The sequence below is a fragment of the Segatella copri genome (assembly GCF_026015295.1).
GTDB classification, from domain to species: domain Bacteria; phylum Bacteroidota; class Bacteroidia; order Bacteroidales; family Bacteroidaceae; genus Prevotella; species Prevotella copri_C.
Genome location: NZ_JAPDUW010000001.1, coordinates 3,797,672 through 3,855,342 on the forward strand (window position 1 = coordinate 3,797,672; position 57,671 = coordinate 3,855,342).

Here is a 57,671-nt window from a genome sequence, read left to right on the forward strand (position 1 = left end):
CTCAAAAAGGTGATGGATGGTGAGGAGATTGGTACGCTCGTACACAACTAATCATCTCTCTCAACAGGAAGAAAAAAGCAAATGCGACTGGATTCACATCTAGCCGCATTTTTCAGTTAATAATCTACATAAATACCTAAATATCCCAATAAAGGGGATTTCTTCTATTTCGTCTTCTTCAGATAAATAATCGCCGAGATGATGACGTATGCCACGATGACAAGCCACCAGCCGGTGAGGAAACCGGTCAGACCATCGAGTGCTACCGAAGTAGCGAGGATGATGATGGTGAGCGCGGCAAAGCCATATTTCACCTCATTGCCCTTGAAACCCCACTGCTTGAACTTCAAGGCGAAAAGAGGCATCTCGCAAACCAGCAGATAGCTGGTGATGAGTATCAGAGCCAGAATGATGAATACCGACCATGAATATCCTTCGAGCCAGCTTGGATTGAACACAATCAGCGAACCCCAGAACAGGGCGTTGGCTGGTGTAGGAACACCGATGAAAGAGGTAGTCTGGCGCTCATCAAGATTAAACTTAGCCAGTCGCAATGCCGAGAAGGCCGCGATGATGAAGGCTACGTAAGGCAGCCATGGGCGCAAAGGCTCCAGAAAACCCGGATATTCCATCACAAAGAGTTGTGAGAATACGATGGTGGCAGGAGCCACACCGAAGGTTACGTCATCTGCCAGTGAATCCAGCTCCTTGCCTATTGGCGATGAAACGTGCAGCAGGCGGGCGCTCATGCCGTCAAAGAAGTCGAATACGGCTCCGATGATAATCCATAACAATGCCATCTTTGGGTTCCCGCCGAAGGCAAACGATGTTGCGATGCAGCCCGAAACCAGGTTGCAGCAGGTTATCGTGTTTGGAATATGTTTCTTGATACTCATTTCTTTACAGTATATTATGATAGAGTGAAAGCCGGAAGTATGTTCCGGCTTGCTTTCTATCTGTCAATATGTTATTTCAATTTAGCGATGATGGTCTGGTCGCCAGTAGTTGACTGTCCCATCTTTACGCATACTTCTGTACCTACAGGCAGGTAGACATCCACGCGTGAACCCAGCTTGATGAATCCCAGGTGCTCGTCGATGAAGCATTCTTCCCCTTCCTTGGCATAGGTTACGATGCGGCGTGCTACTGCACCGGCAATCTGTCGGCAGAGTACATCCACTCCCTCAGGTGTGGTAATCATCACGTCGGCATGCTCGTTTTCCTCGCTAGCCTTAGGCAGCCATGCCTTGTGGTAGTTGCCGTCCACATGCTTCACGAATTTTACCTTACCATCCACCGGGAACCAGTTGGCATGAACATTCCAGAGGCTCATGAAGATGGAAATCATCAGGCGGCGGTCACCGAAGTAGGGAGCATTCTCCACCTCTTCTATCACCACAATCTTTCCGTCGGCTGGTGCTACTACCAGTTTCGAAGTATCCTCTACGTTGAGGTATCTGACAGGACAACGGTAGAAGTTGAGCACGATACCATATACCGTACCGAACACAACAACAAAAGCCCAGAACGGAATCTTGTTGTCTAAGGTTGTCCACAATATAGCCGCAATGGCTACTAACGCTATCGCTCCGGTAACCAGCTGATCGGTACCTTCGCGGTGCAATCTTATCTTCTTTAATTTCTTTATTTTCTGTCCCATACAGTAGGATTAAGTTTTTATTGGTGCAAAGGTACGTCATTTTTATCACTTTTGCAAATTTTTTGTGGGTTTCTTTTACCTTTTTCAATATTTTCGCATATTTCTTTTGGCTTTTTCAATATTTCGCCGTAACTTTGTTGTCAAAATTCGAATTTTAAACAGATAATGGAAGATTTTGTTCATTTGCATGTACACACCCAATACTCCATCCTCGACGGCCAGTCGAAGATACCGCATCTGGTAGATAAGGCCATCAAGGACGGCATGAAGGGTATGGCGGTAACCGACCACGGTGTGATGTTCGGCATCAAGGAACTCACCGACTATTGCGGCAAGATTAATAAAGACCGCAAGAAGGAGGGACTCGAACCTTTCAAGCCTATCATAGGCTGCGAGATGTATGTGGCACGCCGAACCAAAGCCGACCGAGAGAAGGATAAGGGCGATATGAGCGGTTATCACCTCATTGTACTTGCCAAGAATTATAATGGATACAAGAACCTCATCAAGCTGGTGAGCAATTCGTGGGTGGATGGTTACTACATGCGCCCACGAACCGACCGTGCCGATCTGGAGAAGTATCACGAAGACCTCATCGTCTGTTCGGCATGTATTGCAGGCGAGGTGCCATCCAAGATTCTGCATGGTGACCTGGAAGGAGCCCGCGAGGCTTGCCAGTGGTACCACAACCTCTTTGGCGATGATTACTATCTCGAGCTCCAGCGCCATAAAGTGCCCGATGACCCAAGTCTGCTTGCCAACCGCGAGGCTTACGAGTTGCAGCAGCGTGCCAACAAGGAACTTATCAAGATGGCAAGGGAGTTTAACATCAAACTGGTGTGCACCAACGACTGCCACTTTGAGGATAAGGAGACTGCCGAGGCTCACGACCATCTGCTCTGTATCGCTACCGGCAAGGATCTCGACGACCCTAACCGTATGCGCTATTCCAAGCAGGAATGGTTCAAGACCCGCCAGGAGATGAACGATGTGTTCTCGGATATTCCCGAAGCACTTTCCAATACCCTCGAAGTATTGGATAAGGTAGAAATCTACAGCATCGACCATGGTCCTATCATGCCTTTCTTCCCGATTCCGGAGAGTTTCGGTACCGAGGAGCAGTTGCGACAGAAGGTATCAGAAGAAGACCTCTACAAGGAGTTTACCTCTGATGAGAACGGCAAGAACCCGCTGCCACCAGAGGAAGGTCAGAAGGTAATCGACCGATTGGGCGGTTACGATAAGATATACCGTATCAAGTTTGAGGCAGAATATCTGCGCCACCTTGCCTACGAGGGAGCCAAAAAGCTTTATGGCGACCCGCTGCCCGAGAATGTAGACGAGCATGTAAACTTCGAGCTCCACGTGATGAAGACCATGGGTTTCCCGGGCTACTTCCTCATCGTGTCAGACTTCATCAGGGCGGCGCGCGAGGAACTCGGCGTGATGGTGGGCCCGGGCCGTGGATCTGCGGCAGGTTCGGTGGTGGCTTACTGCTTGGGCATTACCAAGATTGACCCATTGAAGTACGACCTCCTGTTTGAGCGTTTCCTGAACCCAGACCGTGTGAACCTTCCGGATATTGATACCGACTTTGATGATGACGGCCGAGGCAAGGTATTGCGCTGGGTAATGGATAAGTACGGTCATGAGAACTGTGCCCATATCATTACCTATGGTTCCATGGCGACGAAGAACTCCATCAAGGACGTGGCGCGTGTAGAGAAGTTGCCGTTGGATAAGGCGAATGCACTCTGCAAGGCTATCCCAGACCGATTGCCTGACGGTGCCAAGATGAACCTGACCAATGCCATCAAATATACCCCAGAGCTGCGCGAGGCAGAGTTCTCCAACGATCCCCGCGAGAGCAATACCATCAAGTATGCCAAGATGCTCGAGGGAACCATCCGAGGCACGGGTATCCATGCCTGCGGATTCATCATCTGCCGCGACCCTATCAGCAACTGGGTGCCTGTATCTACTGCCGATGACCCTGATTTCCCGGGACTGAAGACGGCGGTAACGCAGTACGACGGCCATGTCATCGAGACCACCGGTCTGATTAAGATGGACTTCCTGGGCTTGAAGACCCTCTCCGAGATGAAGGAGGCATGCAAGGTTATCAAGCAGACTACGGGCGATGTCGTTGACCTCGATACCATCCCTATCGATGACGAGCTGACCTATCAGCTCTATCAGCGCGGTCAGACCATCGGAACCTTCCAGTTCGAGTCGCCGGGTATGCAGAAGTATCTCCGTGAGCTGAAACCTACGGTATTCGAGGACCTCATCGCCATGAACGCCCTCTACCGTCCGGGACCTATGGATTATATCCCTGACTTCATTGCCCGCAAGAACGGCAAGCAGGCGATTACCTACGATATCCCGTGTATGGAGAAGTATCTGAAGGATACCTACGGCATCACGGTCTATCAGGAGCAGGTGATGCTTCTCTCCCGTCAGTTGGCGAGCTTCACCCGAGGCGAGTCAGATGCGCTGCGTAAGGCGATGGGTAAGAAGAAAAAGGCTATCGTAGATGCGATGAAGCCTAAGTTTATCAAGCAGGGACAGGAGAACGGCCACGACCCGAAGGTGCTGGAGAAGATATGGGGCGACTGGGAGAAGTTTGCTTCCTACGCCTTCAACAAGTCTCATGCCACCTGTTATTCGTGGGTAGCCTACCAGACTGCCTATCTCAAGGCGCACTATCCTGCCGAATATATGGCGGCGCTGATGACCCGACGCTTTGCACAGATTACCGAAATCACCAAGCTGATGGAGGAGTGCCAGTCGATGGGCATCAAGACCTTGGGTCCGGATGTGAACGAGAGTTACCGTGTGTTCGGTGTGAACGAGCATGGAGAGATACGTTTCGGTCTTTCAGCCATCAAGGGTATGGGTGCTCCGGCAGCCGATGCCATCGTGGCAGAGCGACTGAAGAACGGACCTTATAAGAGCATCTTCGATTTTGCCGAGCGTGTAGATTACTCCAGCGTGAACCGCAAGGCTTTCGAAACCTTGGCGCTGAGTGGCGGTTTCGACAGCTTCGGCATCCGTCGCGAGCAGTTCTTCGGCAAGAACAACAAGGGCGAAACCTTCCTCGATACGCTGGTGCGCTACGGTCAGCTCTTCCAGCAGGAACAGCACGAGGCTGCCAACTCACTCTTTGGCGGTACCGAGGCGATAGAGATAGCTACGCCGCCTATTCCTGATGCAGAGAGCTGGAGCACCATCGAACGTCTGAACCGTGAGCGCGAGCTTGTGGGCATCTATCTTTCTGCCCATCCGCTCGATGAGTACAGCATCATCCTCAACTCCCTCTGCAATACCCATTGCTCTGAACTGGGTGACAAGCAGGAGCTGGCAAAGAAGGAGGATGTGGTGCTGGGCGGCATCATCACGGGTGTGAAGTCGAAGTTTACCAAGACGGGCAAGCCGTGCGGTTTCGTTACGCTCGAAGACTTTGAGGGCTCAGGCGAGCTGGCTCTCTTTGGCGAAGACTGGGGCAAGTGGCGCGGCATCATGGTTGAAGGCAGCACCATCTACATCACCGCCAAGTGCGTTTCCCGTTACGGCAATGCCAACTATCTCGATTTCCAGATAGGCAATGTGGAGTATCTGCAGACGGTCAAGGAGAACCGCATCGACCGCTTTACCATCAATGTGGAGAGCGATGCGATAGATGAAACGATGGTCAGCGACCTGCAGACTATTCTGGAGAATGACGAGGGCAAGGCGCAGCTCTTTTTCCAGATACATGATGTTGACAGCAATACCTATCTGCTGATGCGTGCCCGTGAGCATACGGTGGGTGTGGGACATGCCCTCATCCAGTATATCGAGCAGCATCCTAAGATGAGCTATCAGATCAATTAGAGATAATTTTAGTTTTAATATAAAAAGGTATAGAAAAATGGAAGTAACAATTACAACCGAGAATTTCGAGAGCTACAAGAATGGCGAACTGCCATTGGTAGTAGATTTGTGGGCAACATGGTGCGGTCCTTGCCGCCAGATTGCTCCTATCGTATCAGAACTTGCTGAGGAGTTTGACGGCAAGGTGGTAGTAGGTAAGTGTGATGTAGAGGAGAACGACGACATCGCTATGGAGTTTGGTGTTCGTAATATCCCTACCATCCTCTTCTTCAAGGGTGGCCAGCTGGTAGATAAGTATGTTGGCGCAGCCTCTAAGGCAACCCTTACCGAGAAGTTCCAGGCTCTCCTGTAATCAGCCCGGATAGGAAATGATAAAAGCATCTGGCTTGAGAAAATATGTTCTCAGCCAGATGCTTTTTTTTGTTCGGGGCTGTCGGTGACTTACCATTCTACGCTTCTTGTTCCGTCTTCTTCTACGGTGATAGTCACTTTGGTGCAGTCTTCCGGCAGCAGTTCTTCTATCAGTTCCGGCCACTCCAGGAAACAGAGGTTGCCGCTGTAGAAATAATCTTCGTAGCCCATGTCGTATACCTCCTCGAGTTTCTTGATGCGGTAGAAGTCGAAGTGGTAGACAGGTGAGCCGTCGCCCGCTGTATATTCGTTTACGAGGGCGAAGGTAGGAGATGTGATGACATCTTCTACGCCCAGTTCTTCGCAAATAGCTTTTACAAATGTTGTCTTTCCGGCTCCCATCTTGCCATAGAAGGCAAAGACCTTGCCGTCGCCCATGTTCTGCAGAAATTCCTTGGCTGCTTCATGGATCGTGTCTAATGAGTCAATTTTTATCTTCATATATGTTTACTTTGAACTTTGATCTTTATGATTACTATTAACTATCCCTTCTTACCTTTTTCTCGGTGTCAGCGTGATGAGCGGTATGAGCATTTCCTCCATCGAGATGCCGCCGTGCTGGAAGGTATCCTTGTAGTATTGCACATAATAGTTATAATTATTCGGATAGGCGAAGAAACTGTCGCCCGTGGCAAATACATACGAGGTACTCAGGTTAGGTGCCGGCAACTGGGCACGCTGAGGCTCCTTGATGGTGAAAACTTCCTTGCTCTGGTAAGCCAGATTCTTGCCCAGCTTGTAGCGCAGGTTGGTGTTCGTGTTGCGGTCGCCTACAATCTTGATTGGTTTCGATGCCCTGATGCTGCCGTGGTCGGTGGTGAGCACTACCTGGTAATCGCTCTGCGAAAGGAGCTTGAAGAGTTCGGAGAGAACCGAATGGCGGAGCCAGCTCTGCGTGATGCTGCGGTAGGCACTCTCGTTGTTGGCAAGCTCGCGCACCATCTTAGATTCGGTACGCGCGTGAGAGAGCATGTCGATGAAGTTAATCACCAGCACGTTCAGGTCGTTGTTCCGGCATTCGTTGTAATGCTCCAGGAAACGGTCGGCACCCTGCGAATCGTTCACCTTGTGATAACTGAAGGTATAGTGCTTTCTGAATCGCTCTATCTGGGTCTGTATCAGCGGCGCCTCGTTGAGGTTCTTGCCTTCCTCCTCGTCCTCATCTACCCAGAGGTCAGGGAACATTTCGGCTATCTTGTTCGGCATCAGACCGCTGAAGATGGCGTTGCGCGCATATTGCGTGGCGGTAGGAAGGATGCTCATGTAGAGCTGCTCGTCGATGTCGAACAGGTCGCCGATGTCTTCAGCCAGCATGCGCCACTGGTCATAGCGGAAGTTATCTATCACAATCAGGAACACCTTCTTGCCCTCATCAAGCAGCGGGAATATCTTGCGCTTGAAGATGTCGGGACTCATCAGATGGCGGTCTCTGTTGTCGGGACTCACCCAGTCGAGATAGTTCTTGGCTATGTATTTGGCGAACCCCTGGTTAGCCTCTTCCTTCTGCATGCCCAGCATCTCTGCCATCGGACTTGCCGTATCGCTCAGCTTCAGTTCCCAGCTTACCAGTCGCCTGTAAATCTCCATCCAGTCTTCCGCACTTCTGCATTCCATCATCTGCATGGCTATCTGCTGGTAGTCCTGCTGGTATCCGCTCTGCGTCACCTCCGCCACGATGTCTTTGCGGTGGATGTTCTTCTTGAGCGAGAGCAGAATCTGGTTCGGGTTTACGGGTTTTATCAGATAGTCGGCTATCTTTGAACCGATTGCCTGGTCCATGATGTTTTCTTCTTCGCTCTTGGTGCACATCACTACCGGTGTGGCAGGCTGGATGTCCTTGATGCGTAGCAGGGTTTCCAGTCCGCTGAGTCCCGGCATCATCTCATCGAGCAGGATGAGGTCGAAGGTCTGCTGGCGGCAAAGTTCAATGGCATCAGGGCCGTTGCTTACCGTCTGCACTTCGTATCCTTTCTTTTCCAGAAAGATGATGTGTGCCTTGAGAAGTTCTATCTCGTCGTCTATCCAAAGTAATAATCCGTTGCTCATATTTTATATCCTTTTTCTTTTCGGGGTGCTAAAGTACAAAGAAAAATGGAATGGGGAACACGACTTTACGTTAAAGAGAGTTAATGATAAAGATTCTTTGGTACTTTTTATGAAAACGTTTGTATTACCTTGTGACAAAACCTAAAAACATAGGTTAATTAAAACTTATTTGTATAACTAAACGTAAGCATTATGATCAGACGCAATTACTTGAAAAGTTTGTCTATTTAGCAATAATACGACCGGGAATCCGTTTCTTATGGTAAGGTAATTCATAAAAACGAACAATAAAAAGAAGAAAAACAAGAAACAATGCTCAAGATAGTAATGATTATGCTATGCGGAATAGGTACCGGCTATCTGCTCCGCAACAAGAAAATGAGTTTTATCGGCCGTATCATCACGGCGCTGATATGGGTACTCCTGTTCCTGCTCGGTATCGAGGTAGGTTCTAACCCTCGTATCATCAGCGGTCTTCAGACCCTGGGACTTGAGGCGATAGCCCTGACCTTGGGAGGCAGTCTGGGTAGTGCACTCTTTGCTTGGGCATTGTGGAAGTATGTTACAGCAAAGCAGGCTAAATCGTCGGCTCACGCTGAAACCGGGAAAGGAGGCAAGGCATGAAAGGCAGTTTGATTATCGTAAGCTTCTTTGTTCTGGGTATCATCGTAGGCTTGTGTGATGTGATTCCGGCAGGTCTTCTGGATAGCGACGTGAGCTATTGTGCACTCTGCTGCCTGATGTTCTGCGTAGGTATCAGCATCGGTTGCGATACCTCTGTGCTGAAGAGTTTCAAGAAGGTGAATCCCCGTCTGATGATGCTCCCTGTGATGACCATTCTGGGTACGCTGGCAGGTTGTGCCGCCGTATCTCTCATCTTGAGCCACCGCCAGCTTACCGATTGTCTGGCAATCGGTTCAGGATTCGGATATTACTCTCTTTCGAGTATCTTCATCACCGAATACAGGGGCGCCGAACTGGGAACCATCGCCCTTCTTGCCAACATTTTCCGCGAGATTCTCACCCTGCTGTGTGCTCCGCTGCTGGCAAAATACTTCGGCAAACTGGCACCTATCAGTGTAGGTGGAGCCACGACCATGGATACAACGTTACCTATCATCACCCGATATTCGGGCGAGAGTTTCATCATCGTTTCCATCTTTCATGGCTTCTGTGTCGACTTTTCTGTACCCTTCCTGGTTACCTTCTTCTGTTCTTTGTAGAAATAGCTAAAAGCAGTTCTTAAGACCTAAATAAAAAAGCCCCCGATGCGTTATGCACCGAGGGCTTTGCTATGTCGAATCAAAATTTAAAAAACATCTTTTTTTTTACCTTTTTACTTTTTTACCTTTAAAGAGTGCAGCTGGTAACTCCGAGCGTAGTAGCGATGGCTGTAAGGACGGAGATTGCAATCTGCAAAATCGTTTTCCAAGTGTTTACTTTCATAGTTTGAATGTTGAATGTTGAGTGTTGAATGTTGACTTTTTTAATGTTGAATGTTGAGTGTTGAATTTTGACTTGGTGGGGGATGCGCTGGCTTCTAGCCAGGGCGGCCCTCAGGCGAGGGCTTTATTCAAGCCCGTCGCCGCTATCCTGAGAGCCGCCTCCGCCGCCTTCTTGGGTTCCGCCGCCGGTTGTACCCGAGCCGCCCTGGCTGGTGTCAGAGCCGCCGCCCTGAGTTGTGCCACCGCCGCCTGTGGTGCCCTCCTCGTCGGTGCCGATATAGCCGCCGTACTCCTGAATCTTGCACTTCTTGCGCAGCTCGGCATTGCTCCAGCTCTTCGTGTTTCTCACAATCAGGTGCACGCCTTCTACGCTGGCAGCTGTCACCTTCTCCTTGGTATCCTCCGCCTTGGAGCTCATACCGATGGAGAACAGTCCGAGGTCAGAGAGACGCACGCTCTTGCCGTCGAGAATCAGCTCCTGCAGATGGTCGAGTGCATCCATCAGCACACCGTGGATGGTACCTCGTGAGTAAGGCGAGCCGTGGTCGGAGATATGCGATACGAATCCCTCGAAGTCCACTTCGCGGTCGGTTACCGAAGTAGCATACCACTTCTTCTTACCTGCGTTTTCACCAGTCTGAGGTGTGCGCTGTACTTTACGATATTTCAATGTTCCTTTCTGTTCCATAATCTTTAGTTTTAATGTTGAATGTTAAATTAATAGTGTTGAATGTTGAATGTTGAATGTTGACTTGGCGGGGTGCACAAGCCTTTCTTTGAACGACAGTGCAAAGATACGCCAATTTCCCGATACCACCAAATTTCAGCGTGTGATAAGGCGCGATTTCAGCACGCTTTCAATCCGAAACCTGTTAAACAATCTAACTCGCCGTTTTGCGCCCCGCAACTCATACTTTTTCAGAAGAGAAAACATAGAGTTAAAGAGAAGAAAACACAGCACCTTATTCAGTATTCAGTTATTCAGTTTTTTTTTAAGGGGTTACTTTTTACCCCCTTAAAAAGTAAAGTTTATATACTATCTATATATCTATATATATATATATAAATATATATAATATAATATAATAATAAAAAATACATTACAAAATAACCAATCCCTTTCTTTCGGGTTTTCAAACCCTTTATCCATGTAAGGGTTTAAAAAAAAACTGAATAACTGAATACTGAATACGGAACAAGGCAATTGCAGAAAGGATTGTTCTTATATTTTTTGCGCACTTATAAACATTCTCCCCCTTGCCAGCAACTTTTTCTAAACTTTTCCCCGATTTTCTTGCATGTTTCGAAATAAAAGTTTATCTTTGCGGCAGATTTACAGAATCTAAATTGATAATTTATGGGTAGATACATCAACCCCTTTACCGATTGGGGCTTCAAGCGTCTCTTCGGTCAAGAGTTCAGTAAGGACTTGCTGATTAATTTTTTGAACGACTTGTTTGAAGGTGAGTTTCAAATCAAGGACGTAACATTCAAGGATAAGGAACAGCTTGGAGATACTAATGATCTCCGTGGCTGCATCTTTGATATCTATTGTGTTACCGACGATGACAAGCATTTCATCGTTGAGATGCAGAACAGATGGGTACCCTTCTTTGTGAATCGTTCCATCTATTATGCTAGTAAGGCTTTTGTTGCCCAACGCAAGAAGTTTGATGAAGCAGGTGACCGTACTCCTGTTTTATACCAGTTTGTGCCGGTTTATGTGGTTTGCATCATGAATTTTATGCCAAAGGAGCATGAGGTGACAAAGTTTAGGACAGACGTTGCTTTGAGGGAGAAGTCTAGTGACTCGATGTTTTCTGACAAGCTTCGTTTCATCTATCTTTCTCTTCCTTTCTTTGATAAGAGTGAGGAAGAATGCGAGACAGGTTTTGAAAAATGGATTTATGTTTTGAAGTATATGGAAGTATTGGAAAGATTGCCTTTTACGGCACAGAAAAAGATATTCGATCATCTTGCTAAATTGGCGGATGTGCGTTGCTTGAGTAGTGAGGAGCAGGAAAAATACGATGAAAGTATTAAGGCCGCCGATGATTACTACTCCGGCCTTTATGGCTCTTATGTTGAAGGAGAGGAAAAGGGAATGGCTAAAGGTAGAGCAGAAGGAATGGCTAAAGGGATGGCTAAAGGAATGGCTAAAGGGATGGCTAAAGAAAAGTTAGACACAGCTTACCGCCTTTTGTCAATGGGGCTTTCTGAAGCGCAAGTATCAACGGCCACCGAGCTTCCGCTGGAGGAAATTCAGAAAATGAGGAAATAAGAACTGGCATTGAAAAATTGATTTCTGTATTGAAGTATATGGAAATGGATGAAGTATTTAAGAATTTGCCTTTAGCGGAACAAAAGAAGATGCTCGAACATCTTGCAAAATTGCCAGATGTTCGTTTCTTGAGTAGTGAGTAGCGGGAAAAATACGATGAAAGTATCAAGGCTGTTGATGATTACTACTCCGGCCTTTATGGCTCTTATGTTGAAGGAGAGAAAAAGGGAATAGCTAAAGGTAGAGCAGAAGCTCGTGCAGAAGGTGAATTATCTAAAGGTTTGACAATAGCCCGTAACTTGTTGTCAATGGGTATGTCTTGGTCGCAAATCATGCAGGCTACTGGATTGACAGAAGAATTGAAGCCGCTTCAGGCGTAGTGTATATCTCGGCTGCACCCTTTCGGCTTGCCCCATACGCCCTGAAGGGGCAGAAGCTCCTAGCCCAGGGCAACACCCTGGGTATTAATGAAATATAAACCAACGCCCTGTAAGGGCAAAAACTTTAAAAATATTCGAATTTTAATCTATAGGCTTATGGTACATGTAAATAAACAATAGTTATAAAAAGCTCTTCTCCCAAGCTGGCAGAATGGGTGAAGAAACTGAAGACTCATAAAGCTGAGTACTTCAGTATAATATAAAACACGAAGTCCTGCCGTGGTACGCTTTCAAGAAGAGGCGTGGCAGGAACTGTTGCTGCAAAAATACTAATTTCATTCCAAAATGCCAACTTTTTGTTTAAGAATATGCATTCTAAATATGCTATTTAACATTGTATAACGGAATTTCGGTCAACGAACCATCTCATGTCATTTGATACTTTCTTCATAATTCTTTTCTTTTGATTCTATTTCGCGAAGATACAAAAGAATCCGAATAATCGGATACCATTTCATCTTTCTTATATTTTTCGCGCACTTATAAACATTTCCCCCTTGCCAGTAACTTTTTCTAAAACTTTTTCCCGATTTTCTTGCGTGTTTCGAAATATTGTTGTACTTTTGAAGGAGAATATAGAAAAGAAGAATCTTTGCCCGAAGAGACAACATTTGAAGCCATTCCTAAAATAGGGAAAGGATATTTCTAAAATGATATAGTGGTTGAGGCTTTGCCTCTTATATATATAGAAAGTGTAATTTAATATATAAGATTATGAGAAATTTTACTTTAAGAAAAGGGTTCTTGGGAAGTAAATGTGGAACCCGCAGCTCTTTTAAGGGCTTTGTCATGTTGGTAGTTCTGATGCTCATGATGGCAAGTTCTGCGATGGCACAAGAAACCAAATTTGAAGTGATTGGTGGGCTTCGTTATTTGTTGGATACTGGTGCTAAGACAGCAACTCTTATGCCTAAAACTGATAGTAAATATTCCGGTGATATAGTTGTTCCAGAAAAAGTTAATAGTAGTGATGGAATGGGGTATGTTGTTACTTCATTCGAGGAAAAGTGTTTCTATGATTGCAGTGGTATAAAATCTATCACCATCCCTTCCTCTGTTACTTCATTGGGTAATTATTGCTTCTCTGGTTGCAGTGGTTTGACCTCCATCACCATCCCTTCATCTGTTACATCATTGGGTATTTATTGTTTTTCTTATTGCTGGGGCTTAACCTCTATCACCATCCCTTCTTCTGTTACTTCATTGAGTGATGATTGCTTCTATGGCTGCAAAAGTTTGACCTCTATCACTATTCCTTCCTCTGTTACTTCATTGGGTTATGGTTGTTTCTCTGGTTGCAGTGGCTTGACCTCCATCACCATTCCTTTCTCTGTTACTTCATTGGGTGATCATTGCTTCTTTGGTTGCAGTGGTTTGACCTCAATCACCATCCCTTCCTCTGTTACTTCATTGAGGGATGCTTGCTTCTCTGGTTGCAGTGGCTTGACCTCCATCACCATCCCTAACACTGTTACGTCATTGGGAGAAAATTGCTTCAGTTATTGCAGTAGTTTAACCTCTATCACCATCCCTTCCTCTGTTACTTCATTGGGTAATAATTGCTTCTCTGGTTGCTATGGTTTGACCTCAATCACCATCCCTTCCTCTGTTACTTTGTTGGGTGATGGTTGCTTTAGAAGTTGCGTTGCTTTAACTTCTATTACCATCCCTTCTTCAGTCACTTCGCTGGGAGAAAATTGCTTCAGTTATTGCAGTAGTTTAACCTCTATTACCATCCCTTCTTCAGTCACTTCGCTGGGAGGAAATTGCTTCTATGCTTGCAACAAATTGACCTCTATTACCCTCCCTTCTTCTGTTACTTCATTGGGTAGTGGTTGCTTCTATGCTTGCAACAAATTGACCTCTATTACCATTCCTTCTTCTGTTACTTCATTGGGTAGTGGTTGCTTCTGGAATTGCAGTGGTTTGACCTCTATCACCATTCCTTCTTCTGTTACTTCATTGGGTAGTGGTTGCTTCTATGGCTGCAAAAGTTTGACCTCAATCACCCTCCCTTCTTCTGTTACTTCATTGAGTAGTGGTTGCTTCTATGGTTGCAACAAATTGACCTCAATCACCATCCCTTCTTCTGTTACTTCATTGGAGAACTATTGCTTCGAAGGTTGCAGTGGTTTAACCTCAATCACCATCCCTTCTTCTGTTACTTCATTGGGGAATTATTGCTTCGAAGGTTGCAGTAATTTGACCTCCATCACCATCCCCTCTTCTGTTACTTCATTGGATTTTGATTGCTTCAAAGATTGCAGTAGTCTTGAAACTATTTATTTTAAAGGTAAAGTGCCAAAGTATACATCTCTATCATATATATCAATTACAACTATTATCAAAGTCCCAACAGAATATCTTCAGAATTATAAAAATGCTTTTGGATCCAGTTATAAATATATTTATGCCTGGAATCCTGACGAAACAGGAGATGGTAACAAGCCTATTACTCAATGCTCTACACCATCTATCTCTTACGAATCAGGCAAGTTGATGTTCGCTTGCGAAACAACAGGAGCAAAGTATTATTATACAATAACTGATACAGATATAACGTCTGATGCGCTGAATGAAAATGGGGAGGTATCTCTTTCTGCAGCCTATAAGATTTCTGTTTATGCTACAGCTGATGGCTATACTGCATCTGATAAGGCAGAAGCAACTTTGTATTGGATTAATGCTAACCTGGAGAATGGTACCAACATTAATCAGGTAAGAACACGGGGCGTGGTGGCTTCGGCTCATGATGGCATCATCAGCCTCTCTGGTCTTGACAATGGCGAAGTGGTGAAGTTCTATGCTACAGATGGCAAGTATCTCGGCTCTACGGTTGCAGCGAATGGTGCTGCCTCTTATGCCGTTTCCGAGTCTTTGGTTATCGCCAAAGTGGGTAAGGATTCTATCAAGATTGCTATGAAATAAGGATTGTGCAGAGCGATGCACCTACCGTAAAATCATAAAAAGTAAGGGGAAGAAGGCGAGTAACGTAAATTGCTCACTTTTTTCCCCTTTTTCTTGTTATACTATAGTAAAATATAGCTTAAATATTAATGTTTTTGAAAAATATATCCGGCTATTCATGGTAGCTGGGGAGTCGGCTTTGCTGTTCAAATAATTAGTTGTAAATTCGCATAAATTTACACCATTATGTTGGATATTGCAGAACATAGACAAAAGTTGATTCTGAAGAACTTAGCTCAGCTAGACGACAGAATCAATGAGATACAAGAAGAGTGCATCATCTTGTATCTAAAGTCTTTTATAGGTGATGGAGCTGAACTGCTATCTCCATATCAGTTCTCTAATATTACGCATATCAAGTATGATACAGTAATAAATGTGTTGAAAAGAAAAGTGAAGTTCAAGCCTTACCAGCAGCGGCGGTGGTGTTATTGCATCCTTTATCATTGGGATACTATCATTGATACGCTGAATAAGAAACATGTTGCGGAGAGTAAAAATTTTGAAAAAGATAAGTTCGAAAAGAACTTCAATGAGGCTTTTTGGCACTGGGCTACGATAGGGAGAGACTTGAAACAACTTGACAAGTTGAAAGAGAAAGTAGAAGAAATGCAAAGCAATTTTTCACCTCGCAATAAATAATTGAGCAACAATATTTAAAAAAAATATCATGAGATTTAGCCGTGCATAAGTGCTTGCGCAGCTATTATAGAGAAACAATAACAATTAATAACTTAAAAACAGAGTAAAAATGAAAAATTCAACATGAAATCGGGGGAGGCATTCCTCATACTGCTCTGCAGCTCAATGTCTCCGAAGTAAGGATTCACCCTGGAAAACTTTCAGGGGCCACCTCTTCTTCCAAGATTGAGGAAGTAAATTTAGTCTATCTTAAAATGAGAAGATATATGACTAAACTTATCGTAAAACTGAAGATTGCCCTGGCTGTGTTGGGAATCATCAGTATGAGTGTTGATATCGTAGTTAACCTGAAAGGCATTCGCGTGTTTGAGGGTACTACAAGTGTTGATAACCTTATAAGTCTTTTTGAATCATGAAAGTCAGTTGCATACTAAATTTTAATGGAGATATTCATGTGGGAGGTGTGAATCTTGGCAATGTCGTGAACTTCAATCCTTCGCATGATGCCGCAAGAGAGAGGTATAAGAGAGATGATTTTTCTAATTCCGATGTGACGGAAGCTGACTTTGAAGATGATGATGAAGAGGACAAAGGGAATAAAAAGAAAGCATCTGGCATAACTAAGTTATTCTTACCTCATAAACGTAATATTCCTAAAGAATTGAAAGGAGAAAAAGCACAACAGATTCTGAAAAGTTTGTATGAGTATGGGATTTTGGATGAAAACTACCAGCCTGTCAATCTTTCTGGCTACCAGAAAGGTTATCTTGCCTATAAGTTATCCATCAAACTGCATATTACCAAGCTATGGAAAGTATTCTCACAGTTATGGGATATGAACCCTGCTGTGCTCAGAACGCGCTACAATGAAGCTATCTCAATGCCTTCTATGGGTGAATTTGGAGATAAAATCAATAAATATATAGGTTAAATGACCGTTTTTTGCAAGTAGTACTAGTACGACAGTACTGGTACGTACTAGTTTTTTGTCGCAGAATCGCCGTACATTTGCCCCCGGAATTCAGAACCGATATGGTCTGAGTTTCGGGGGCTTTTGTGTATAGGCACATCAACCGTTGTGGGAGCGCCCAACTGTTTTAAAAAGGAATTTATAAGATGAAAGCAATGAAACCTTTTTATTTTACTCATCCGCAGTACGGAAAACTGAGGGTGGTGGTGATTGACGGGAAAATCTATTACTGTCTGATGGACGTGAAGAACATCTTCAAGAAGTCGGTACAGAAACTCTATGAAACGATTGCTGACTCGGAGGGGGAACTGAAAAATCTGAACATCGTGATGAAGAAGGACATGAAAATCAAGTATAACCTCTTCTTCGAGAACCAGGAAATGGGGAAGGAAGAAGCGGAGGCTGAGAACGTGAATGCGGATATCAACTTCTGCGATGAACAGCTGGTGAAGGACCTTGTAGACAAGGATGTTGCCGCCGAGAAGATTGCGGCAAAATGGGTAATAGGGTTCGTCAAGAGCAGACTGAATGATGCCGAGAATGCTTCGCTCTTCGAGGCGAACGGGGTCCAGGAGATTTCGGATAACTCGCTGATTCTGCCTATCAATGTAAGCTATGGCTCAGGGTATATCATGATTAACAGCGAAGTGTTCGATTAATAAAATATGGAGGTAAAATGGAGATAGTACATGTAGTGGCAATTAATCCTTATCGTAAGGGAAATAAGGGGAAAGTGTTTTCCTATGGCATGGATACTTATGATAAGGTGATTGAATCGGATAGCGTGAAGAAGATGATTCAGCAGATTCGGGGTGAATTGCCGATTGACGGAGTGGATTTGAACGATGCGCAGGCGGTGAAGAAGGCGCAGGAGAGGCTCAAGAGCGAGCTGCCTTTCTTCTGTCCGCACTACGGCATGTTCAAAAATAATGTGCGCAGACAGGAGAATGCCTTGCCGGAAAGCTTTCTCTTCCAGACGATTATCGATGTGGATGATAAGGAGTATGTGGAGAAGGCTATCGAGAAGGCGCGCGAGCTGAACTGCTCTTCGGGGATATGGAACGGCTCGTTGCTGCATCTCTGTTATAGCGCTCGCAAGAAGCTGCATATCGGGATTAGAATGCCGGTTGGGATGACCATCGAAGAGACGCAGAAGGCGTATTGTGAGGCGCTCGGCGTGCCTTATGATGAAAGCTGCATCACACCTGAGAGAATGATTTTCCTGACGGATAAGGACTCGGAAATCTACCGGTCTAAAATGTGGTGCGCAGTGCTGCCGGAGAGCGAGATACAGGCTCGCAGAAAGGCTTTTCTGGACCGTGGGCTGACCGTGGACGGAAGGGGGGATGCAAAAGTTAATAGTTTACAGTTTACAGTTAATAGTAATGACAAAGTTCAAAACAATAGACTTTCGGGCAATTATGGCACTGGTGAACTGGGAGCGGCCAGTGAGAAGAATCTGATAGCCTTTGATCTGTTCGTGCAGTCGGCTGGGCTTGAGGGGATGGCGATAGATTCCGTCGGGTCTCGGCACTCTTCGCTCCTCGCTATCATGAGCGCAGGCGCTTCGAGGGTGATGAGCGAGGAGGAACTGATGAAGGTGGTGAGGACGAAAATGCCGAGCTACTATCAGGAGGATGACTGCCATCAGCTGATACATGATTTCTATGCGAAATATGCTGACAGCTGCAAGCCGATGTCGAGGGATGTGATAAGGGTGAATGCGCTGGCGGAAAAACAGGCCAGCCAACAAGTTAATAGTTTACAGTTAACAGTTAATAGCCCTAACGCAAATCATACAGTTCAAAGTTCTATGCTCCAAGTTCAAAGTAGCGAGGAGGATTATCCGGAACCGCCAGCGATGCCGGAGAAACTGCCGAAACTGGTGGAACTGCTGATATCTCGGACACCGGAGGTTTATAAACCGGCAGTGGCGCACGCTATCTTCCCACCGCTCGCTACGCACCTCTGGCAGACGAGCTTCCGATATATTGATAATGTAGTGCATGAGGCTACATTGTCTACGTGCTTGCTGGCTGGTACGGGCGCTGGTAAATCTTCTGTAAACAAGCCGATTAGCTATATTATGGAGGATATCCGGAAACGGGATGCGGAGAATCTGAAACGTGAGAAGGAATGGAAGGAGGAGATGACGCGCAAGGGCGCCAACAAGGACAAGCGTAAGCGACCGGACAACCTCGTTATACAGGAGATTGATGCCGATATGACCAATCCGGCATTCGTGATGCGTACCGCTGAGGCGCAGGGACGATTTCTTTACACTTCGCTCAATGAGCTGGATCAGTTTGACGCCCTGAAGGGTACCGGAAACCAGCATTTCCGTATCATGTGTCTTGCCTCAGATAGCGACAACCAGTACGGCCAAACTCGCGTGGGAACTCAGAGTGTTACGGAACGTGTAACCATCCGGTTCAACTGGAACGCATCTACCACTATCCAGAAAGGACAGCGTTACTTCTCAAAAGTTTTGACAGATGGTCCGATAAGCCGCATCAATTTCTGTACCATTCCAGAGCGTGAAATCGGTGATGAAATGCCTGTCTTTGGTGATTACGATGATGCTTACCGAGAGGGGCTGAAGCCTTATATCGAGAATCTGAACAACGCCAGGGGGCTGATTGACTGTCCTGAGGCATTCCAGCTTGCCCTCAAACTGAAGGATGAGAATGCTGAGTTCTCGCGCTTGTCGCAGGATAGGGTTTACGAGAATCTCTCCTTCCGTGCCAACGTCATCGCCTACCTGAAGGCGTGTGTGCTGTATGTGGCGAACGGCTGTAAATGGGAGCCGGAGATTGACGAGTTCATCCGCTGGAGCGAGCGTTACGACCTCTACTGCAAGATGCGATTCTTTGGTGATGCCATCAAGAGGGCGAACTTTTCGAACGAGAAATCGAGTAAGCGTGGACCGGCAAATCTGTTGCAGCAGTTGCCTGATGTCTTTAATTTCCAGCAGGCAGAATATCTCCGCTCGCAGTTGGGCATGGACAAGAAGGGCACTCCTTCGATGTTGCGTAATTGGGTGAACCGAAACTATATCCGGAAGATTCCGCCTAAGGGTGTAACGGGTGACGTAATCAGTATTCAGTTATTCAGTTTTGAAAAGCTACGTAACCGCAAGGATGGTAAAGAGGTAAAAATATTAGAATCTTAATGGAGTTTGAGTTATGGAAATAGTAGTAAAAAGAATAGCAAAAAAGAAGACTTATACGATAGGTCATCTTTATATCCTGAGCGATAAGGACGTGAAGCGTACCTGGCGTTCGGGGGTAAAAATAGGCGACAAGCGTATCTTTGAGCACAGCTTCGATAAGGCGAAGTTGGACAAGGAGCATTACTTCTGTGATACCCTGGAGCCTACGTGGAGAAATCTCCTGGGTGTCGAACTGAAACCGGAAGAGGAGGATGGACGGTACAGTAGGGTATCGGGTAAGAAAGCCCGCAAGATACCGGGTCATACGGCGATACCGGAAGGCTCGTATCCTGTTGTTATCTCGAAATCGCCAAGGTTTAAGAAGTGGCTTCCGCTGGTGCAGGGTGTTCCTGATTTTGAGGGCATCCGCATTCATGCCGGTAATTATCCCGATGATACGCAGGGCTGCATCCTGGTAGGTGAAAATAAATTACAGGGTGCCGTCTTTAATTCCCGCATCTGGTTGCACAGGCTTATGAATGCCATTACCGCAGCAAGGGAACGGGAGGAGAGCGTTTGGATTACGATTTTGTAATGTTGAATGTTGATTTTTGAATGTTGAGTGTTGAATGTTGAATTTTTAGTGATTAATTTTTAAAAACAAATTATTATGGTAAAGTCAGTAAATACAAATAAAGTAGAAATGGATAAGAAGGCAGCAATTGCTGTCGTGTTTGAAAACCCTGAATTCGGTAAGATTCGTACCTTGACCGGTGAAAATGGAGAACCGCAGTTCTGTGCAAAGGATGTCTGTGATGTGCTGGGGTATAAAAGAGCAAGATGCGCTGTAGCTCAGCTAGTTAACCCACTTGACGCTGTAAAACACAGCGTCAAGGTATCGGGAAGCCTGCGTAAGGATGGTACACCCTCAAAACGCCGCCAGCAGATGATCTTCGTCAACGAGAGTGGTTTCTATGCTTTGGTTCTCGGCTCTAAGCTTTCTACTGCCGTGAAGTTCAAGAACTGGGTTACTTCAGATGTGCTGCCACAGATTCGCAAGACGGGTGGTTATATCCCGGTGCAGCAGGGAGAGAGTGATGAGGAGACAATCCGACATGCGGAAGAAATCCTCCGTGCTACGCTCAAGGAGAAGGAGAATCTGCTGAAGAAGCAACGTCTGCAGATTGAACAGCAGAAGAAGCTTATCGGCGAACAGGATACGGAAATTCGACGTCTGAATGATGTGGTGGATGAGCAGGTGGTTCGCAACGCCAAGAATGGTGAGAACATCATACAGTTGGAGAATCAGGTGGGTAATCTTCTGCCGAAAGCGCTTTATAGCGATAACGTGCTCGATTCTGTTTCCTGCTTCACTACGACGCAGATTGCGAAGGAGCTCGGCATCACAGCCCAGGAGCTGAACCGCTCGCTCTGTGCTCTGCATATCCAGTACTACCAGAGCGGTCAGTATCTTCTTTATGCCGATTATGCTCACATGGGTTTAGCCAAGAGCCGTACCCGCTACAGCGCCTTCCTTGACCCGAAGAGCGATGGCAGACAGGAGAAGATGGGCAGAGCCTACACCCATACCTATCTCGTATGGACCGAACGAGGACGAAAGTTCATCCATGACCTTGCCCAGCGATACTGGGAACTGTGTGAAAAGTAAAAAGGTAAAAAAGTAAAAAGGTAAAAAGAGCCTAGCGGAATGTTAAGCTAGGGTGCTCTTTTTACCTTTTTACCTTTTTACTTTTTTACCTTTAAAAGCCCCTTTTTACTTTTTGGAAAGCGTGTGGGGCAAGACTTGTGAAACTTCAGTTATCTCAAAACATACTGACGAAATCATCATATTCCAGCTGACTGTCCATTAAAATCCATCTAAATCATATTCTTCGCTGTCCAAATCCAGACTGTCGTCGTTGTCGAAAGTTGTATTTGGTGCTTTTTCTTCCTTTATATCCGCATCGGTTCCCTGGGTCCCGGTAGTTCCGTTACTGAAAGTTCCGGTCGTACCATTATCGAATGTTCCGGTAGTTCCGGTTTCTATTTCACCGGTTATTCCGCTTTCGGCAGTTCCGGTTTCTTCTTCATTTTCTTCTGAATCATCAGTCTTTTCCTGCTGGATGATTTCCTCCGGTTCTTCAAGCAGTGGGTCCTTGCTGATTTTCAGCGGTGCCAGATGCTGGGTATAGAAGAGGGTATAGTCATCGTAGCTCAGACTGGTGCCCAGCAGCAGGAGGTTTGGTTCGCTGATGACGATGCCGCGGGCTCCCTTTGAGAGGAGCTGGGTGATGGCCTGATGCTGGTAGATGTCGTTAGCATACTGGCGTGCTTCATCGTAATTGCGGAATCCCTTTACCTGCATGCGGTGCAGACCATTCTGCTCGTCAATGACGAGGTCGAAATTACGCACGAGATAGGAGGTGAAATTATATTTCGCCATCTCGAAGAGCAACTGGTTCTCGTTCACAGAATCGGGAACGTAGGCGAGCATGAAGACGAACGGCTCGTTGCGCTCAATGCTGAATACCTTTGCTTTGGATTTGACATCATCATTGAGTACGGCGTTGCGGCGCGACCATACATTGCTCAGGTCGAATGTGCCGCCCTTGAGCTGTCTGCCGGCTTTCACTCCGTTGAGAATCATTCCCGCCATTTCGCTGAGTCGGCTGTTCGGATATTTCTCTACCACCTGCTGCATATCATCGAGACAAGCCTGGATATTACCCTCGTGGAGCTGGGTGAGTCCGCCGATAAAGAGGAACTTGTCGCGGTTGGCTCCTTCAGGATAGCGCTTGTCAGAGATAGCCCTGTTGTGTACCACCTTATTATATAGGTTAGCCTTGAAGGCATCGTAGGTGGCAGCATAGAGCGAGTCTTCGAGATGAATGCCCATCTTCGCATCTTCCTCATAATAAGGAGAGGTGAGCAGGGCGGTCCATTGACTCTCCGGATAATTCGCTTTCAACAGGTCGAGATAGCGGCTGGCGATGGCTGGCTGCTTCCTGATGTTGTAGAGCAGGTAGAGGTGATAGTAGGCATCATCGAGATGTTCGTATGCTGCGTTCTTCTTTACCAGTCGCTGCAGCATGTGTTCGCTTTCGTCCAGATCATTGAGTTTATCTTTCAGGATGATGCCGGCATGCAGCAGACCGTCGTCCAGAATCTGATTGCTTTCTGCCATCTTCTCTTCGGTGAGCGGAATCTGAGCGAGATAGTAGGCACGCTGATGCGGATCTTCTTCTGCACTCAAGTTCTTCTCTTTCTCCTTCTCAAGGTCTTTCTTCTGTGCCTCGTTGAGGAGTGAATCGCGCTGCTCGTCGGTCATTTCTTCTACACCTTTGGCATCGGCCACTACGGTCTGGTTGCTCCGTCGCCAGTTGTCTATGTTCTTTCTCTTACCCCAGAGGCGTTCAAACTGCTGTTTGCCTTGGGCTACGGCAGATTGGGAGTAGAAATACCAGGTATTGCTGTTGCCGAAACCGCCGTTGCCCATGGCTCCGTTTCCGAAGCCGGATGAGGCATTGCTGTTTCCCTGATTCCTGTTATTTCTGCTGTTATAACCATTGCCGTTGTTTCTGCCGGCACTTTGGTTGTCTTGTTTTTCTGCCAGTTCCTGATCGGCAAGTCTTCTCTTTTCTTCCTTTTCCTGCTTTTTCAGGGCTTCTATCACCTTGTCAATGGCGACATTCCGTTCTGTTTCGCTCATGCGGGCGAGTGATTGCAGGGAGTCCTGCAGATGGATGGCGTCGGTATAAGGCACCAGTTCATCGAGAACCTTCGAATGGTCGGAGAGCTGTTTGTAGTCTTTACGGTCCTGGTCTAGGAGTCCGATGGCTGCATCATAGCAACGCTTGGCATCGCCATATCGGTGGCATTGCCAGTATACATTGCCCAGATGCAGCAGCAATACACCTTTCTCTACTCCGTTTCGGCTTGATTTCGCGGCACCCTTTTCGTATGCAGCAATAGCCTGAAGGGTATCGCCCTGGTTGAGATGTATGTTACCAATGGCATAATAAACCTGGTCGAGATATTCCTGATTCTTGTCGCTCGCTGCCATTCGCTTCAATTTGGACACCATCTTCCGGGAGTTGTTGGTTGCCAGTACCTCGGTCATGGAGATGCGGGCATTAAACTCCAGTTCGTAAGGCGGATTGAGACGGATGACATGCTTGAAGGCACGGTAGGCATTCTGGGCATGTCCCTGTTGTGCTTCTACCTGTCCCATCAGATACCAGAGGCGGGCTTTCTGCTTGCGTCGCATCTCATAGCCGATGGCTTTGCGGAGATACGGAACGGCCTCCTGATAGCGTCCGGTCTTCAGATAGTAGAGGGCATAGGTCTTGTCCCATTCCTTCTGGGCACGCCAGTGGATGGAATCGCGCTCGATATTACGGATTACATCTTCGGCATCGTATATCCATCCCGATTCCAGATAACTCTTGGCGAGCCAGGCACGTGCCTTGCCGTAAATGCCGGGTTGGGTGGCGTAGAGACGGCTCATATAGGCGAAAGTAGCTGCTGCCGACTGGAAATCGCCTTCAAAAAACTGGGAACGGCCCAGCAGCATCCATGCCTTCCAAAGGAACGGATTATATTCACGGCGATGCAGCCATTCCAGGTCTTTGGCAGTCTTGCGGCGTTTCTTGTCCCATACCGGGCGACGCTTGATGCTATGCTGGTGAATGGCTTTCTCGCATTTCTCGATGGCGCGGTCGTAGTTCGACTTGCCCAGTTCGCGGCTGTTCTTGTTGCCTACAGTATAATAAGGAATCATTTCAGAGTAATTGTCCTTATTTCCGTTTTCCTTTTCGAGCGAGCCTTCTATATAGGCTACGGTACCATTATAATAGGTGTTGTATCGGGCGTTGAAGGCATGCCACCATCTGCTCTTCGCCGTATTCTTCTGCGTAGAGCATCCTGCTATGGTCATTGCAAAGGCAAGGACAACCATAGCTGGCAAGAGGTTTCTGAATGGGAAATGCTTCAACATAAGTTTCTTCTTTATTTTAAAATTTTTCTTTCAGGGCGTGTGAAAGCCTTAGTGCTTTCTGGCTGCCAGTATCCGTGCTGCTGCAAACAGGATGATGCTGACGAAGATGATGGTTGCACCTGATGGCACATTGAGCAGATAACTGGCATAGAGGCCTACGATGCAGTCGATGCAGCCTATCACGATGCTGGCTCCTATCATGCGCTTGTAGCTGTAGGTGAAGAGGTTGGCTGTCATCTGTGGTATGGTGAGCAGACTGATGGCAAGTACGATGCCCACCATCTTGATGGTTGCCACGATGGTCATGGCGATGAGTGTCATCATCATATATTCTATCGCTGTAACCGGCAGATGTTGCGATTTGGCAAAGGTGCTGTCGAATGCGATGGTCTGGATAGGACGCAGCAGAAAGGTGAACAGCAATGCAACAAACAGGGTAAGACCTGCCAGTAGCCAGAGGTCTGTGCTGTCGATGGCAAGTATACTTCCGAAGAGGAAAGAGGGCAGGTCGGGCATGAAGCCAGGAGTAAGGAAGCAGCAGATGATGCCCACGCTCATGCCAAGGGTCCAGAACATGGCGATGGCAGAGTCTTTGCGCACATCTTTCTTCCGTGATACCCATTGCACGCCAAAGGCACTCAAAATGGCGAATACCATGGCAGAGAGTATGGGGTTGATGCCTGCAAATACGCCGATACCGATGCCGCCAAAAGAGGCATGCGTAATGCCACCGCTGATGAAAACCAGCCGGCGTGTGACGATGTAGGTGCCTACAAAGCCGCACAGGATGCTTGCCAGTAGGGCGCCAATCAGCGCGTTCTGAAAAAATGTATATTGCAGTATATCCATGTTTTTACTTTGAACTTTGAATTTTGAACTTTGCGTATTGCATGTTACGCATTGCGCATTGCATGTTTAACTTAAAAAACTGATGACTTCGTCCTTTATCTGGTTAGGCAGGTTGATGCCTCTCAGTATCAGACTTCGATTCCATCCCGCCACTTCGTCTGGCTGCATCGTATAGAGCACTTCCGAGAATTCCTCTACCTCCTCATCGGTATAGTCGTCGGCAGCTCTTCCTGCAAACCGGTCGAGTTCCTCGTCATCGTAGTATTCTATTTCCTTGGTGGCGGCTTCCATCATGCATTCCTGTTCGCATTTGGAGTTCTCTCCGTTGCAGGTATTGCACGAAACTCCTTCCTGCAGCGGTTCTTCATCCTCTCCCTTGCGATGAGAGATGATGCCGAAAATGGCGCTTATCAAGCCTAGGACCACCAGGGCCAAAATCAGGTACAACATTTACTTTGAACTTTGAATATTGAACTTTGAACTTTATGATTAGCAAAGGCTGTTGAATTCTTCACTCTTCACTTTTCACTCTTCACTTATTTCAAATCCCACCTTTTTCAGGTCTTCCCAATAATGAGGATAGGATTTGCTCACCACCTCAGGATTGTTGATTTCTATCTGAGGGAACTTGAAGGCAAGAGGGGCGAAGGCAAGTGCCATGCGATGGTCCTCGTAGGTGTCGATAGGCTCGAAACTAGGCTCGCAGGTCTCGCCATCCCAAATCAGCGTGTTATCGTTCTCGTCATAAATCACGTAACCCACCTTCTTCAGCTCCTTCTTCAATGCCTCGATGCGGTCGGTCTCCTTGATCTTGAGACTGGCAAGGCCGGTGAACTTAAACTTTACGCCCAGGGCACAGCAGGCTACAACGATAGTCTGTGCTAGGTCTGGAGAACCGCTGAAATCGTAGTCGAAACGAGGCAAGAGACAGCGCTGGACTTTCAACTTGACAGGAGAAAGAACATCACGGTTCTCAAATTCTGATTTCACGCCCAGCAGACTGAAGATGTATTTCACGACTGAATCGCCCTGCTTGGAATTGTCGAACAAGCCTTCAAGTCTTACCTCAGAATCAGGGTTTCCGTTCAGCGCCATCATTTCATACCAGTAAGAAGAAGCGCTCCAGTCATTCTCGATGGTGTAGTCGGCTACGCAGCTGTAAGGTTGTGGCTTTACGGTGATGGTATCCACATCGGTCCATTCGGCACTGGCTCCGAAGTTCTGCATCGTCCACAGCGTGAGGTCGATGTAAGGACGGGATGCAATCTCGCCCGTCAGTTTCAGTTCCAGACCGTTTTTCAGGATAGGACCAATCATCAGCAGTGCCGAGATATACTGCGAACTGATGTTTCCCACCACTTCGAGATGTCCGCCTTCCAATGGCTTACCTACGATGTGGAGTGGAGGATAGCCCTCTTTCTTTTCATACTGTATATCAGCTCCGAGGTAGCGCAGGGCATCTACCAGGATAGCAATAGGGCGGTTCTGCATGCGCTCGGTACCTGTGATGGTATGCTCGCCCGGTGTAGCTGAAAGATAGGCGGTCATAAAGCGCATGGCGGTACCGGCAGCCTTGATGTTGATGACATCAGGCATATCGCGCAGTGCCGCAATGATGACTTCTGTATCATCGCAATCGCTCAGGTTGTGGGGCTGCAACTTGCATCCCGCCATGGCATTGATTACCAATGCACGGTTGCTGATACTCTTGGAAGCTGGCAAGTTGATACTTGCATTGAGTTGGCGTGGAGCCTTGATTGTATATTTCATTTTCTTCTTGTTTCTGTTTCTTTTAATACTCTTTTTTCTGATTTTGCTATTTCTCAGCCTTCAGTATCCGGATGTCCTTGATGCTGACAGCCTTTTCCTTGGCATATCGGATAGGGAGGTCATCTTCTGTTTCCGGCATCTCATCCCATGCACGGGTTCTCGGACGAATCTTCTTCGGACCCGGTATCAGGGGCGAATAATACAGAACCTGGCGGATGCGGTTTGCCTGTTCTGGGGTGAATCGCATGCTGTAACAGATGCTGTAGTCCATCAGATTGTCAGCCTGCCATTTCTCACCCTTGCTGTTGGTGCGTTTGGCAAGCTCTTTCATGCTGAGCGTGGTATCCTTCTTGATGGCTTGTGCTTTACTGACATATTCTGTCAGCCATTTGCCGTATGCTATTCGGTTGTAGCTCGGTGTATCATCGCAATAGTCTGAGTCGTCATCATCATCGGCTGCCTCTGATTTGTCTTTCACTGTCTTTTCTGAGAAACTGTGGAAGAGCCCCAGATAATGACCCAGTTCGTGAGCCAGCGTAGCATTCGGGTCGGCTGTATTGTAGGTATATCCCTTATGATTCTTATCTGTAGTATACCGGGTTCCTTCATTTTCCCTTCCTACATAGATAGAATTGAGCGAAACGCAATACGGAAATTTGCCCGGTTTGCTCAGCGGATAGTTCTTGCCATTGCTCAAACCATCTATCTGCGGATAGCCGCCTACCTGGTAAGGCAGATGACTGATGCCCAGCGTGGTGCTGTTTTCATCGGTCTTCTTGAAGGCATATACCATCACATTGATGTAGTTGTTCTGGTCCCAGCAGTACTGTACATACTTCTTGTCCTTCATGAAGCTCTCGCAGTCGAACTCCGGTTCTGAAACCTTGATATATTCCACACCCGGTGTACTGAGTCTCTTGCCGCTCTCATCCTTCTCAGCCAGTTCGAACAGAATATGCAGGTTCTCGCTCGGGATGGTATCCATCTGATAGTTGTAGACATCGCCCTGGTAAAGTTCGTTCACATTGGAGAGAATCTCCTTGAGGCGGGTATATTTGATGTATTGCGTGGTGTTACTGTAGAAGACATGGAAGATGACAGGCAGATGATAAACATAATCATCGCCTGTAATGATATCTGTGTCACGGTCTTGTCCGTGGGATATGATAGGGTCGCCGATAGAGCCTTCGGTATCCTTGCATGATGCAAAGCTGAGGACGGTGAGGGCGATCATGAAATAAAGAATTTTTCTCATGCGCGTACCTTATATTATATATTTTCGTGCAAAAATACAAAAATAAAAGAAGATAGGCGAGAAATATCCTGAAAAAGTTTCTCAAAATGCCAAAAAACTTGTGCTTTTATCTTCTTGATGTATATCAATTCAGTTACATTTTGTAAACTTGACACCATGAAAATAGCGTTTTGTAAGGTATGTCTTCGTGCAATATGCTAAATTTTAGGCTATGAAATTGCAAATTGTAAGCTTGTGTGCGTTCAAAATCAAAAAGTATTACTTGCTCAAAAAATAAGATAAAATAGCGTTAAGGAATTATGAATTTTTCGGAAATCGTTGTATCTTTGCACCAGAAAAAGAAACAAAGACAATTACAATAACATCCTAAAAATAAACGATATGAAACGAATGATATTATTCTCATTGATGGCTTTGATGACCATAGCAGCTTTCGGTCGTAAGCACGTAGAGAATGCAACAGTTGTAGCTGACACTATTTTCTATGCAGAAAATATGAGCAATGTAACCAGTGCAGATCAGGCTAGTTATTACAGACTGCTGATGACTACTGGTTCAGGCCTTAACAAGAAGGACGTTTTCCAGGACTTCTACATGAACGGTAATCTCCGTGCTGAAGGTGGTTATAGTTTTATTGACCTCGGCAACGATCGCAATACTATCTTTAATGGTGAGGTTACTACCTATTATAAGAATGGTAAGGAGAAGTGGCATGGCAACTATGTCAATGGTAAGCGCGAAGGCTACTTCACACTCCAGCTCCGTGAAGGCGGTGTAGCTGTCGTTCAGTTCAAGAATGGCAAGTCTGTTCACGATTACTTCATGGTAACTTACAAGGACGGTTCTTCTGAGAAGAGAAATCTCTCTGAGTTGAAGCAGTTCATGTAATCAGAAATAAGCAACTATAGTTTTGTTACTTCATTGAATTAAAAGAAAATCTCTCTTATATAAATTAAAATTTTATGTTGATATGACCAATATGGGGATGGCTTCCGTGAGGAAGGTGCATCCCCTTTTTTTGTAACCTATATTTACCAACAACAAGAAGAGGGTGAATCATAAACTTATGATTCACCCTCTTCTGATTATTCTTATTGCTGTTGGATGAAAGGTAGGATTAGAACGTTAAATCTACTTCTACCGGGCAATGGTCGCTGCCCATGATTTCAGTATGGATTTTAGCTTCTGTAATCTGTTCCTTGATACGGTCGGAGACAAGGAAGTAGTCGATACGCCAACCGGCATTCTTCTCGCGCGCCTTGAAACGGTATGACCACCACGAATAGGTTACCTCATCAGGGTGGAGATAACGGAAGCTGTCGGTGAAGCCATCATTCAGAAGAACGGTCATCTTTTCGCGCTCCTCATCGGTGAAACCGGCATTGCGGCGGTTGGTCTTCGGATTCTTGATATCTATCTCTTCGTGTGCTACATTCAGATCGCCGCAGATGATAACAGGTTTCTTGGCGTCAAGAGATTTCAGGAACTTGCGGAAATCGTCTTCCCAAGTCATGCGATAATCCAGACGCTTGAGCTCTGTCTGAGAATTTGGGGTGTAGCAGGTAACGAGATAGAACTGGTCATATTCCAGCGTGATGATTCTGCCTTCATGATCATGTTCCTCTACGCCCATGCCATAACTTACGTTTAATGGCTTGTGCTTGGTATAAATGGCTGTACCAGAGTATCCTTTTTTCTCAGCGTAGTTCCAATAACTCTCGTAGCCCTCGAACTGAAGGTCGAGCTGTCCCTCCTGCATCTTTGTTTCCTGCAGGCAGAAGAAGTCGGCATCGAGCTCCTTAAACTGGTTCTCGAAGTCCTTGCCTACGCAAGCGCGCAGGCCATTTACATTCCAAGATATAAACTTCATCTTTTGTAATAATGTTGAATGTTGAATGTTGAATGTTGAATTGCCAGTTGCTATGGCGTATGCCTAATTCAACATTCAACATTCAACATTAAAAAATTAGATTCTTTTACTTTCTCCTCTCAGCAGACTCATAAACTCCTGGCGGGTGTTCAGGGAATTGAAGACTCCGCTGTAGTCGCTGGTGGTGGTTATGGAATTCTGTTTCTCTACACCTCGCATCTGCATGCACATGTGCTTGGCTTCTATCACTACCATCACGCCCTGCGGATTCAATGTCTCCTGAATGCAGTCTTTAATCTGCTGGGTAAGACGCTCCTGTACCTGGAGGCGATGGCTGTAGATATCTACCACACGTGCTATCTTGCTCAGACCGGTAATCTTGCCGTTCGGGATATAGGCAACATGCACCTTGCCATAGAAAGGAAGCATGTGGTGCTCGCACATCGAGAAGAAATCAATATCTTTCACGATGACCATCTGGTTGTATTTCTCTTCGAAGAGGGCATCGGTCAATACCTTGTGTGCATCCTGTGTATAGCCGCGAGTCAGTATCTGCATAGCCTTGGCTACTCGCATCGGTGTTTTTACAAGTCCTTCACGTTCAGGGTTTTCTCCCAAGAGCTTTAATACTTCTGTATAGTGTTCTGCGAGTTCGTCCAATCCCTCGCGAAATTCTGTTTCTGGATTCATCTTATTTACTTTGAACTTTGAATTTTGAACTTTGAACTTTATGAATAGTAAAGCGTTGAATTGGCTTTCCCTTCGGCCGCCGAACGTTGTTTCTTCACTATTCACTTTTCACTTTAATTTAATACTGCACGGTAATCTGTCCCTTTACAAGGCATGCCTGTCTGTATCCCAGGGAGCGAACCTTGGCAAGCATCTTCTGGGCTTCAGCTAAACTGCGGAAGTTGCCCATTCGGCAAATCCATCTTGGAGAGTAGAAATGAACATAAACCGGCTGTTCAGGGAAATGAACTTTCAGCTGATTGCCAGTCTGTTCTGCTTTCAGGCGGTCGTTACGTGAATTGCCGCCAGCGAAAGCCTGTACTCTATATCCTGTAACCTTATAGCTCTTGCGCATCACTTTCTTGCGCATATCCACTACAGGTGTTTCTGTTTCTTCTTTTTTGTTCTCTGCCTTTTGGGCATTGTTCACGTGGGCATTCTCTCGGGTTGCCTCATGATGCTGTGGCTCAGTCTTCTTCAGGGAATCAGGACCCTGCTTGTGCTGAGTTTCAGGCTCTTTTTCTTTTTTCTGTGGGGTAGTCTTAGTCTTGTCGTCTTGTGGAATCACTTGTTTGCCGTTTACCAGTTCATCAATCGCCTTACTTTGGTTCACGGTTACAACACCCTTTCCCGGTTCCTTCTTTTTGAGATGGTCCAGGTAGTTCTGCGCATTAGCTGTGAATGTTGAGCAGAGGATCATAATCAATAATGTGACGAATTGTTTCATGACTATTCCTTTTATTTTTGTCGTCTTGTTTTAAAACAGCACCTTATTCTTGGATCTCTATATATAATAAGGTGTAATGAAGAATGAAGGGATGCGCTTCACGAAGAAGGCATCCCTTCGGGAAATGTAATATCCTTATGAGATTACTTCTTCCAAGCGTCGATGATACCCTTGAAATCAGCAGCCTTCAAAGAAGCACCACCGATCAAACCACCGTCGATGTTTGGCTTAGCGAAGAGCTCAGGAGCGTTGCTAGCCTTGCAGCTACCACCGTAGAGGATTGATGTATCCTCAGCAGCCTCGTTGCCATACTTCTCTGCTACGATAGAGCGGATGTATGCCAACATCTCTTCAGCCTGGTCAGAAGTAGCAGTCTTACCTGTACCGATAGCCCAGATTGGCTCGTAAGCAAGGATGATGTTCTTCCAAGCGTCAGCGCTCAAGTGGAATACTGAACCTTCCAACTCAGCCTTTACTACCTCGTTCTGCTTCTCAGCCTCACGCTCCTCGAGAGTCTCACCGCAGCAGAAGATAACCTTCAAACCGTTAGCCAAAGCCAACTCTACCTTCTCCTTCAGAATCTCAGCTGTCTCGCCATAGTACTGACGACGCTCTGAGTGGCCGAGGATAACATACTGAGCACCTGTGCTCTTTACCATCTCAGCTGAAACCTCACCTGTGAAAGCACCCTTAGCCTTGTCTGCGCAGTTCTCTGCACCAAGACCTACTACCTTTGAATCCAAAACCTGAGCTACAGAAGCCAAGTGGATGAATGGAGTACAGATGATTACGTCACAGTTTGGCTTGTCAGCTACCAATGCCTCGTTGATCTCCTTAGCGAGAGCAACACCGTCCTGCAGGTTCATGTTCATTTTCCAGTTACCTGCTACAATTTTCTTTCTCATTTTTCTTTTCTTTTTAAAAGTTGATAATATTCTGTTCGAATTCTCTTTCTTTCTGATCCAGGCGCCCCAAGCCCAGAGCCGGTCGGCAATGGTGAGGAGTACCAGTGGAATGATGAACCAGGAGATGATGCCGGCTATCTTCTTGGCGGCACTTACTTCCGGCATCTTGCCTATTTCGGTCTTCTCAAGTGGCTTGTCGCCGATTTCTGCCATGTCAGGCAAATCGTTGTGGCTCCATTTCTGGATGATGGTTCCGTTCTTCAGCAGAAGAAGACCCGGGTTGCTGCGGATTACCGTCTTCAGCGTAGTCTCGTCTGTGACATAGAAGGGATATTCCGCTCCTGTTATGTCCTGCCAGTGCTTGATGGCTTTCTCCGTACTTGCCGTGAGGCAGAGAAAACGGTAGCCATGGTCGTTGGCATATTCGTAAATCTCATCGATATTGCCGAAGTTGCTGTCGTCGGCAAATTCAAGATGTGGCGAAACCAGGAGGAAGGTGTAGCCTTTATCGTGAATCACTTCCTGAGTGATGTCTTCTCCCGTCTTGGCATCAGCTATGCTGAAGTCGTGTATTGGAGGTACGTAACCTTCTTCGGTCTGAACCGTCTTGCTGTCGATGAAAGTCCATGTGGAGTCTGGATAGTTGTCTAACGTAAACTCCTTCCGCTCTCCGTTCTTCTCCAGAATGAAGGTGGTATCAAACTTGGGTTGCTTGGCTCCCTTCGGTATCTCCATGCCCTTGGCAATGTTGACACCTATATGATAAGGACGGAAGTCGAATTGCGGCAGATACCACAGACTCCAGATACTCATCACGATGGAGAAGAGGAAGGTGTAGTTGATCACCACCCACTGAGTCTGTCTCGAGATGAGTCTCTGCATCTCCAGCGGCTTTCTCCAAAGTAGGACGGCGAATATCAGGAGGATGATGTTCTTGATGAATGTCTCCATATTGGTGAGCACTACGGCATCACCGAAGCATCCGCAATCCTTTACTGGGTCTGCGATAACGATCCACAGGGTAATCAGCGTCATCACGCTCATCACGGCAAGGGTGATCTTGCTCATCAGTCTCCGTCGGATGGCGAAGAGGAGGAAGATACCGATGGCAAACTCTGCAGTGGCTAGTAATACCGACATCACCAGGGTGCTCCAGTCGGGGAACATCCAGTCGATGTGCAGCGCCTCCAGATAGTCGGTTATCTTGTATTGCGTGCCTAATGGGTCAATTCCCTTCACAAATCCTGAGAAAATGAAGGTTATTGCCATCAGCAGTCGCCCGATATTGACCGCTATCTTTGTTAATATGTGAGTTGCCTTATTCTTCATCATTTTATATTTTTACTTCTCGCTCATTTTGATGGCACCGAAGACGGCATAGTTGATGATGTCCATATAGTTGGCATCAATACCTTCAGAAACGAGGGTAGCGCCGGCGATGTCTTCAATTTCCTTTACGCGCTGAATCTTGGTCAGGATGAAGTCTGTATAACTGCTGACTCTCATCGAGCGCCATGCTTCATCATAGTCATGGTTCTTCCTGAGCATCAGTTCCAGTGCCTCCTTTGCATGGAGGTCGTATAGTTTCATAGCCTCTTCGGGTGTCATATCCACCTCATCCACGAAAGGCTTTTCTAGCTGGATGAGTCCTATGATACCATAATTGATAAGGGCAATGAACTCCGGACGGATACCTTCGCCAACCAGAGATTCTTTCTTGATTTCGAGCGAGCGGATGCGCTTCGCCTTGATATAGAGCTGGTCTGTCAGAGAAGAAGGGCGCAAGATTCTCCAAGAGGCTCCATAATCATGAAGCTTCTTCTCAAATAATGTCCTGCATTCACTCATGACATCCTTAAACTGCTGTTCTGTTTTCAATAAATCTGCCATAATAATTTCGAAATTCGGTGCAAAAATACACATTTATTGTGAAATAGCCAAATATTTATTTTGTTTTTCGCTTAAATTACAGTAACTTTAAATAAGTTACGCTGCATCTCAACAATAAAAACAAAAAAAACCTTTTTTTATTTTGTATTGTCTTCGATTTGCAGTAACTTTGCACCCCAAAAGTAAAAAGAGTATGAGAAATTTGACCAATGCCGAACTGGCACAGATACTGGATAAGGATATATTTCATAAGATTTCAGAGGCAGCAGATGGGCTGTCTGTGGAGTGTTATGTAGTAGGTGGATATGTGCGTGACCTCTTCCTGGAGCGACCTTCCAATGATATTGATGTCGTTGTGGTTGGTAGCGGTATTGAGGTAGCTTCTGCCTTGAAGAAGATGCTCGGAAGAAAGGCGCATCTCTCTGTGTTCCGTAATTTCGGAACAGCACAAGTGAAGTATCAGGATACAGAAGTGGAGTTTGTCGGCGCCCGTAAGGAGAGCTATCAGCGCGATTCCAGAAAGCCTATTGTGGAAGATGGAACGCTGGAGGATGACCAGAACCGCCGTGACTTCACCATCAATGCGATGGCTATCTGCCTGAACAAAGACCGCTTTGGAGAACTCGTAGATCCTTTTGATGGTGTCTACGATATGGAAGATGGCATTATTGCCACTCCGCTCGACCCGGATATCACTTTTTCTGATGACCCGCTGCGTATGATGCGTTGCGTGCGTTTCGCTACCCAACTCAATTTCCAGATAGAGGAGGAGACCTATGATGCGCTCTCCCGCAATGCCGAGCGCCTGAAGATTATCAGTGCTGAGCGAATCTGCGACGAGATGAACAAGATTATGCTCTCCAGGCACCCAAGCTGCGGTTTCTATTACTTGAAAGATACAGGTCTGCTCGATCTCATTCTGCCAGAACTGGTTGCGATGGACAAGGTGGAAACGCGAAACGGCAGGGCACATAAGAATAATTACGACCATACGATGGAGGTGCTCGAGAATGTGTGCAAGCATTCAGATAACCTCTGGCTCCGCTGGGCGGCACTCTTCCACGACGTCGGCAAACCGAAGAGCAAGCGCTGGGACAACAATATCGGTTGGACGTTCCACAGTCATAATATAATAGGTGCCAAGATGATTCCAGGCATCTTCCGCCGTATGAAGCTTCCGATGGATGCGAAGATGAAGTATGTGCAGAAACTGGTGGAACTCCACATGCGTCCTATCGTGATAGCCGATGAGGAGGTGACGGATAGCGCGGTTCGCCGACTGCTGAACGATGCGGGTGATGACATCAACGACCTGATGACGCTCTGCGAGGCTGATATTACCAGCAAGAACCAGGTGCGCAAGCAGCGTTTTCTGGATAATTTCAAGATGGTGCGCGAGAAACTGGTTGATCTGCAGGAGCGTGATTATAAGCGACTTCTCCAGCCATGCATCGATGGTAATGAGATTATGGAGATGTTCCATCTTACCCCTTGCCGCGAGGTAGGCACCCTGAAGCAGTATCTCAAGGATGCTGTATTGGATAATAAGGTGGCTAATGAGCGTGAACCGTTGATGGAACTTCTGATGAAGAAGGCTCAGGAGATGGGATTGGTAAATGCAGAAAACTCAAAATAGAGAATAATTTTTGTTAAATAACGGCTCCTAGCGAGCCGTTATTCATTTATTATTAGTACTTTTGCAGCGCTTTTAAAACTTAAAGGCGCATAAAAGTTTTCGTTAGAGGACGGAAAGAACTTTTGAATAAGAGAAGATAAAAGATTAAATAATAAATTTATAATATAAAAATAGGTATGAAAATTAAAAGCGTTTTGTTTGTTGCAGCAGTTTGTGTTCTTGCTGCGTTGACATCATGTGGTGGAAGTAAGAAGGGCGGTCTGCCTGACTTCAGCGACGATGAGTTCGCTGTGGCTACTATCGGTACTTCCAGCGCCGCATTGCAGACTACCTATCCTGCTACCATCAAGGGTATCCAGGATGTAGAGGTACGTCCTAAGGTTTCTGGTTTTATCACTAAGGTTTTTGTACACGAGGGACAGACTGTATCAGCAGGTCAGGCTTTGTTCTCTATTGATAGCGAGACCTATCAGGCTGCTGTCCGTTCTGCAGCTGCCGCTGTAAATACAGCTAAGGCACAGGCAAATACAGCTAAGTTGACTTATCAGAACAACAAGAAGTTGTATGATAGCAAGATTATCGGTGAATTTGAACTTTCTACAGCAGCTAACAGCTATGCAACCGCTAAGGCTCAGGTAGCTCAGGCAGAGGCAGCATTGGCTTCAGCCCGCGAGCAGTTGGCTTGGTGTACCGTTACCAGCCCTTCTGCAGGTGTAGTAGGTAGCCTTCCTTTCAAGGTGGGTGCTTTGGTAAGCGCTTCTGGTCAGGCTCTGACAACCGTTTCCAACATCAGCACCATGGAGGTGTTCTTCTCACTCTCTGAGTCTCAGATCTTGAGCATGTCTAAGACCAATGGTAGCATTCAGGCAGCCATCGCAGCGTTCCCAGCTGTCAAGTTGCAGTTGGCAGACGGTTCTATCTATAATCACCCAGGTAAGGTAGTCAAGATGAGTGGTGTCATCGATGCTACTTCTGGTTCTATCTCTCTCATCGCTCACTTCGCTAACCCAGAGAAGTTGCTGAAGAGTGGTGGTGCAGGTTCTATCGTTGTTCCTAACGATAATAACAGTGCTATCGTCATCCCTCAGGAGGCTTGCTCTCAGGTTCAGGATAAGATCTTCGTTTATATCGTAACCAAGGATAACAAGGTGAAGTATTCTGAGATCAAGGTAAATCCACAGGATGATGGCAAGAACTATATCGTAACTGCAGGTCTTCATGTAGGCGACCGTATTGTTTTGAAGGGTATTACCAAGTTGACCGATGGTCAGCAGATCAAGCCTATCACTCTGGAGCGCTACAATCAGAAGATTGCTGAGGCTGCCAAGTTGGCTGAGTCTCAGGATAACGCTCATGCCTTCGCTACTGCTATGGGCGGAAAGAAGTAATATATAATAAGGTATAAAGAAAAATAGTAAATTATGTCATTTACAAACTTTATAAAGCGCCCGGTACTTTCGACGGTGGTTTCCATCTTCTTCGTCTTGCTGGGTATTATCGGCTTGGTATCGCTGCCTATCGAGCAGTATCCGAATATCGCGCCGCCTACCATCACGGTAACTGCTACCTATACGGGTGCAGATGCCCAGACGGTGTTGAACTCAGTCGTTGCTCCGCTGGAGGAGAGTATCAACGGTGTGGAGAACATGACTTATATGACCTCTTCCGCGTCTAACTCTGGTTTTGCTCAGATCACCGTTTACTTCAAGCAGGGTTCTGACCCTGATATGGCTGCGGTCAACGTACAGAACCGTGTATCTCAGGCGCAGTCTCTGTTGCCTGCCGAGGTTACCAGGGTGGGTGTCACTGTAACCAAGCGTCAGAGTTCCAACGTTATCATGTTCGCTCTGACCACAGACGATGGCCGTTACGACGACCAGTTTGTTACCAACTACGCCCTGATCAACGTGGTTCCACAGTTGAAGCGTATCAATGGTGTGGGTGATGTGCAGAGCCCTTCTACCCGTAACTACTCTATGCGTATCTGGTTGAAGCCAGAGAAGATGAAGGAGTTCGGACTGGTTCCTTCTGATATTTCCCAGGCTCTGGCAGAGCAGAATATCGAGGCTGCCCCTGGTAGCTTTGGTGAGAGCTCTGATATGCAGTATGAATATACCTTGCGTTACAAGGGTCGTTTGAAGACTCCAATGGAGTATGAGAATATCCTCATCAAGAGCAATACTTCCGGTCAGACGCTCCGTCTGGGCGAAGTTGCCAAGATTGAGTTGGGTGGTTTGCAGTATAATGTAAACCTGCTCAATGATGGTCAGCCTGCCGTGATGGGTATGGTTCAGCAGATTGCCGGATCCAACGCTACCCAGATTGCAAGCGACGTGAAGAAGACGTTGGATGAACTGGAGAAGAGTTATCCTCCAGGGTTGAAGAATGTCATCCTGATGGATGTTACCGAATTCTTGTTCGCATCTATCGAGGAGGTTATCTTCACCTTGATCATCACCTTGGTACTGGTGTTCATCGTAGTGTATATCTTCTTGCAGGACTTCCGTTCTACGCTGATTCCTATGATTGCCGTACCTGTGGCTCTGGTCGGTACGTTCCTCTTTCTCTGGATCTTCGGATTCTCCATCAACCTGCTTACGCTGTCAGCCCTGCTGCTGGCTATCGCGATTGTGGTCGATGATGCCATTGTGGTGGTCGAGGCGGTTCACGCCAAGCTCGACCAGGGTTACAAAAGTGCCCTTACTGCAGCTATCGATGCGATGAACGAAATTTCCAGCGCCATCATCTCTATTACATTGGTGATGTCAGCCGTGTTCGTTCCTGTATCATTCATCGGTGGTACTTCCGGTTACTTCTACCGTGAGTTCGGTGTAACCATGGCTGTATCTATCGTTATTTCGGCTATCAATGCGTTGACGCTGTCTCCTGCACTCTGTGCCGTGTTGCTGAAGCCACACGAGGAGGGTCACGAGAAGAAGATGTCTTTCATCGACCGATTCCACGCTGGATTCAACTATCAGTTTGATAAGATTACCAATAAATATAAAGGTGGTGTCAAGTGGGTTATCAACCACGGCATCATTGCTGGTAGTCTGGTGGCTGTCAGCATCGTAGGTCTGGTTGCCCTGATGGGTACTACCAAGACGGGTCTGGTGCCTGATGAGGATACCGGTACTATTTTCGCTTGTATCTCTACAGCTCCTGGTACCTCTCAGGAACATACTGCAGAGGTGGTAAAGCAGGTAGATAAGATGCTGGCTAGCAACCCAGCCATCGCAACCCGTAACGCCATCATGGGTTATAGCTTTATCGGCGGTGCCGGTTCTAACCAGGGTACCATCATCGTGAAGCTGAAGCCATTCGAGGAGCGTCCGGGTGGATTCTTCCACCGTATCAAGGAGGCTTGCACCGGTGGTGGTATTGAGGCATTGTTTGTCAACCCTATGGAGTATACCTCTGTATTGGGTATGATCTACAAGCAGACTGCTACAATCAAGGATGCACAGGTTCTTGCCTTTGCTCCACCTATGATTTCCGGTTTCTCTATGCAGAATGGTATCACCATGACCATGCAGGATAAGACCGGTGGCGACTTGAATAAGTTCTTTGATAATGTGAAGAAGTTCCTGGCTGAGTTGAACAAGCGTCCTGAGATTCAGACAGCCCAGACTCAGTATAACCCTAACTATCCACAGTATATGGTGGATGTAGATGTTGCCAAGACCAAGCAGGCTGGTATCTCTCCATCAACAGTATTGTCTGTCATGCAGGGTTATCTCGGTGGTCTCTACGCATCTAACTTCAATGCCTACGGTAAGCTCTACCGTGTGATGATTCAGGCTGGACCTGAGAGTCGTATGCGTCCAGACGATCTGAGCAAGATTTATGTACGTTGTGCAGATGGCACCATGTCTCCAGTAAGCGAGTTCGTGAACTTGAAGAAGGTTTATGGTCCGTCTAACATCACCCGATTCAACCTGTTTACCTCTATGGATGTATCTGTAACTCCTAACAGCGGTTACTCTACCGGTGACGGTATGAAGGCGATTGCTGAGGTTGCCAAGGAGACATTGCCTGAGGGTTACGGCTATGAGTACTCTGGTTTGACCCGTTCTGAGGCTGAGTCCAGCAACTCTACAGGTTTGATCTTCGCACTCTGTATCGTATTCGTTTACCTGATCTTGAGTGCCCAGTACGAGAGTTACATCTTGCCATTGTCTGTAGTATTGTCTATCCCATTCGGTTTGGCTGGTGCGTTCATCTTCACCAACATCTTCGGTCACTCTAACGATATCTACATGCAGATTTCGTTGATTATGTTGATCGGTCTGTTGGCTAAGAACGCCATCCTTATCGTACAGTTCGCCCTCGAGCGTCGTCGTACGGGTATGGCTATCAAGTACTCAGCTATCCTGGGTGCCGGTGCCCGTCTCCGTCCTATCCTGATGACCTCTCTGGCGATGGTTATCGGTCTGTTGCCTCTGATGTTCGCATCAGGTGTAGGTAAGAATGGTAACCAGACCCTGGGTGCTGCCGCCGTAGGTGGTATGTTGCTCGGTACTATCTGTCAGATCTTCGTGGTTCCTGCTCTCTTCGCAGTCTTCCAGTGGTTGCAGGAGAAGTTGACCCCAATGAAGTTCGAGGACGAGATGAACGAGGAGGTAGCTGCCGAATTGGAGCAGTATGCCAACGCCGCTCACGAAATGAAGGGTATCGAGAAGAAGTAATAACGCAATGTAACTTCAAAGGAAACAATGAAAAAGAATTTAAATATCATCATATTGGGTCTCGCAGCGCTCTCTCTGAGCAGCTGCAAGACTCTCTACGGAAAGTATGAGCGTCCGGATGTGAAGACCAGCGGTATCGTTCGCGATGTAGCTTCTGATACAGATACATTGGCTGTAAAGGATACTACTACCTTCGCCAATATCCCTTGGCGCAGTGTCTTTACCGACCCTCAGCTCCAGTCAATCATTGAGAAGGGATTGAACAACAATGTCAACCTCCTCAATGCGGCTTTGAACGTGAAGATGGCAGAAGAGCAGTTGAAGTGTGCCAAGTTGGCATTCGTGCCTGCCTTGTCTTTCACTCCTCAGGGAACTATCGCTTCCTGGGATGGTAACGCTGCCACCAAGACTTACACGATGCCTGTTACAGCCAGCTGGATGGTAGACCTCTTCGGCAACCTGCTCTCTCAGAAGCGTGGTGCCCAGATGGCGCTGCTCCAGTTGCAGGATTATCAGGTATCTGTCAAGACCAACCTCATCGCCAACATCGCCAACATGTATTATACTCTGTTGATGCTCGACAAGCAGGTGGAGTTGGTTAACAATATGGAAGGATTGACCAAGGATACTTGGGAGACTATGCAGAAGATGCACGATCTCAGATTGGGTTACCGTACACCAGCCATCCAGTCAGCTGAGTCTAACTACTATTCTGTGTTGACCCAGAAGACCGATCTGTTGCGCCAGATTCGTGAGACAGAGAACTCTCTGAGTCTGCTCATCGGCGACCAGGCACATAGCATCGCCCGTGGCAAGTTGGATAACCAGAGTCTTCCATCTAATTTCTCAACCGGTGTAGGCATCCAGTTGCTCAACAACCGTGCTGATGTCCACGCAGCCGAGATGAATCTGGCTCAGTGCTTCTATGGTATAGAGACCGCCCGCAGCAAGTTCTATCCATCTATCACCATTTCCGGTACAGGTGCATTTACCAATTCAGGCGGTGCAGGTATCGTGAACCCAGGTAAGTGGTTGCTCTCAGCAGTAGGTTCTCTTACCCAGCCAATCTTCCAGAACGGCCGTATCATTGCCGGTTTGAAGGTGGCTAAGATGCAGTATGAGCAGGCTTACAACACCTGGCAGAATACCGTGCTGAAGGCTGGTAGCGAGGTGAGCAATGCGCTTGTTCTCTACAACTACTCTGATGAGAAGAGCAAGATAGAGCAGAAGCGAATAGAAGTACTCGAGAAGAATGTAGAATCTACCAAGGAATTGATGGGTATTGCAGGCAGCTCTTACCTTGAAATCATCCAGGCACAGTCTTCACTCCTCAACGTACAGCTTTCTAAGGTAGCTGATGACTTCAACAAGATGCAGGCAGTAGTAAATCTCTACTATGCATTGGGTGGAGGAGCTAAGTAGTTTATAGTTAATAATTAATAGTTTATAGTTATGGCTAGTATAATAAGTCCAAAGGCAGAGGTTTCTCCAAAGGCTAAGATTGGAGACAACTGCAAGATATATCCATTCGCCTATATTGAGGACGATGTGGTCATCGGCGACAACTGTACCATCTATCCATTCGTGAGCATCATGAACGGTACTCGCATGGGTAATAATAATAAGGTGTTCCAGGCAGCCGTTATCGCTGCGCTCCCACAGGACTTCCACTTTACAGGTGAGGAGAGTGAGGTAGTAATCGGCGATAACAATACCATCCGTGAGAACGTGGTTATCAACCGTGGTACCCATAAGGGCGGCAAGACTGTTCTGGGCAACAACAACTTCCTGATGGAAGGTGCCCATATCTCTCACGATACCGTAATCGGCAACGGTTGCGTATTCGGTTATGGTACCAAGATTGCAGGCGACTGCGTGATTGGTAACGGTGTCATCTACTCAACATCTGTAGTAGAGAACGCCAAGACTAGAGTAGGCGACCTGGCGATGATTCAGGCAGGTACTACCTTCTCTAAGGATATTCCTCCTTATATCATTGCCGGTGGAAAGCCTGTGAAGTATGCAGGTCCTAACACCATCATCATGGAAGCAGCCGAGCTTACCGAGAAGGTTCGCAAGCATATTGCTAATGCCTACCGACTGGTATTCCATGGTCAGACATCCCTCTTCGATGCCATTAACCAGATCAAGGATCAGGTGCCAGATGGACCGGAGATTCAGAACATCATCCAGTTCCTGGAGAGTTCAGAGAAGGGTGTCATCACTAAGATGTAATGAATGTACATAAAGGGATTTACCATCCCGAATAGTAAATTTTCATTTAGTAAATTCAAGTCATACCTATTTGAATTTTACTTATTATGTGAAGGGCTGGCCGTGAGGTTGGCCCTTTTCCTTTTTCAATTGAACTTAACTTTTGCCTGTGGTTCGATTAATTAATTGAATAAATGTAAATAAATGCTATTTTATTTTGTAATCTCTTCGTTTATGCGTATCTTTGCAGACAATTTGGGTCATTGTGCCCTTTTGGTTTTAAGTTAGTAAAGATTTTTAAAAATGAGAAAGAAACAATATAAGCCTAGCAATCATCGTGGATTGCAGGTCATTACTTTGTGTATCAGTACCGCTATGGTGCTCATTTTGTTGGGGTTAGTTATCTTCTCTGTCCTCATGGGACGTAATCTCTCTTCCTATGTGAAGGAGAATCTCGTGGTACAGGTGATGCTCGAACAGGATATGACTAACCCGGAGGGATTGCAGATGTGTAAACGCCTGAATGCAAGACCTTATGTCAATACGCTGACTTATATCACCAAGGAAGAGGCACTGAAAGAAGCTACCCGCGATTTGGGTACCAACCCGAGCGAGTTTGCCGGTGTCAACCCTTTCCAGCCTTCCATAGAGATTACGACGAAGGCAGATTACGCGAACAATGATTCTTTGAAGTGGATTGCCAAGGAACTGAAGGCATTCCCACGTGTTACCGAGGTTACTTATCAGCACGACCTGATAGAACAGGTGAACAATTCGTTGGCAAAGATCAGTATCGGATTGCTGATTGTAGCAGCCCTGCTCACCTTCATCTCGTTCTCGCTGATTAACAATACGGTGCGTCTGGGCATCTATGCCCGCCGTTTCTCCATCCATACGATGAAGCTGGTAGGTGCATCCTGGGGCTTTATCCGCCGCCCGTTCCTCCGCAAGGCTATGCTTGTGGGCGTTGTTTCTGCATTGCTGGCAGATGGTTTCCTGGGCGGTTGTCTCTATGCATGGTCGCTCCACGAACCTGAGTTGATGAACGTTTTGGGCTGGCAGGAACTTGCCATCACCGGCGGCTCCGTCTTCCTCTTCGGTATCATCATCACCGCCTTCTGTGCCTGCATCTCAGTCAATAAGTTCCTGAAGATGAAGGCGGGAGACTTGTATAAGATTTAGTTAATAGTTAAAAGTTAATAGTTTATAGCAATCTTGCTATCAACATTCAACACTCAACATTCAACATTAAAAAAAATGGATAAGAAGAATTTAGCATTCGACAAGATGAACTTTATCTTGTTAGGCATCGGAATGGCGATTATCATCATCGGTTTTCTGCTGATGAGTGGCGCCGGTTCTAACGAGCATACCTTCGATACTGATATTTTCAGTACCCGTCGCATCGTTGTAGCACCAACCGTAACATTGATAGGTTTCCTTTCAATCATCTATGCGGTGATACATAAGCCGAAAGACAATGAATAATTTATAATTAATATACATATTATTATTAGATGGATTTTATTCAGACTATCATTATCTCTATCGTAGAGGGACTGACCGAGTTCTTGCCTGTATCCAGTACGGGCCACATGATTATAGCCGAAAATTTGCTGGGTGTAGATATCCAGGATAAGTTTGTCAACGCCTTTACTGTCATCATCCAGTTTGGCGCCATCCTTTCTGTCATCTGTCTGTATTGGAAGAGATTCTTCTATCCAGAGGCTGTGAAGACCGGTGAGAAGACCTATTTGAAGGCGATGTTCGATTTCTATGCCCGTCTGGTTGTAGGTACCGTGCCTGCCGTGGTTTTGGGTCTTGCCTTCAATGATTTCATCGAGTCAAACCTTGGCAATGTACAGCTGGTGGGCTGGATGCTTGTCATCGGCGGTATTTTCATGCTCTTCTGCGATAAGATATTCAATAAAGGCAGCGAACAGACCAAGCTTACTTACAAGCGTGCCCTGATTATCGGTTTCATCCAGTGTATAGCGATGATTCCTGGTGTATCGCGCTCCATGTCAACCATCGTGGGTGGTATGTCCCAGCGTCTTACCCGTAAGGCAGCAGCCGAGTTCTCATTCTTCCTGGCAGTGCCAACCATGTTTGGCGCCACCTGTCTCGAGGTTTATAAGCTCATCAGCCATGGCGGCGGCTCATTGCTCACCCAGGGCAACAACCTGTTCACATTGATATTAGGCTCAGTGGTGGCATTCATCGTTGCCATTCTCGCCATCAAGTTTTTCATCAATTATGTCACCAAGTACGGTTTTGCTGCTTTCGGCTGGTACCGTATCGTAGTAGGACTTATCATTATCATCTGCGGCCTTTGCGGTGTAGATATGCAGATGGTTGACTAAACATAAACTATGGATTTCAGAAAAGGAGAAATTATTGCCATCGACAAGCCTTATCGCATGTCGAGTTTCGGAGCCCTGGCACATGTTCGCTATCTGCTCAGCAAGAAGCTCGGTTTTAAGGTGAAGATAGGACATGCCGGTACGCTCGATCCCCTTGCCACTGGCGTGCTGGTGCTCTGCACCGGTAAATGTACCAAGCAGATAGAACAGTTGCAGACCCATACCAAGGAGTATACAGCTACCCTGCAGCTCGGTGCTACTACCGCCAGCTACGATAAGGAACATAGCGTGAATCACACCTATCCTACGGAGCATATCACCCGCCAGCTGGTGGAGGAAACGCTCAAGCAGTTTGTGGGCGAGATTCAGCAGGTTCCGCCTACCTACAGCGCCGTAAAGGTGAATGGCGACCGCTCTTATGCCTTGCGCCGAGCAGGCGAAGAGGTTCAGCTCAAGCCGAAGACCGTGCGTGTAGACGAGATAGAACTCACCGATTATAACGATGAGGAGAAGACCGCCAGCATCCGCGTGGTTTGCGGCAAAGGTACTTACATCCGCTCCCTCGCCCGTGATATCGGCAGGGCTCTCGATAGTGGCGCCTACCTTACCGCCCTCCGCCGTACCAAGGCAGGAAGTTTCGCAGTAGAAAACTGCATCAGTTTTGAACATTTCCAGGAATGGCTTGATGAGCAGCCTCTCGAAGACAGCCTTCAGCCATCCAAGTAATAAAAAATATAACATGAAGCTATCACAATTTAACTTTAAGTTGCCAAAAGATCAGGTGGCACTTTATCCACATAAGGCAAAGCACGTGGTAAAAACGGCTAGTGGTGAACGTACATTCGAGATTACTCGCCGCGATGAGTCCCGACTCATGGTTCTCCACAAGAAGTCAGAAACCATCGAGATGTACAAGAAAGATGAAAACGGCAAGGATATGGTTGATGCCGATGGTAATCCAGTATTCCTGCAGTTCAAGGATATCGTGAATTACTTCGAAGAGGGCGATACCTTCATCTTCAACAATACCAAGGTTTTCCCAGCCCGTCTTTATGGTACCAAGGAGAAGACCGATGCCAAGATTGAGGTGTTCCTGCTCCGTGAGCTCAATCCTGAGATGCGCCTTTGGGACGTATTGGTAGAGCCTGCCCGCAAGATCCGTATCGGCAACAAGCTTTTCTTCGATGATGTCAACGAGATGGTTGCCGAGGTTATCGACAATACCACCAGCCGTGGCCGTACCCTCCGTTTCCTCTATGATGAGGATGGCAATCATGATGTCTTCAAGCGTTCGCTCTTCGCTTTGGGCGAGGCTCCGCTTCCTCGCTACGTTATCGATGCACGTGAGGATCATCACGCTACAGAGGATGATATGGATGATTTCCAGTGTGTTTTCGCTGAGGTAGAGGGTGCTGTTACTGCTCCTGCTACCGGTCTTCACTTCTCACGCGAGCTGATGAAGCGTATGGAAATCAACGGTATCAACGAGGCTTATATCACCCTGCATTGCGGTCTGGGCAACTTCCACGATATTGAGGTGGAGGACCTTACCAAGCACAAGATGGATTCTGAACAGATGATGATCAGCCAGGAGGCATGCGATCTGGTTAACAAGACCAAGCTTGCCGGCCATCGCGTCTGCGCTATCGGTACCAGCGTGATGAAGGCAACAGAAACGGCTGTAGGCACCGATGGTATGATGAAGGCTTTCGATGGATGGACCAACAAGTTCATCTTCCCTCCATACGATTTCGGTCTTGCTGACTGTGCCGTAGCCAATTTCTATCATCCGGAGTCAACCCTGATGATGAGTACTGCAGCCTTTGGCGGTTACGATCTGGTTTACGAGGCATACAAGATGGCTGTGAAGAATGGCTATATGTTTGGCTGCTATGGTGATTCTTTGTTGATGCTTCCAGATTAAACAGCGGTATAAACAGTTTATATACACATAGAAGTTGTTGATATTCTGGGTTTTAGCTTAGTTATCCACAATTTTATAAAAGTGTGAATAAGTATGTATCAGGTATATTTAAGTCTCGGTACGAATTTGGGCAACCGAAAGCGCAACATTCGCGAGGTAATAGAAAAGATAGGAGAGCAGATTGGTGTGGTAGAGCGCCAGTCTGCTCTTTACGAAACCAAGCCTTGGGGCTATTCATCTCCCAACGACTATATCAATGCCTGTGTGCTGGTTCTCACCACGATGGCTCCGCGCCAGGTGTTGGAGGCAACCCAGCGCATAGAGCGCGAAATGGGGCGCACCATGAAGTCGGTGGATGGCGAATACCAGGACCGCATCATCGACATTGATATCCTGATGATAGATGACTTGGTGATAGATGAGCCCGATTTCAAGGTTCCCCATCCGTTGATGGAGGAGCGTGAATTCGTGATGAAACCGCTGAAGGAGATACTTAAGTAATTTATTTTTAGCAAGTATACAAAAACGGGCTAGGAGCTTTTTCGCTCCCAGCCCGTTTTCTGTTTCTTATCTTTCTTTATTCCTGCTGCGTTCTTTCATCCAGGCAGATGGCGTAACACCTTCTGATTTGGCAAAGACGCTCGAAAAGTAGGGCAGCGAGGAGAAACCTACGTTGTAGGCGATATCCTTCAGCTTGGCATCAGGATGCTCGCTCATCATTTTCTTGGCTTCTTCCAGGCGCAGACTCGCTATCCAACTGCTGAAGTTCATGCCGAATTCTTCCTTGATGAAGGAGGAGAGGTAGGTCTTGTTGGTATACAGCTTGGTGGCAAGATCATCTATCGTGAACTGGTCCTTCAGATACGATTTCTCCTGAATCCATTCCGTTACTCTAGGGCGCAGCGTTTCGATGTAGGCTTTCTTCGGACTGGCTTCTCCGCTCTTTTCTTCTTCCGTCTTATCGCAGTCTGCCTTCATCAGCGTCTCGTATTCTGAGGCATAGTTGATGATGTTTACCAGAATATAGAGGTTCATGCCTACCACATAGAATTGCACCAGCCAGTTGAATAGGGCACCCGTACGGATAGATATCACGCCCAGTATCAGCATGCCGTAGAAGAGCCAGTGGCTCACCTTGAGCCATCTGATGAAATGGCTCTTCTCGTTCGAGAAGTAGTTTTCGAAGAGGGCGTTGCTTCTCAGATAGCACTTGTTGAAGTAGTAGATATGCCCTATGAGCATCTCCAGCAGTCCTATCAGGGCGATAAGCAGCAGGGGTATCTGGTATGCCTTCAGCGCATCTGTCATGGCGATAAGGGCGAAGAAAGCCGTCATTGTGAACTTTACGGCTATCGTCCTGCAGCGCTTCCGGGAGATATAATGAGGGTCGAGCAGACTGCTGAGCGAGAAGCTAAAGCAGATGCCCATCAGATAGAAGAGGATGATGTCGAAACAGGGAACCCAGTTGTTATATTCCGTCCAGCTTCCTGTAAATGAAGCTATCCAGATCCATATATTCAGGCTGATGAGCATCATTCCGCCTGCCATCAGTCTTTTAGATCTGCGGAAAGTTTTATAAACGGCTGTATCAGGTGTCTGGTAGAGCAACAGGATGGTTGCCAGCGTCAGATAGATGATGCTGGTTATGGTTACAAGTTCTACAAAGTGCTGTTCTAAGAAATGAATCATATTCTTTTTTTATTTATGAGTAAGCAAGAAAAATCCCATCGCTCTTGCGAACGATGGGATTCTGTTCTGTTAAGCAATGTGTCTGCCTAAGCTGATTACTTACGAAGACCGAGGGCCTTGATGATAGCACGATAGCGATTGATGTCGCGATCATACAGGTAATCGAGCAATGCACGACGCTTTCCTACAAGCTGTGTCAACGCACGTGTTGTAGTATAATCTTTACGGTTCTTCTTAACATGTTCCGTCAAATGAGCAATACGGTATGAGAACAATGCTATCTGGCTCTCAGCTGAACCAGTATCAGAGTTAGACTTTCCGTACTTGCTAAAGATCTCTTCTTTTTTTGCTTTGTCTAAATACATAGCTGTAAAAACTTAATTTAATAAAATATGAATATGTTTAATTTTGTGCATCTGATGACCTTCCTCACGGCGGTTTCATTAAAAATGCGGTGCAAAGATACAACTTTTTGCCGAATTATGCAAACATTTCGGGATTTTTTTGTAATTTTGCACCCAAATTTAAGTATTTAAGGTAAAAATTAAAATGCAAGACATTAGAAACATTGCAGTTATTGCACACGTTGACCATGGTAAGACTACATTGGTCGACAAGATGATGCTCGCCGGTAAGCTGTTCCGCGACGGCCAGGATAACAGCGGCGAAGTGCTCGATTCCAACGACTTGGAGCGCGAGCGTGGTATAACCATTCTCTCAAAGAATGTATCTATCAACTGGAAAGGTACTAAGATTAATATCCTCGATACTCCTGGACACTCTGACTTCGGTGGTGAGGTTGAGCGCGTGCTCAACATGGCAGACGGATGCCTCCTCCTCGTCGATGCTTTCGAGGGTCCAATGCCTCAGACCCGTTTCGTGCTCCAGAAGGCATTGCAGCTCGGACTGAAGCCTATCGTTGTTGTTAATAAGGTAGATAAGCCTAACTGTCGCCCTGAAGAGGTGTACGAGATGGTGTTCGACCTGATGTGCGACCTCGATGCTACAGAAGACCAGCTCGACTTCCCTGTAGTTTACGGTTCTGCCAAGAACGGTTGGATGGGCGAGGACTATAATCATCCAACAGACAATATCGATTATCTGCTCGATAAGATTATTGAGGTTATCCCTGCTCCTAAGCAGCTCGAGGGTACTCCACAGCTCCTTATCACATCACTCGATTACAGCTCTTATACTGGTCGTATCGCCGTAGGTCGTGTTCACCGTGGTACATTGAAGGACGGCATGAACGTTACTATCTGCCACCGCGACGGAACCCAGGAGAAGACCAAGATCAAGGAGCTCCACACCTTCGAGGGTATGGGTCATAAGAAGACCGATCATGTAGATTCAGGCGATATCTGTGCCGTTGTCGGCTTGGAGAAGTTTGAGATTGGTGATACCATCTGCGACTTCGAGAACCCAGAGCCACTGCCTCCAATCGCTGTCGATGAGCCTACCATGAGCATGCTCTTCACCATCAACGATTCACCATTCTTCGGTAAGGAAGGCAAGTTCTGTACATCACGCCACATCCAGGAGCGCTTGAACAAGGAGCTCGAGAAGAACCTCGCTCTCCGCGTACAGCCTTACGAGGATTCTACCGATAAGTGGATTGTATCAGGCCGTGGTGTGCTCCATCTCTCTGTACTCATCGAGACCATGCGCCGCGAGGGCTATGAGCTCCAGGTAGGTCAGCCTCAGGTTATCTACAAGGAGATTGACGGTGTGAAGTGCGAGCCTGTAGAGGAGTTGACCATCAATGTACCAGAGGAGTTTGCTTCTAAGATGATTGATATGGTAACCCGCCGCAAGGGTGATATGACCTCTATGCTGAACATGGGCGAGCGTGTAGACATCGAGTTCGATATCCCATCACGTGGTATCATCGGTCTGCGTACCAACGTGCTTACCGCTTCTCAGGGCGAGGCTATCATGGCTCACCGCTTCAAGGAGTATCAGCCATACAAGGGTGAAATCAGCCGCCGTTCTAACGGTAGCATGATTGCGCTTGAAACCGGTACTGCCTTTGCTTACGCCATCGATAAGCTGCAGGATCGCGGTAAGTTCTTCATCGATCCGGGTGAGGAAGTTTACGGAGGCGAGGTTGTAGGTGAGCATGTTCACGACAACGACCTGGTAGTCAACGTAACCAAGGCTAAGCAGCTTACCAACGTGCGTGCTTCCGGTTCTGACGATAAGGCCCGCGTGATTCCTAAGACCGTGATGAGTCTTGAGGAGTGCCTGGAGTATATCCGTGAGGACGAGTACGTAGAGGTAACTCCAAAGAACATGCGTATGCGCAAGATTGAGCTTGATCACCTGAAGCGCAAGCGCAGCAACAAAGACTAAACAGAAATGTTTTTGTGGAGATTTTTTAGAAAGTTTTCATTGCCCTGCTCCCTGGTTATGGGAGCATTGGGCTACCTGATATTCGCCAATGTGCCCTTCCTGGTGCCCATTGGCGATTATTGTGGTCCGAGGTTGGTAAGTCTGATGCCGGTAGTGCTGTTCTCCCTGCTCTATGTTACTTTCTGTAAGATAGAAATCAAGGAGATGAAGCCTAAGGCGTGGCATTTCATCCTCCAGCTCATCCGCACCTCGCTGGCATTGATGATGGTGGTGCTCATCTTCGAGTTCGGTTCCGATTACAGTACCAAACTGGTTCTCGAGGGTGCCTTCATCTGTTTCATCTGTCCTACGGCTGCCGCCGTGGCTGTGGTTACGGAGAAGTTGGGCGGCAGTATCGGTTCGCTGACCACCTATACGGTCATCGCCAACATTTTTACGATGATCATCATTCCGAGTCTTTTCCCGATGGTAGAGAAGGGGGCAGACGTATCGTTCCTCATGATGAGTGCGATGGTGTTCCGCAATGTCACTACCGTGCTGGTGGTGCCTCTGCTGCTTGCCTTGCTGAGCCGCCGGTTCCTGCCAAAATGGGTGGATAAGGTGAAGAATGTAAAGGATTTGGGTTTTTATATGTGGTGTTTCAACCTTACGATACTGATGGGCGAAACGGTTCGCAACATGCTCCATGCCGAGGTATCGGGCGTAACGATGCTTCTGCTGCTCTTTGTACCGCTGCTGGTATGTCTCCTCCAGTTTGCCATCGGCAAGGCGGTAGGCAGGCATTTCGGTGCGAGTATCAGTGCCGGTCAGGCGTTGGGACAGAAGAATACGGTAGTGGGTATCTGGCTCACCCTCACCTTCCTGAATCCTCTTGCTGCCGTAGCACCGGGTGCCTATGTAGTATGGCAGAATCTGGTGAATGGCTGGCAGTTATGGTATAAAGAAAAATATGGCAAGCTTAAGTGGTAAGCTTGCCATATTTTTTTGTTTCTAATCCTGGGTAGGGTAGATGAGGTTTTCTTCCCTGATGCAGCAGAGTACCTCATCCAGATATTTTCTGGCTTCATATTTCGCCATAGGCAGGTCGTGGAGCAGGTAGTTGCCGCAGTCCTTTGCCGCCTGTCCCGGAATCTCACCCTCGAAATCGGCGATAAACTTAAAGGTGCGCTTCATCAGTTCCACGATGTCCTTGCTCTCCAGGTCGCCCTTGATAAGGAGATAGTTGCCCGTGAGGCATCCCATCGGTCCCCAGTAGATGATGCGGTCCTTCCACTCCTCGTCGTTGCGCAGGTAGGTGGCAGCCAGATGCTCAATGGTATGGATGGCGCCATTGTGCAGACAAGGCTCCTGGTTAGGCACCTTCATGCGGATATCGAATGTTGTGATGACTTCTCCGCCTACTTCGTCCTTACGGCTCACGTAGATGCCGCGGAGCAGCTTATTGTGATTGATTGTAAAACTTGGAATCTTATTCATCTTTTTTATAATGTTGAATGTTGAGTGTTGAATGTTGAGTGTTGAGTGTTGAATGTTGAGTGTTAAATATTGAGTGAAGAATCATTCAACATTCAACACTCAACATTCAACACTTCTAAAGACTTTCGAGGAAAGCCTTGGTAACATTGAAAGAGCCTTCAGCCATTTTAGCCCAGAAGTCGAAATACTGCTGTGCCTTGGTATCTTTCAGCGGTACATCGCTGATGATGCGGAAGGAGATGAAAGGTGTCTTGTAGATGTGGCAGGTCTGGGCGATAGAGCAGCTCTCCATATCCACCGCCATCGCCTGAGGGAAGTGTTCCAGGATAGAGCGCATCTTCTCCTTGCTGTCTACAAACCATTCGCCGCTCACAATCTGTCCGGCGTGGATCTTCGGGTGCCTATTGCCCGGCAGGTTGTTGATGGCGAGTGCCTTCTCCACATATTCCTTAGGTGTTTTGAAGGAAGCCGGCATGCCCAGAATCTGTCCGAATTCGCATTCCTCGCCGCAGTAGGCATCGTGGTAAACGCAGTTGGTAGCCACTACCACCTCCGTCACGTTGAGGGTGATATCAGCGCCTCCAGCCACGCCTGAAGAGATGACGAGGTCAGGGTGATAGTTGTCAATCATTTCCACGGCACCTATGGTACTGTTCACCTTACCGATGCCGCATTGTTGCATCACCACCTCGTTATTGCCTATCTTTCCGATAACGAAGTCTTTATAATTTTTTCTCTCAACCTGCGATTCGGTCAATAATGTTTTGAGTTGCGCGAACTCCTTGTCCATCGCAACGATAATTCCTATTTTCATCTTGTATACTAACTTTTGGGTGCAAAGTTACTAAAAATATTGCAGAGAGTAGCAAAGTTTAAGGAGTTTTTAAGGAAAAAGGCTTTTAAAGGTAAAAAAGTAAAAAAGCCCCCGATGCGTGATGAACCGGGGGCTTCGGTCGGTTACCGAAGTAGCATACCACTTCTTCTTACCTGCGTTTTCACCAGTCTGAGGTGTGCGCTGTACTTTACGATATTTCAATGTTCCTTTCTGTTCCATAATCTTTAGTTTTAATGTTGAATGTTGAATGTTGACTTGGTGGGGTGCACAAGCCTTCTTGAATCACAGTGCAAAGATACTGCAATTTCCCGATACCACCTAATTTCAGCGTGTGATAAAGCGCGATTTTCAGCACGCTTTCAATCCGAAAACTGTTAAACAATCTAACTCGCCGTTTTGCGCCCCGCAACTCATACTTTTTCAGAAGAGAAAACATAGAGTTAAAGAGAAGAAAACACAGCACCTTATTCAGTATTCAGTTATTCAGTTTTTTTTTAAGGGGTTACTTCCCCCCCCTAAAAAGTAAAGTTTATATACTATCTGTATATCTATATATATAATATATATAATATATATAATATAATATAATAATAAAAATACATTACAAAATAACCAATCCCTTTCTTTCGGGTTTTCAAACCCTTTATCCATGTAAGGGTTTAAAAAAAACTGAATAACTGAATACTGAATACGGATGGTCTTACCCATGCCCCCTGTTTTAGGGTGCATGGGTAGTTTTTTAAAAAAGGAGAACCGCAGTTCTGTGCCCAACAGATGCTCTATGTTAACGAGAGCGGTTCCTATGCTTTGGTTCTCGGCTCTAAGCTTTCTACTACCGTGAAGTTCAAGAACTGGGTTACTGCCGAGGTTTCCTAAAAGTTAACTCCGAAATTGAGCTGGAGGGCTCCATTGCGCGATTTGTCGAAACTGTCGTGGCAGATGTTGGCAAGACCGATATCGTATGTGAGATCGGCATAGAACATGTCGTAGCCGATGCCGCAGCCGATGCGGATACCACCATCAAGGCGGCGGAAGTTTGCATCCTTAAACGAACTCTCTGCTTCACGCTCGGCAAAGTTCTTGATCTTGCCTCCTACACCTACGGCAAAATAGCCGCCTACCTGAGGCTGGATGGAGAAGTGGTCGTCTACCTCGTACTTGTACTTCAGTACGGCTGGAATCTCAAGATAATTGAGATCGTAGGTCATCTTCTTGCCTTCAGGAAGATCCTTCTTGCCACCTTTCTCTATATATGAAAGTCCGGTTTCGAGATAGAGTGGGGCGCTGTCGGTCAATGGGATGCCGGCTACTACGCCCACATTCAGGCCGGTCTGCCAGTCGCCACCATCCAGACGGGAATCGTCGGAATTGACAAAGGTGAAGGCAGGACCGATGCGGAATCCGTAATACGGACTGCCGTAGTTGTGGTTGTAACGGTAGTCGAGATGCCCCGTCTGCTTGTTATAATATCTGCTGTCACGATAATTCTGTGCTGCTGCCGGCATCAGAGCCAGGAGCAATGCCATCATGATGAATGCTAATCTTTTCATAATTCTTATTCTTTTATACATTAATATATTCTGTTTGAAGAAACTTGTTTTACGGTGCAAAGGTAGGGATAAAAAACGAAACGGCAGTGAGTGTTTCCCTAAATGATAGAGGGGAACCCCTATTTCTGACCTAATACAACTTTCTCAACAAAAAAAATATAAATTTTTGCTATATTTTTTTGTTTTGTCTCCAATTTGTGCTATCTTTGCCTTCAAATTATAAACGTTTATATAGAAATATGAAATTTTTGAAGAAGTATCTACTGGATATTCTGGTAGTTATTGCATTTGCAATCATCTCCTTCGTCTACTTTATGCCTGCCGATATGGACGGACGAATCCTCTTCCGACATGATGCAGCAGCAGGAAAGGGACTGGGACATGAAAAGGAACTCTTCCAGCAGCAGACGGGAGAGACTACACGATGGACGAACTCGGTGTTTGGCGGTATGCCTACCTATCAGATGTCGCCTTCGTATGACAGTAATCAGGTGCTCAGCCAGATTGTGAAGGCATATCATCTGTGGTTGCCAGACTATGTATGGTATGTTTTCGTATACCTCCTGGGCTTCTATATCATGCTGCGTGCCTTCAACTTCAGACAGTCACTGGCGGCGCTGGGAAGTATCATCTGGGCATTCTCGTCCTACTTTTTCATCATCATCGCTGCCGGACATATCTGGAAGGTATGGGCGCTGGCTTATCTGCCTCCGATGATTGCGGGCGTGGTGCTTGCCTATCGGGGCAAGTATCTCAAGGGACTGCTCCTTACTGCCATCTTCTCGGCTTTCGAGGTGCAGGCTAACCACGTGCAGATGACTTATTACTACCTCTTTATCATCCTCTTCATGGTGATTGCCTTTCTGGCAGATGCCATCAAGAAAGGTGAACTCGCACGCTTCGGAAAGGCTACGGCGGTATGCGTGGTGGGTGCCCTCATCGGTATCTCACTCAACCTCTCGAACCTTTATCATACCTGGCAGTATGGTCAGGAAACCATGCGTGGAAAGAGCGAACTAGTAAAGAAAAATGTGGCTAACCAGACCAGCAGCGGTCTGGATAGAGACTATATCACACAGTGGAGCTATGGTATCGACGAAACCTGGACGCTGATGATTCCGGATGCCAAGGGCGGTGCCTCAGTTCCGTTGGCACAGAACCAGCAGGCGATGGAGAAGGCTGATCCTAACTTCGTTCAGATTTACCAGCAGCTGGGACAGTACTGGGGCAACCAGCCGGGAACGAGCGGACCGGTATATGTAGGCGCCTTCGTCTGTATGCTCTTTATCCTCGGTCTGTTTATCGTGAAGGGTCCGATGAAGTGGGCGCTGCTTGCTGCCACCATCCTGAGCATCCTGCTCGCTTGGGGTAGAAACTTCATGCCGTTTACCAATTTCTTCCTCGATTATGTGCCGATGTATGCCAAGTTCCGAACGGTGGCATCTATCCTGGTTATCGCAGAATTCACCATCCCGCTCCTGGCGATGATGGCGCTGAAGAAGATTGTGGATGAGCCGGAGATTCTGACAGAGAAGATAAAATATGTATATGCCAGTTTCGGTCTGACAGCAGGCTTCTGTCTGCTCTTTGCCATCATGCCGGGCGTATTCTTCCCTGATTTCGTATCGGTACAGGAGACACAGGCGCTGCAGCAGTTGCCTCAGGAGTATATCTCTCCAATCATGAGCAATCTGACAGATATCCGCAAGGGCATCTTCACATCCGACTGCTGGCGTTCGTTCTGGATTATCCTCATCGGTTCGGCATTGCTGATGCTCTTCAAGATGAAGAAGCTGGGCAAGGAATATATGATTGCCGGTATCGCCGTGCTCTGTCTGGTGGATATGTGGATGGTGAACAAGCGCTATCTCTACGATGATATGTTCGTGGACAAGGCGCAGCGCGATACACCGCAGCAGATGACCGAGACCGACAAGATTATCTGCCGTGACAAGGCACTCGACTACCGTGTGCTGAATCTGGCATCGAATACATTCAATGAGAACGAGACCTCTTACTACCACAAGAGCATCGGCGGTTATCATCCAGCCAAGCTCCGTCGCT

Annotated in this window: 52 protein-coding genes (2 of these 52 running past the window's edge); 30 read left to right on the forward strand and 22 right to left on the reverse strand. The window is 46.8% G+C overall.

Going from position 1 to position 57,671, the window contains the following annotated elements:
* Positions 1-51 carry the final stretch of a UMP kinase gene (pyrH, locus tag ONT18_RS15735; RefSeq protein WP_006847854.1) on the forward strand. It extends 660 nt beyond the left edge of the window, so the window shows 51 of its 711 coding nt (coding positions 661-711); the start codon falls outside the window, past its left edge; the stop codon is at positions 49-51.
* A gap of 113 nt (positions 52-164) precedes the next feature.
* Here pyrH and pssA read toward each other — a convergent pair whose 3' ends face one another.
* On the reverse strand, positions 165-896 hold the full coding sequence (gene pssA / locus ONT18_RS15740; protein WP_264906669.1) for a CDP-diacylglycerol--serine O-phosphatidyltransferase: 732 nt from the start codon (positions 894-896) through the stop codon (positions 165-167).
* Between the two features lie 71 nt (positions 897-967).
* Positions 968-1,660 carry a phosphatidylserine decarboxylase family protein gene (locus ONT18_RS15745; protein ID WP_118066011.1) on the reverse strand — a complete coding sequence of 231 codons (693 nt, stop codon included), beginning with the start codon at positions 1,658-1,660 and terminating at the stop codon, positions 968-970.
* A gap of 165 nt (positions 1,661-1,825) precedes the next feature.
* On the opposite strand from ONT18_RS15745, the gene dnaE reads away from it, so the two are divergent.
* Together dnaE and trxA are read left to right on the forward strand one after the other, a co-directional pair.
* On the forward strand, positions 1,826-5,536 hold the full coding sequence (dnaE, locus tag ONT18_RS15750) for a DNA polymerase III subunit alpha (protein ID WP_117693972.1): 3,711 nt from the start codon (positions 1,826-1,828) through the stop codon (positions 5,534-5,536).
* A gap of 37 nt (positions 5,537-5,573) precedes the next feature.
* Entirely contained in the window at positions 5,574-5,888 is a 315-nt protein-coding gene (gene trxA / locus ONT18_RS15755) for a thioredoxin (RefSeq protein WP_264906671.1), read from the forward strand.
* 89 nt (positions 5,889-5,977) lie between these two features.
* Here the strand turns inward: trxA and tsaE are convergent, their stop codons facing one another.
* Together tsaE and ONT18_RS15765 are read right to left on the reverse strand one after the other, a co-directional pair.
* Complete coding sequence (gene tsaE / locus ONT18_RS15760) at positions 5,978-6,388, reverse strand: tRNA (adenosine(37)-N6)-threonylcarbamoyltransferase complex ATPase subunit type 1 TsaE (RefSeq protein WP_118066007.1); 411 nt, start codon at positions 6,386-6,388, stop codon at positions 5,978-5,980.
* Between the two features lie 51 nt (positions 6,389-6,439).
* On the reverse strand, positions 6,440-7,993 hold the full coding sequence (locus ONT18_RS15765) for a bifunctional response regulator/alkaline phosphatase family protein (protein ID WP_118190969.1): 1,554 nt from the start codon (positions 7,991-7,993) through the stop codon (positions 6,440-6,442).
* A gap of 312 nt (positions 7,994-8,305) precedes the next feature.
* On the opposite strand from ONT18_RS15765, the gene ONT18_RS15770 reads away from it, so the two are divergent.
* Together ONT18_RS15770 and ONT18_RS15775 are read left to right on the forward strand one after the other, a co-directional pair.
* Positions 8,306-8,617: a LysO family transporter gene (locus ONT18_RS15770; protein ID WP_022122090.1), complete on the forward strand. Its 312-nt coding sequence runs from the start codon at positions 8,306-8,308 to the stop codon at positions 8,615-8,617.
* Positions 8,614-9,216, forward strand: a complete 603-nt coding sequence (locus tag ONT18_RS15775; protein WP_006847844.1) for a lysine exporter LysO family protein — start codon at positions 8,614-8,616, stop codon at positions 9,214-9,216. The genes ONT18_RS15770 and ONT18_RS15775 overlap by 4 nt, the downstream gene beginning before the upstream one ends.
* A 127-nt stretch (positions 9,217-9,343) precedes the next feature.
* Here the strand turns inward: ONT18_RS15775 and ONT18_RS15780 are convergent, their stop codons facing one another.
* Together ONT18_RS15780 and ONT18_RS15785 are read right to left on the reverse strand one after the other, a co-directional pair.
* Positions 9,344-9,439, reverse strand: a complete 96-nt coding sequence (locus ONT18_RS15780) for a smalltalk protein (RefSeq protein WP_153118391.1) — start codon at positions 9,437-9,439, stop codon at positions 9,344-9,346.
* Between the two features lie 123 nt (positions 9,440-9,562).
* Positions 9,563-10,126, reverse strand: coding sequence for an HU family DNA-binding protein (locus ONT18_RS15785; protein WP_264906676.1), 564 nt, complete (start codon positions 10,124-10,126; stop codon positions 9,563-9,565).
* A gap of 669 nt (positions 10,127-10,795) precedes the next feature.
* On the opposite strand from ONT18_RS15785, the gene ONT18_RS15790 reads away from it, so the two are divergent.
* The 9 genes from ONT18_RS15790 (at position 10,796) to ONT18_RS15830 (ending at position 21,558) form a co-directional block, all read left to right on the forward strand.
* Positions 10,796-11,719 (forward strand): Rpn family recombination-promoting nuclease/putative transposase, encoded by a 924-nt coding sequence (locus ONT18_RS15790; RefSeq protein WP_264906678.1) that lies wholly within the window; start codon positions 10,796-10,798, stop codon positions 11,717-11,719.
* Between the two features lie 1,154 nt (positions 11,720-12,873).
* Positions 12,874-15,087: a leucine-rich repeat domain-containing protein gene (locus ONT18_RS15795; protein WP_264906680.1), complete on the forward strand. Its 2,214-nt coding sequence runs from the start codon at positions 12,874-12,876 to the stop codon at positions 15,085-15,087.
* Between the two features lie 225 nt (positions 15,088-15,312).
* On the forward strand, positions 15,313-15,768 hold the full coding sequence (locus ONT18_RS15800; RefSeq protein ID WP_118201835.1) for a hypothetical protein: 456 nt from the start codon (positions 15,313-15,315) through the stop codon (positions 15,766-15,768).
* A gap of 266 nt (positions 15,769-16,034) precedes the next feature.
* Positions 16,035-16,184 carry a hypothetical protein gene (locus tag ONT18_RS15805; protein ID WP_153119371.1) on the forward strand — a complete coding sequence of 50 codons (150 nt, stop codon included), beginning with the start codon at positions 16,035-16,037 and terminating at the stop codon, positions 16,182-16,184.
* Positions 16,181-16,699, forward strand: coding sequence for a hypothetical protein (locus ONT18_RS15810; RefSeq protein ID WP_264906683.1), 519 nt, complete (start codon positions 16,181-16,183; stop codon positions 16,697-16,699). The genes ONT18_RS15805 and ONT18_RS15810 overlap by 4 nt, the downstream gene beginning before the upstream one ends.
* Before the next feature lie 185 nt (positions 16,700-16,884).
* Positions 16,885-17,397, forward strand: coding sequence for a spore coat protein (locus ONT18_RS15815; protein WP_264906685.1), 513 nt, complete (start codon positions 16,885-16,887; stop codon positions 17,395-17,397).
* Between the two features lie 17 nt (positions 17,398-17,414).
* Complete coding sequence (locus ONT18_RS15820) at positions 17,415-19,910, forward strand: hypothetical protein (protein ID WP_264906687.1); 2,496 nt, start codon at positions 17,415-17,417, stop codon at positions 19,908-19,910.
* 13 nt (positions 19,911-19,923) lie between these two features.
* On the forward strand, positions 19,924-20,484 hold the full coding sequence (locus ONT18_RS15825) for a DUF5675 family protein (protein WP_200757080.1): 561 nt from the start codon (positions 19,924-19,926) through the stop codon (positions 20,482-20,484).
* A 75-nt stretch (positions 20,485-20,559) separates the two neighbouring features.
* On the forward strand, positions 20,560-21,558 hold the full coding sequence (locus tag ONT18_RS15830; protein WP_264906690.1) for a phage antirepressor: 999 nt from the start codon (positions 20,560-20,562) through the stop codon (positions 21,556-21,558).
* A gap of 198 nt (positions 21,559-21,756) precedes the next feature.
* Here ONT18_RS15830 and ONT18_RS15835 read toward each other — a convergent pair whose 3' ends face one another.
* From ONT18_RS15835 to ONT18_RS15855, 5 genes are all read right to left on the reverse strand, one after another.
* On the reverse strand, positions 21,757-24,846 hold the full coding sequence (locus ONT18_RS15835) for a tetratricopeptide repeat protein (RefSeq protein WP_437183744.1): 3,090 nt from the start codon (positions 24,844-24,846) through the stop codon (positions 21,757-21,759).
* A gap of 87 nt (positions 24,847-24,933) precedes the next feature.
* Positions 24,934-25,734, reverse strand: coding sequence for a metal ABC transporter permease (locus tag ONT18_RS15840; RefSeq protein ID WP_022122084.1), 801 nt, complete (start codon positions 25,732-25,734; stop codon positions 24,934-24,936).
* A gap of 66 nt (positions 25,735-25,800) precedes the next feature.
* A complete protein-coding gene (locus ONT18_RS15845; RefSeq protein ID WP_119230069.1) occupies positions 25,801-26,184 on the reverse strand; it encodes a hypothetical protein in 384 nt (127 codons plus the stop codon).
* A gap of 75 nt (positions 26,185-26,259) precedes the next feature.
* Positions 26,260-27,504: a 3-phosphoshikimate 1-carboxyvinyltransferase gene (locus ONT18_RS15850; protein ID WP_264906695.1), complete on the reverse strand. Its 1,245-nt coding sequence runs from the start codon at positions 27,502-27,504 to the stop codon at positions 26,260-26,262.
* A gap of 46 nt (positions 27,505-27,550) precedes the next feature.
* Positions 27,551-28,759, reverse strand: a complete 1,209-nt coding sequence (locus ONT18_RS15855; protein WP_264906698.1) for a zinc-dependent metalloproteinase lipoprotein — start codon at positions 28,757-28,759, stop codon at positions 27,551-27,553.
* Between the two features lie 381 nt (positions 28,760-29,140).
* Here ONT18_RS15855 and ONT18_RS15860 point away from each other — a divergent pair, with 381 nt between their 5' ends.
* On the forward strand, positions 29,141-29,647 hold the full coding sequence (locus tag ONT18_RS15860; RefSeq protein ID WP_022122080.1) for a toxin-antitoxin system YwqK family antitoxin: 507 nt from the start codon (positions 29,141-29,143) through the stop codon (positions 29,645-29,647).
* A 229-nt stretch (positions 29,648-29,876) separates the two neighbouring features.
* Here the strand turns inward: ONT18_RS15860 and ONT18_RS15865 are convergent, their stop codons facing one another.
* The 5 genes from ONT18_RS15865 to ONT18_RS15885 all read right to left on the reverse strand — a co-directional run bounded on the left by ONT18_RS15865 (position 29,877) and on the right by ONT18_RS15885 (position 34,880).
* Entirely contained in the window at positions 29,877-30,629 is a 753-nt protein-coding gene (locus ONT18_RS15865) for an exodeoxyribonuclease III (protein WP_006849056.1), read from the reverse strand.
* A 96-nt stretch (positions 30,630-30,725) separates the two neighbouring features.
* Positions 30,726-31,319 carry a GTP cyclohydrolase I FolE gene (folE, locus tag ONT18_RS15870; RefSeq protein WP_264906701.1) on the reverse strand — a complete coding sequence of 198 codons (594 nt, stop codon included), beginning with the start codon at positions 31,317-31,319 and terminating at the stop codon, positions 30,726-30,728.
* A gap of 118 nt (positions 31,320-31,437) precedes the next feature.
* The gene (locus tag ONT18_RS15875) at positions 31,438-32,085 is read right to left on the reverse strand and encodes an SPOR domain-containing protein (RefSeq protein ID WP_118080685.1); all 648 of its coding nucleotides are present in this window, start codon (positions 32,083-32,085) and stop codon (positions 31,438-31,440) included.
* 143 nt (positions 32,086-32,228) lie between these two features.
* Positions 32,229-34,322 carry a BT_3928 family protein gene (locus ONT18_RS15880; RefSeq protein WP_153113094.1) on the reverse strand — a complete coding sequence of 698 codons (2,094 nt, stop codon included), beginning with the start codon at positions 34,320-34,322 and terminating at the stop codon, positions 32,229-32,231.
* Between the two features lie 9 nt (positions 34,323-34,331).
* Positions 34,332-34,880 (reverse strand): DUF1599 domain-containing protein, encoded by a 549-nt coding sequence (locus ONT18_RS15885; RefSeq protein ID WP_228112588.1) that lies wholly within the window; start codon positions 34,878-34,880, stop codon positions 34,332-34,334.
* A gap of 193 nt (positions 34,881-35,073) precedes the next feature.
* Here ONT18_RS15885 and ONT18_RS15890 point away from each other — a divergent pair, with 193 nt between their 5' ends.
* The 11 genes from ONT18_RS15890 (at position 35,074) to folK (ending at position 48,206) form a co-directional block, all read left to right on the forward strand.
* Positions 35,074-36,516, forward strand: coding sequence for a CCA tRNA nucleotidyltransferase (locus ONT18_RS15890; RefSeq protein WP_264906705.1), 1,443 nt, complete (start codon positions 35,074-35,076; stop codon positions 36,514-36,516).
* A 176-nt stretch (positions 36,517-36,692) separates the two neighbouring features.
* Positions 36,693-37,904 carry an efflux RND transporter periplasmic adaptor subunit gene (locus ONT18_RS15895; RefSeq protein ID WP_264906707.1) on the forward strand — a complete coding sequence of 404 codons (1,212 nt, stop codon included), beginning with the start codon at positions 36,693-36,695 and terminating at the stop codon, positions 37,902-37,904.
* Between the two features lie 33 nt (positions 37,905-37,937).
* Positions 37,938-41,204: an efflux RND transporter permease subunit gene (locus ONT18_RS15900; RefSeq protein ID WP_118139308.1), complete on the forward strand. Its 3,267-nt coding sequence runs from the start codon at positions 37,938-37,940 to the stop codon at positions 41,202-41,204.
* Positions 41,205-41,231: 27 nt separating this feature from the next.
* Positions 41,232-42,626, forward strand: a complete 1,395-nt coding sequence (locus ONT18_RS15905) for an efflux transporter outer membrane subunit (protein ID WP_153113092.1) — start codon at positions 41,232-41,234, stop codon at positions 42,624-42,626.
* Positions 42,627-42,656: 30 nt separating this feature from the next.
* Positions 42,657-43,439, forward strand: coding sequence for an acyl-ACP--UDP-N-acetylglucosamine O-acyltransferase (gene lpxA / locus ONT18_RS15910; RefSeq protein WP_118139306.1), 783 nt, complete (start codon positions 42,657-42,659; stop codon positions 43,437-43,439).
* A gap of 282 nt (positions 43,440-43,721) precedes the next feature.
* The gene (locus tag ONT18_RS15915) at positions 43,722-44,600 is read left to right on the forward strand and encodes a cell division protein FtsX (protein WP_022122070.1); all 879 of its coding nucleotides are present in this window, start codon (positions 43,722-43,724) and stop codon (positions 44,598-44,600) included.
* A 75-nt stretch (positions 44,601-44,675) separates the two neighbouring features.
* Positions 44,676-44,906: a DUF3098 domain-containing protein gene (locus tag ONT18_RS15920; protein WP_006849068.1), complete on the forward strand. Its 231-nt coding sequence runs from the start codon at positions 44,676-44,678 to the stop codon at positions 44,904-44,906.
* Between the two features lie 29 nt (positions 44,907-44,935).
* Positions 44,936-45,781, forward strand: a complete 846-nt coding sequence (locus tag ONT18_RS15925) for an undecaprenyl-diphosphate phosphatase (protein ID WP_118139305.1) — start codon at positions 44,936-44,938, stop codon at positions 45,779-45,781.
* 9 nt (positions 45,782-45,790) lie between these two features.
* Complete coding sequence (gene truB / locus ONT18_RS15930) at positions 45,791-46,507, forward strand: tRNA pseudouridine(55) synthase TruB (RefSeq protein WP_022122068.1); 717 nt, start codon at positions 45,791-45,793, stop codon at positions 46,505-46,507.
* Between the two features lie 13 nt (positions 46,508-46,520).
* Entirely contained in the window at positions 46,521-47,705 is a 1,185-nt protein-coding gene (gene queA, locus ONT18_RS15935; protein ID WP_006849071.1) for a tRNA preQ1(34) S-adenosylmethionine ribosyltransferase-isomerase QueA, read from the forward strand.
* A 93-nt stretch (positions 47,706-47,798) separates the two neighbouring features.
* Positions 47,799-48,206, forward strand: coding sequence for a 2-amino-4-hydroxy-6-hydroxymethyldihydropteridine diphosphokinase (gene folK, locus ONT18_RS15940; RefSeq protein ID WP_022122067.1), 408 nt, complete (start codon positions 47,799-47,801; stop codon positions 48,204-48,206).
* Positions 48,207-48,272: 66 nt separating this feature from the next.
* Here the strand turns inward: folK and ONT18_RS15945 are convergent, their stop codons facing one another.
* Together ONT18_RS15945 and rpsO are read right to left on the reverse strand one after the other, a co-directional pair.
* Positions 48,273-49,394 (reverse strand): helix-turn-helix transcriptional regulator, encoded by a 1,122-nt coding sequence (locus tag ONT18_RS15945; RefSeq protein ID WP_264906715.1) that lies wholly within the window; start codon positions 49,392-49,394, stop codon positions 48,273-48,275.
* A 95-nt stretch (positions 49,395-49,489) separates the two neighbouring features.
* Positions 49,490-49,759: a 30S ribosomal protein S15 gene (rpsO, locus tag ONT18_RS15950; RefSeq protein ID WP_022122065.1), complete on the reverse strand. Its 270-nt coding sequence runs from the start codon at positions 49,757-49,759 to the stop codon at positions 49,490-49,492.
* 184 nt (positions 49,760-49,943) lie between these two features.
* Here rpsO and typA point away from each other — a divergent pair, with 184 nt between their 5' ends.
* Positions 49,944-51,746 carry a translational GTPase TypA gene (gene typA / locus ONT18_RS15955; protein ID WP_022122064.1) on the forward strand — a complete coding sequence of 601 codons (1,803 nt, stop codon included), beginning with the start codon at positions 49,944-49,946 and terminating at the stop codon, positions 51,744-51,746.
* A gap of 57 nt (positions 51,747-51,803) precedes the next feature.
* A complete protein-coding gene (locus ONT18_RS15960) occupies positions 51,804-52,715 on the forward strand; it encodes a transporter (RefSeq protein WP_420377713.1) in 912 nt (303 codons plus the stop codon).
* Between the two features lie 21 nt (positions 52,716-52,736).
* Here ONT18_RS15960 and ONT18_RS15965 read toward each other — a convergent pair whose 3' ends face one another.
* The 3 genes from ONT18_RS15965 to ONT18_RS15975 all read right to left on the reverse strand — a co-directional run bounded on the left by ONT18_RS15965 (position 52,737) and on the right by ONT18_RS15975 (position 54,276).
* On the reverse strand, positions 52,737-53,222 hold the full coding sequence (locus ONT18_RS15965) for an S-ribosylhomocysteine lyase (protein WP_117587516.1): 486 nt from the start codon (positions 53,220-53,222) through the stop codon (positions 52,737-52,739).
* A 115-nt stretch (positions 53,223-53,337) separates the two neighbouring features.
* Positions 53,338-54,036: a 5'-methylthioadenosine/adenosylhomocysteine nucleosidase gene (locus ONT18_RS15970; protein WP_264906719.1), complete on the reverse strand. Its 699-nt coding sequence runs from the start codon at positions 54,034-54,036 to the stop codon at positions 53,338-53,340.
* A gap of 69 nt (positions 54,037-54,105) precedes the next feature.
* Positions 54,106-54,276, reverse strand: a complete 171-nt coding sequence (locus ONT18_RS15975; RefSeq protein WP_264906721.1) for a hypothetical protein — start codon at positions 54,274-54,276, stop codon at positions 54,106-54,108.
* 555 nt (positions 54,277-54,831) lie between these two features.
* Between ONT18_RS15975 and ONT18_RS15980 the strand changes: the two genes are divergently transcribed.
* Positions 54,832-54,933 carry a BRO family protein gene (locus tag ONT18_RS15980; protein ID WP_264906723.1) on the forward strand — a complete coding sequence of 34 codons (102 nt, stop codon included), beginning with the start codon at positions 54,832-54,834 and terminating at the stop codon, positions 54,931-54,933.
* On the opposite strand, the gene ONT18_RS15985 is transcribed toward ONT18_RS15980, so the two are convergent.
* Positions 54,930-55,607, reverse strand: a complete 678-nt coding sequence (locus ONT18_RS15985) for an outer membrane beta-barrel protein (protein WP_238405583.1) — start codon at positions 55,605-55,607, stop codon at positions 54,930-54,932. The genes ONT18_RS15980 and ONT18_RS15985 overlap by 4 nt on opposite strands.
* 239 nt (positions 55,608-55,846) lie before the next feature.
* Here ONT18_RS15985 and ONT18_RS15990 point away from each other — a divergent pair, with 239 nt between their 5' ends.
* A protein-coding gene (locus ONT18_RS15990) for a YfhO family protein (RefSeq protein WP_264906725.1) crosses the window boundary here: on the forward strand, positions 55,847-57,671 show its 5' portion. 683 nt of this gene lie beyond the right edge of the window; the window shows 1,825 of its 2,508 coding nt (coding positions 1-1,825); it begins with the start codon at positions 55,847-55,849; its stop codon lies off the right edge, out of view.

Bases quoted from the DNA above. Each gene is read 5' to 3' on its own strand.
- ONT18_RS15905 (WP_153113092.1), top strand. From the start codon at position 41,232: ATGAAAAAGAATTTAAATATCATCATATTGGGTCTCGCAGCGCTCTCT.
- ONT18_RS15835 (WP_437183744.1), bottom strand. From the start codon at position 24,846: ATGGTTGTCCTTGCCTTTGCAATGACCATAGCAGGATGCTCTACGCAG.
- ONT18_RS15900 (WP_118139308.1), top strand. From the start codon at position 37,938: ATGTCATTTACAAACTTTATAAAGCGCCCGGTACTTTCGACGGTGGTT.
- lpxA (WP_118139306.1), top strand. From the start codon at position 42,657: ATGGCTAGTATAATAAGTCCAAAGGCAGAGGTTTCTCCAAAGGCTAAG.
- ONT18_RS15945 (WP_264906715.1), bottom strand. From the start codon at position 49,394: ATGATTCATTTCTTAGAACAGCACTTTGTAGAACTTGTAACCATAACC.
- ONT18_RS15960 (WP_420377713.1), top strand. From the start codon at position 51,804: ATGGGAGCATTGGGCTACCTGATATTCGCCAATGTGCCCTTCCTGGTG.
- ONT18_RS15770 (WP_022122090.1), top strand. From the start codon at position 8,306: ATGCTCAAGATAGTAATGATTATGCTATGCGGAATAGGTACCGGCTAT.
- ONT18_RS15985 (WP_238405583.1), bottom strand. From the start codon at position 55,607: ATGAAAAGATTAGCATTCATCATGATGGCATTGCTCCTGGCTCTGATG.
- ONT18_RS15830 (WP_264906690.1), top strand. From the start codon at position 20,560: ATGGTAAAGTCAGTAAATACAAATAAAGTAGAAATGGATAAGAAGGCA.
- pssA (WP_264906669.1), bottom strand. From the start codon at position 896: ATGAGTATCAAGAAACATATTCCAAACACGATAACCTGCTGCAACCTG.
- rpsO (WP_022122065.1), bottom strand. From the start codon at position 49,759: ATGTATTTAGACAAAGCAAAAAAAGAAGAGATCTTTAGCAAGTACGGA.
- ONT18_RS15920 (WP_006849068.1), top strand. From the start codon at position 44,676: ATGGATAAGAAGAATTTAGCATTCGACAAGATGAACTTTATCTTGTTA.
- ONT18_RS15855 (WP_264906698.1), bottom strand. From the start codon at position 28,759: ATGAGAAAAATTCTTTATTTCATGATCGCCCTCACCGTCCTCAGCTTT.
- ONT18_RS15800 (WP_118201835.1), top strand. From the start codon at position 15,313: ATGTTGGATATTGCAGAACATAGACAAAAGTTGATTCTGAAGAACTTA.
- ONT18_RS15745 (WP_118066011.1), bottom strand. From the start codon at position 1,660: ATGGGACAGAAAATAAAGAAATTAAAGAAGATAAGATTGCACCGCGAA.
- ONT18_RS15875 (WP_118080685.1), bottom strand. From the start codon at position 32,085: ATGAAACAATTCGTCACATTATTGATTATGATCCTCTGCTCAACATTC.
- ONT18_RS15980 (WP_264906723.1), top strand. From the start codon at position 54,832: ATGCTCTATGTTAACGAGAGCGGTTCCTATGCTTTGGTTCTCGGCTCT.
- tsaE (WP_118066007.1), bottom strand. From the start codon at position 6,388: ATGAAGATAAAAATTGACTCATTAGACACGATCCATGAAGCAGCCAAG.
- ONT18_RS15965 (WP_117587516.1), bottom strand. From the start codon at position 53,222: ATGAATAAGATTCCAAGTTTTACAATCAATCACAATAAGCTGCTCCGC.
- ONT18_RS15815 (WP_264906685.1), top strand. From the start codon at position 16,885: ATGAAAGCAATGAAACCTTTTTATTTTACTCATCCGCAGTACGGAAAA.
- ONT18_RS15785 (WP_264906676.1), bottom strand. From the start codon at position 10,126: ATGGAACAGAAAGGAACATTGAAATATCGTAAAGTACAGCGCACACCT.
- truB (WP_022122068.1), top strand. From the start codon at position 45,791: ATGGATTTCAGAAAAGGAGAAATTATTGCCATCGACAAGCCTTATCGC.
- ONT18_RS15885 (WP_228112588.1), bottom strand. From the start codon at position 34,880: ATGGCAGATTTATTGAAAACAGAACAGCAGTTTAAGGATGTCATGAGT.
- ONT18_RS15805 (WP_153119371.1), top strand. From the start codon at position 16,035: ATGACTAAACTTATCGTAAAACTGAAGATTGCCCTGGCTGTGTTGGGA.
- ONT18_RS15970 (WP_264906719.1), bottom strand. From the start codon at position 54,036: ATGAAAATAGGAATTATCGTTGCGATGGACAAGGAGTTCGCGCAACTC.
- ONT18_RS15865 (WP_006849056.1), bottom strand. From the start codon at position 30,629: ATGAAGTTTATATCTTGGAATGTAAATGGCCTGCGCGCTTGCGTAGGC.
- folK (WP_022122067.1), top strand. From the start codon at position 47,799: ATGTATCAGGTATATTTAAGTCTCGGTACGAATTTGGGCAACCGAAAG.
- ONT18_RS15845 (WP_119230069.1), bottom strand. From the start codon at position 26,184: ATGTTGTACCTGATTTTGGCCCTGGTGGTCCTAGGCTTGATAAGCGCC.
- ONT18_RS15810 (WP_264906683.1), top strand. From the start codon at position 16,181: ATGAAAGTCAGTTGCATACTAAATTTTAATGGAGATATTCATGTGGGA.
- ONT18_RS15765 (WP_118190969.1), bottom strand. From the start codon at position 7,993: ATGAGCAACGGATTATTACTTTGGATAGACGACGAGATAGAACTTCTC.
- folE (WP_264906701.1), bottom strand. From the start codon at position 31,319: ATGAATCCAGAAACAGAATTTCGCGAGGGATTGGACGAACTCGCAGAA.
- ONT18_RS15850 (WP_264906695.1), bottom strand. From the start codon at position 27,504: ATGAAATATACAATCAAGGCTCCACGCCAACTCAATGCAAGTATCAAC.
- ONT18_RS15795 (WP_264906680.1), top strand. From the start codon at position 12,874: ATGAGAAATTTTACTTTAAGAAAAGGGTTCTTGGGAAGTAAATGTGGA.
- typA (WP_022122064.1), top strand. From the start codon at position 49,944: ATGCAAGACATTAGAAACATTGCAGTTATTGCACACGTTGACCATGGT.
- ONT18_RS15975 (WP_264906721.1), bottom strand. From the start codon at position 54,276: ATGGAACAGAAAGGAACATTGAAATATCGTAAAGTACAGCGCACACCT.
- ONT18_RS15775 (WP_006847844.1), top strand. From the start codon at position 8,614: ATGAAAGGCAGTTTGATTATCGTAAGCTTCTTTGTTCTGGGTATCATC.
- ONT18_RS15780 (WP_153118391.1), bottom strand. From the start codon at position 9,439: ATGAAAGTAAACACTTGGAAAACGATTTTGCAGATTGCAATCTCCGTC.
- ONT18_RS15880 (WP_153113094.1), bottom strand. From the start codon at position 34,322: ATGATGAAGAATAAGGCAACTCACATATTAACAAAGATAGCGGTCAAT.
- trxA (WP_264906671.1), top strand. From the start codon at position 5,574: ATGGAAGTAACAATTACAACCGAGAATTTCGAGAGCTACAAGAATGGC.
- ONT18_RS15790 (WP_264906678.1), top strand. From the start codon at position 10,796: ATGGGTAGATACATCAACCCCTTTACCGATTGGGGCTTCAAGCGTCTC.
- ONT18_RS15915 (WP_022122070.1), top strand. From the start codon at position 43,722: ATGAGAAAGAAACAATATAAGCCTAGCAATCATCGTGGATTGCAGGTC.
- ONT18_RS15860 (WP_022122080.1), top strand. From the start codon at position 29,141: ATGAAACGAATGATATTATTCTCATTGATGGCTTTGATGACCATAGCA.
- ONT18_RS15820 (WP_264906687.1), top strand. From the start codon at position 17,415: ATGGAGATAGTACATGTAGTGGCAATTAATCCTTATCGTAAGGGAAAT.
- dnaE (WP_117693972.1), top strand. From the start codon at position 1,826: ATGGAAGATTTTGTTCATTTGCATGTACACACCCAATACTCCATCCTC.
- ONT18_RS15895 (WP_264906707.1), top strand. From the start codon at position 36,693: ATGAAAATTAAAAGCGTTTTGTTTGTTGCAGCAGTTTGTGTTCTTGCT.
- queA (WP_006849071.1), top strand. From the start codon at position 46,521: ATGAAGCTATCACAATTTAACTTTAAGTTGCCAAAAGATCAGGTGGCA.
- ONT18_RS15825 (WP_200757080.1), top strand. From the start codon at position 19,924: ATGGAAATAGTAGTAAAAAGAATAGCAAAAAAGAAGACTTATACGATA.
- ONT18_RS15925 (WP_118139305.1), top strand. From the start codon at position 44,936: ATGGATTTTATTCAGACTATCATTATCTCTATCGTAGAGGGACTGACC.
- ONT18_RS15890 (WP_264906705.1), top strand. From the start codon at position 35,074: ATGAGAAATTTGACCAATGCCGAACTGGCACAGATACTGGATAAGGAT.
- ONT18_RS15840 (WP_022122084.1), bottom strand. From the start codon at position 25,734: ATGGATATACTGCAATATACATTTTTTCAGAACGCGCTGATTGGCGCC.